Source organism: Streptomyces sp. NPDC036764 (assembly GCF_055609385.1).
Genome location: NZ_JBVJPT010000002.1, coordinates 282,636 through 337,574, shown reverse-complemented (window position 1 = coordinate 337,574; position 54,939 = coordinate 282,636). Strand labels below are relative to the sequence as shown.

Here is a 54,939-nt window from a genome sequence, read left to right as displayed (position 1 = left end):
GACGCGGTCGCCGTCGGCTTCGACATCCCGGCGGAACTGGCCGAGGAGTTCGCCTTCGAGCCGGGCCAGTCGCTGACGCTGCGGCGCGAGATCGACGGGCGCGACGAACGCCGGTCGTACTCGATCTGCTCACCGGTGGGTTCGAGCCCGCGCATCGGCGTGCGGGTCGTGCCCGGCGGTCTGTTCTCGTCCTGGCTGGTCGACGACGTACGCCCCGGCGACACCGTCGAGGTCATGGCACCCACCGGTGCCTTCACGCCCGACCTGACCACACCCGGCCACCACGTACTGATCGCGGCCGGCTCCGGCATCACGCCCATGATGTCCATCGCCGAGTCCGTGCTGGCCGCCGACTCCCGCTCGACGGTCACCCTTTTCTACGGCAACCGCCGCACCGACACGGTGATGTTCGCCGACGAGCTCGCCGACCTGAAGGACCTCCACCCGACCCGGTTCCAGCTCGCCCACGTGCTCTCCCGCGAGCCCCGCGAGGCCGAGGTGCTCTCCGGCCGGATCGACGCCGAGCGGCTCGCGACACTCGTCGACGCGCTGGTGGACGTGACGAGTGCCGACCACTGGTGGCTGTGCGGCCCGCACGGCATGGTCCGGGACGCCCAAGGGGTGCTGGCGGGACTCGGGGTGCCGGACGAGCGGGTGCACCAGGAGCTGTTCTTCGCCGACGACGAGCCCGTACGGGAGGTGCACCACGAGGACGCCGGCCCGCAGGGACCCGTCAGCCAGGTCACCATCACCCTCGACGGCCGCTCCACCACCGCCGCGCTGGTGAGGGAGCGGAGCATCCTCGACGGCGCCCAACGAACCCGCCCCGACCTGCCGTTCGCCTGCAAGGGCGGCGTCTGCGGCACCTGCCGGGCCCTGGTCACCGACGGCAAGGCCGACATGCGGCGCAACTTCGCGCTGGAGCCGGCCGAGGTCGACGCCGGGTACGTGCTGACCTGCCAGTCGTACCCGGTGTCCGAGACGCTGACGGTCGACTACGACAGTTGATCGAAAAGGCCGGTGGTCTCCCGCACGAGTGCGGGAGACCACCGGCCTTGCGTCGAGGGCGAGGAGAGCGAGGGGACTAGTTCCATTGAAGCCGTTTCCACGGCGTTGAGAAGGAAGCCCCCTTCATGGCCTCGCCACAGCTCACGCTATCAGTCACTCCGGGATCAGGTCGCGCATATTTTCGGGGGTCACGATCCGCGAGTCCGGATGCAGTCCCTCGGGCCGCTGGAGACCGATGAAGGTGACCGGCCCGTCCGGGACCTTCTCGCCGTCCCACAGGGTCGTCGTCGTGGCGTCCATCAGGCCGACGAGGTAGCGGACGGTGAGCTGCTCACGCTCGACGATGCCGCGCAACAGAGTCGCCACCGACACTCGATTGCCCTCGACGCGGTTGGTCGCCGGGTGGCCCTTCAGGTACAGGTGCAGCCACTTGGCCCGCCAACGCCCGTCCGCACCGCGCTGGAACGCCAGCGGCAGCGCCACCCGGCCGGGACCGCGCAGCTCCGACTTCATGCGCACGGTACGCGGCTCGAACGGACGTCCCTTCTGCTCGCCCTCGCGCAGCATGAACCCGAAGAACGACTCCTCGACCTCCTCGAAGCCCTCCCCGGAGTAGACGTTCACCTGCGGCACGACGAAGGTGCCGCGCAGCGCGTCCAGCCGCAGGTTGATGAACTCCGAGGCCCCGTTCGGCGCCTGCGTGATGTCGCCGGAGTGCTCGCCCTCCAGCTCGCTGAGGTTGGTGTACGACAGCCAGAAGACGGTCCGGTAGTCGGCGTCCAGCATGAGCGCCGACAGGTCGTAGTCCGTCGGGCGGCTCTTCTCCTTCCAGTACACGAAGAAGCGCAGCAGCTCGCCGTCGACCGGCGACACCGAACCGCGCGGCAGCACGCCGAGGCCGGACGAGACCGCCTTGCCGCTGAGCGGCAGCGCGACGTCGAGGACGTCGGGGTCGATCAGCAGATGGCCCGGATCCGGCAGCCGGCGCCGCAGTTCAGCGTCGAGCACGGCGATCAGCCGCTCCCGCTCGGCAGGCGGCACGGGCGCACGGTCGTCCGCGGTGACCCAGGCACGGCCGAGGCGGTTGACGAAGACACGGCGCGGCCGGTCGGCACCTGCGGTGCGGTTGTGCAGATGCTCGCGCACCGACAGCACGACCCGCCCGGCGACCCGCGGAGCGACCTCCTCGACCGCGGCCACGAGCGCGTCCCGCTCCTCGGGCGTGAGCTCCGCTCGCAGCAGCCGGTCCAGCGCACGCAGCAGCCTGCCAGGCGCGGACTTGAGCAGCCGTACCGCGCCGGTGACGTCCCGCGCGCCGAGCAGCTCCTCGACCCGGCCGTCGAACGAAGGGGCCCGCTTCTCACCGCGCGCGACCGCGAACACGTAGGCGGCGTGCGGGAACTGCGGGTACTCGTGCGGGTGCAGCCGCTCACCGAGCCGCTTCCAGTCCTCGCGACGGGCGCGGACGTCCGCGAGCTTCGCGGGCGCGGCGGCGACCACCGAGTCCAGGCCCGCCAGCAGGGCCCGGCGCAGCGGCCGGGACAGCCCCCGGAACCGGGTCGGCTCCGCCAGGGTCACATCACCGTCCGACAACGCGCAGGCCAGCCGCAGCACATCGGTGACCGTGTCCAGCAGCGCCGGCGAACCGGCCCGCAGCCGGGCCCGGTTGATTACGGCACGGTTCTCCCGGACCGGGATCGTCTCGGGTTGCGGTCCCTCCACGCACACCCTCGCGAGCACGTCGAGATCACGCAGCGCGTCCTCACCCAGCGGCGTGCTGCTGCCCGCCAAGGCCAGGTACAGGCCGCTGACTTCGGTGTCCGCGTCACCGCCGAGGTGCAGGACCGTCAACCGGTCGCCCGCAGCCGCGATGAGCTCCTCGTGGTGGCCGAGCATCTCGGCGTATGTGTGCTGGTAACGGCCGTACGACGGCAGGGTCAGCAGGTCGACGACGCCTTCGCCGAGCTGCTCCAGAACGCTTGCTCGCGCCCCGTCGTCGGCGAGGGCGTCGGCGATGCAGCGCATCCAGAAGTCGTACGTGTCCGGCACGTTGGCCGGGAAGTCGACGAAGTAGACGTTGTGCGCCACATGGTCGCCGACCATCTCGCGCACCGTGCCCAGCGTCCGCACCGCGGTGTCGACCACCGTGCCCTCGTCGAGCCCCGACAGGCGCTGCAACAGCTCGGCCGAGAGCTTGAAGCCCACGGACATGAGCGCGGCATCGAACTGCCGCGCCGCCACGGAGCCTTCACCGGACGGACCGGTGGGGCGAGGGAGGCGACGGGTGTGCCGGACGACCAGGGATTCCAGACGGTGGACCATGCCGGGATGATCCCAGAACCGTACGAGCGTTCGCATGCGGGTTTTTGCGGCCGAACCCGTCGATCTCACCTCGCACACGCGCCAGAAGTGCGGGAATTCGCCGGGTATCGTTCCCGGTTCGGCCGGGCATCGTTAGGTGGCGGGGACCGAGGGTGAGAGGGGAACCATGCCGTCATCCAAGCCGTCGTCCATACGGTCGGCCGGTGCACTGCCGCAGCCGGTGCTGAGTCAGCCGGCGCCCGTCGCGGTGTTCCTGGTGGTCACGATCGAACCCGGAGGCGAGAGCGCCGCACGCGATCTGCTGGCCGGGCTCGCGGGACTGGTACGAGCCGTCGGCTTCCCCAGCCCGGACGGAGGGCTGTGCTGCGTGGCCGGCGTCGGATCCTCGGCCTGGGACCGGCTGTTCGAGGGCCCGCGTCCCCGACAACTGCACGCCTTCGAGGAGTTGGAAGGCCCCCGGCATCACGCCGTGGCCACCCCGGGCGACCTGCTGTTCCACATCCGTGCCGCCCGCACGGATCTGTGCTTCGCCCTGTCCGCCGAGATCATGAAGCGGCTGCGGGGCGCGGTCACCGTCCAGGACGAGGTCCAGGCCTTCGCCTACTTCGACTCCCGCAACCTCCTCGGCTTCGTCGACGGCACCGAGAACCCGGTCGGCACGGCGGCGGCCGAAGCGGCGATCGTCGGTGACGAGGACGCCGGTTTCCTCGGCGGCAGCTACGCGATCGTGCAGAAGTACGTGCACGACGTCGACGCCTGGGAGGCCCTGGCCGTCGAGGCCCAGGAGAAGGTGATCGGCCGCTCCAAACTGACCAACATCGAGCTCGACGTCCCCGGCTCCCACATCGACGTGAACACGGTCACCGGCCCGGACGGGGAGGAGCGGGAGATACTGCGAGGCGCCATGCCGTTCGGCAGGCCCGGCCACGGCGAGTTCGGCACGTACTTCATCGCCTACGCCCGGACGCCCGACGTCCCGGAGGCCATGCTCCGCAACATGTTCGTGGGCAGCCCCGAATCGGGCCCGGACCCGATCCTCGACTACTCCCGGGCCGTCACCGGGACGCTGTTCTTCTGCCCGTCGGCCACTTTCCTGGAAGCGATCCCGGAACCGGCCGACACCCACTGACCTGCCCGGACGGCCCGGCCGGGCTCAGGGCTGCTGTGCCTCGCGCTCGGCGTCCCGCTTCTTGATCCGGGCCGTCTCCTTGCGGACCTCGGCCTGAGTGGCGCGCTCCTTGGTCAGCCACTCGGGCTGCTCCTGCTTGAGCGCCTCGATCTGCTCGGTGGTCAGGGGCTCGGTGACACCGCCGCGGGCGAGCCCCGCGATGGAGACGCCGAGCTTCGCCGCGACCACCGGGCGCGGGTGCGGGCCGTCTCGTCGCAGGTCGAGCAGCCACTGCGGGGGTTCGGCCTGGAGCGCGTTCAGCTCCGCGCGCGTGACGACCCCCTCCCGGAACTCGGCGGGGGTGGCTTCGAGGTACACACCCAGCTTCTTCGCCGCGGTGGCGGGCTTCATGGTCTGGGTGCTTTGGTGCGACGTCATGGTCTCAAGGGTATCGAGTGAGTGAACGCCCGCCGACCACGCCCGCCGACCACGGCCGTCGGCCACGCCCGGTAACCTGGCCAGGTGACAGGCTCGGAAGCACCCCCGCCCACCCCGCAGGCAGCGCCGTCGTTCCGGCTCGCGTACGTCCCGGGAGTGACCCCCGCGAAGTGGGTGCGGATCTGGCAGGAGCGCTTCCCCGACGTGCCCCTCAGCCTTCACTCGGTGACCGCGGCCGAGGCGCCCGACCTGCTCCGGAAGGGCGAGGCCGACGCCGGTTTCGTACGGCTGCCGGTGGACCGTACGTTCTTCAGCGCGATCCCCCTCTACACCGAGACCACGGTCGTCGTCGTCCCCAAGGACCACGTGATCGCGGCGGTCGAGGAGGTCACCAGCGAGGACCTGGCCGACGAGGTCGTCTTCCACCCCCTGGACGACGTCCTCGACTGGGAGCGGCCACCGGGGGAGCCTGCCTTCGAGCGCCCCGCCACCACCGCGGACGCGGTCGAGCTGGTCGCGGCGAACGTCGGCCTGCTCGTCGTGCCCCAGTCGCTGGCCCGCCTGCACCACCGCAAGGACCTCACCTACCGGACGCTCCTGGACGGCCCCCAGTCGAGCATCGCCCTGTCCTGGCCGGAGGACGCGACCACCGGCCTGGTCGAGGACTTCATCGGCGTCGTCCGCGGCCGGACGGTCAACAGCACCCGGGGCCGTACGACGTCCCAGACCCCGGCCACCCCGGAGCCGCCCAAGCGCAAGCGTCCGGACACGGGCGGCGGCGGGCGACGCCAGAGCGGGACCGGGACCGGCGGTGGCCGGCGCGGCGGCTCCACCGGCGGCAAGGGCACCAAGGGAGCCAAGGGCACCACCCGGCGCGGCAAGCCCCGCGGCAGGTCGTAGCGAGGCTCACTTCCGCGGCAGGCCCGCCGCGAAGGCACACCCCTTTTCGATCCACTCCGCGAGCACGTCGTCCTCGGCGAGGGCGTCCCCTGCGACCAGGATCCAGCCCCGCATGGGCCGCCCCGTCATGTCGAAGATCCGCGTGCCGGGCCTGGCCAGGGCGGCGTCGGTGCCGTCCGGGCCGACGCGGACCATGAGGTCGTCGCCGCTCACGCCGACGGCCATGTTGCCGTGCACCAGGAAGGCGATGCCGCCGAACATCCGCTTCTCGGTGATATCCGGCCGGTCTCCGAGCTGCTCCCGGATCCGCTGGGCGAGCCCCTCGTCGTACGCCATGACCGATCCCGACCTCCGCGCGCAGCCCTGCGTTGCCGCCCTCCAGGATCCCCGCACCGGGCGCCTCGCGCACGGCGCGGGGATCCGGACGGCGGCTCAGGGGGCGTACGTCGCCCGCTCGGCCGTACGCACGACCGCCTGTCCGTCGGCCTGGCCGAGCAGGCCCGCGCTCACCCAGGCGGTCACCGTGGACCGCACCCGCGACACCAGCGCACCCTTGTCCGCGAAGGGAGCCCCGGCCCAGATCTCATCCAGCAGCGTGGTGGCGTCGGACTTCGCGGGATTGGCGACACCGGAGTCGGAGCCGCCGAGGATCACCCGGGGTTCGGAGCGCCGGAAGTAGGCGTGGGTGGGGTCCTGCGTGCCCTCGAAGAAGGGGGCGAACTCGGTGCCGCCGAGGGTGAAGTGGAGCGGCTTGCCGGACACCGGCGTGAGCGACGGCAGCAGGTCACCGGAGAGACCGGCGTTGCGATACAGGCCCAACTGGAGGTAGCCCGTGGCGGAATTGCGGCCGACGAGGTTGACCGGGCCGTAGAAGAGGGTTTGCAGCGACCGGTCGTCCAGCGCCTTCTCCACCCGGAGGCGGAACGGCATGGAGATCTTCACCGTGTCGCCGCCGCGCCAGGTCCGCGACACCGTGAAGTAGCTCCCCGGCGTCGGAGTGCCGCTCACCGCGCTGCCGTTGACCGTCACCCGGAAACCCGCGGTCGCCCACGACGGCACCCGCAGTCGCAGCGCGAAGGCCGCGCTGCCCCCGCCGATGGTGAGCGTCGTGCCCTGCTTCCGGGGGAAGGACGTGGACTGAGTGACCGTCACACCCTTCTCCGTCCAGGTCAGTTGGGAGGGGCTGTACAGATTGACGTACAGGGCGCTGCCGTCGGCGGCCTTGAAGTACACCGAGTCCTGGTACTTGGTCGCGCTCTCCATGCCGGTGCCCTCGCAGCAGGTCGTGCCCTGCTTGGGCGTGTAGTCGCGCACATGGCCCGGCGTGAGCCCGATGAAGTACGTGACGAGCGGCTTCTCGGCGTCCGCCTTGTCCTGCTTGGAGCCGAGGACCTGGTTGTACAGGGCCCGCTCGTAGTAGTCCATGTACTTCGGCTGCTGCTCGTGGAAGAACAGGGTCCGGCTCAGCTTCAGCATGTTGTACGCGCAGCACGTCTCCGCGTCGGCGTCGCCGATCGTGCCCGCGATCACGTCGCGCGCCTTCCAGAACTCGGCGGTGCTGGTGCCGCCGATGCCGTACATGCGGTGCGGCACGACCATGCCCCAGAAGTTGCGGGCGGCGTCGAGATAACGGGCCTCGCCGGTCGCGTCGTACAGCCGCAGGTACCCGGTGAAGATCGGTATGTGCTGGTTGGCGTGCAGCCCGTCGAGGATGTCGGTGTTCGCGGCGCAGTTGTCGATGAGCCGGTCGAGGTCGAACAGCCGGGCCAGCGCGAGGTGTTCGGCCCTGCCGGTGATCGAGTGCAGGTCGCAGACCGCCTCCACGATGCCGCCGAACTCACCGCTGGAGAACAGCCCCCACATCCGCTGGAGGGTGGCCTCGGGCAGCTTGGACAGCCGTGAGTACATCCAGTCGCACATGCCGGACGCCAGGTCGAGGGCCCGCGAGTCCCCGGTGGCGAGGTAGGCGTCCAGCACACCGCGGAGGATCTTGTGCGCGGTGTAGTACGGCGCCCACACCTTGGTGTAGTCGCTGCTCGTCCGCGACTCCAGGTCGATGAACTGCGTCTCCGGATACGCCGCCAGGAACCCGGGGTGGCTGGGCCCGCCCCAGGTCCGGCGCAGGGTGGCGGCCAGGCCGCGTCCTGAGGCGTCGGCGAACGTCCCGCCCGAGGTCTCGTCGAAGGCGTACGACGCCAGGTCGCCGCGCCCGGCGGAGACGTCGGCCGCCCGGGCGCTCTGCAACTGGGTGATCTCGGCGGCGCTCAGGGCACGCGACCAGACGTTGAACTCGTCGAAGGCGCCCGCGAAGACGGGGTCGGAGGCGAAGTTGGAGCGGCCGAGCCAGTTGTTGGCGAGGGTGCCGAGCGCGGCCGGGGTGAGGGTCATCGCCGTGTTGCGGGCGACGACGGCGCCGTTGACGTACAGCGTCCCGGTGTCGCCGCCGACGGTGACCGCGAGGTGGCTCCACTGGCCGAGCGGCAGCGCGGCGGTGCCGTCGATGCCCTGCTCGCCGCCCGGACCGCCGGTGGTGATGGCGAAGCGCGGCACACCGGCCGCGTTGCGGGCGGCCAGGTACAGGTACCGCGTGTTGTCGTCGCCGAAGTCGAAGACCCGCGCCCAGTTGCCGTCATGGGTGGGCTTCACCCAGGCGGACAGGGTGATCGCCGGGGTGCCCCCGAGGACGGCGGCAGGGAGATCGACGTACTGGTAGGAGCCACGGACGTTCTCGGCGGCCGTACCGAACCTGCCGGCGACGCTCAGCACGGCCGGGGCCTTGCGCAGTGCGGCGCGCACCTCGGTCAGCGCCCCGATCATGGTGGCGATCCGGTCGGCGAACACCTGCTCGCCGGTGCCGGCGTGGGCCTGCGCCAGCATGGTCAGGAAGTGTCCGGTGTAGTGCCCGCGCAGATTGCCGTTCGCCTCACCGTCCAGCCCCTCCCACCCGCCGGGCGCGACGGCGCCGCCCGTGGCGAGCCCGGCGTTGGCACGGAACACCTGGAGCAGCCGGTTGACGTCGTAGCCCCGGGCGTGGTCGAGCATCAACTGCCGCTTGTCGGCGAAGAGTCCGGGCCGTAGAGCCACGTCGTCCAGGGCGAAGGGCTGCACGGACCAAGCGGTCGGGACGGCGGTCACGGCCTGCGCCTCCTGAACGGCGGCCGCTGCCCGGCCGGTTGCCGTGTGACTGATCGCGGGCGCCGCCGCGGTGAGCGTGGCGGCCTGGAGAAGGAATCTTCTGGAGAGGGGCGGTGCCATGGGTGCTCCTCCGCGCGGGGGTCATCGGCCATGTTCGTAATCGCGAACAACGTGCGAAAGGTCGACCAGACGCTATGCGTGAGGTGCGGAGGCGTCAACGGTGCTGACGGGATTGGCACTCGGGCCGATCGAGGGCCGCGCGACCTGCTGATCGTGGGTCGGGACGAAGGCCGGCGCGGCGCTCACGTTCACTGCGGCGGGGCGGCGTGCGGGTCAGCCGGAGGCCGCCGACCGCACGAGCCAGTCGTACGCTCCCCGTGCCGTGAACTCCGCCTGCCCGCCGCGCACCAGCAGCCCGGCCGTCGCGAACTCCGGCGCGTCCGCCTGGGCGGCCACGTAGGGGATCGCGACGCACCTCATGCCGGCCGCGTGCGCCGCGGCGGCGCCGGGGGCCGCGTCCTCCAGCACCACGCAGTCGGCGGGAGCGGCGCCCAGCCGGGCGGCAGCCGCCAGGAAGACATCGGGGGCGGGCTTGCCGTGGGCGACCTCGTCGGCCGAGACGACCGTGCGCAACTGCGCGTCCAGGCCCGTGCCGGCCAGGATCGCCGTGATGGCCTCCAGTGACGAACCCGAGGCCACGGCCATCGGGACGCCCTCGGTCGCGAGCAGCTCCACGAACTTGCGCATCTCGGGGTACGCGCGCGTGGCGGTGCGCGCGAGCTCCAGGTAGCGGCGGTTCTTGGCGGCGAGGAGTTCGTCGACGGAGGCGCGCAGACCGTACTGCCGCTTCCAGAGCGTGACCGTCTCCAGTGTGCTGATGCCGACGTAGCGCTCGTGGTCGGCCCACGTGAAGTCGGGCACCCCGTGCTCGGCCAGAACCTGCCGGCCCGCCTCGAAGTAGTTGGGCTCGCTGTCCACGAGTGTTCCGTCGAGATCGAAGATGACCGAGATGCCGCTGAGTCCGCTCATGGGCTCAGGATGTCAAAGGTCATCTCCGCGCCGCCGTCCGCCCGATCGACTCCACCAGCGGCAGCAGCCGCTGCGGGACGCGCTCGCGCAGGGCCACCTCGGAACGGGTGCGGACCACGCCGGGCAGGCTGATCAGCTTCTGGATCACGTCCTCCAGGTGGGCGTTGTCGCGGGCCACGACCCGGGTCAGCAGGTCCCCGCCGCCCGTGATCGAGAACGCCTCGACGATCTCCGGTACGGCGGCGAGCGCGTCGCCCACGTCGTCGAGGTGGCCCTGCGTCACCTCGATGTGCACGAACGCCAGCACCGGATGGCCGAGCGCGGCGGGCGAGAGCGTCGGCCCCGTGCCGGTGATCACGCCGTCCCGCTCCAGCCGGTCGAGCCGGGCCTGAAGCGTGCCGCGCGCGACGCCGAGGATGCGGGCGTACTCACGCACGCTGGTGCGCGGCTGCTCCAGCAGCAACCGCAGGATGCGGGTGTCCAGCTCGTCCACGGCCATGGTGCCCGGCCTCTCCTCGTGTGTGGTCCGTTGGCTCGCTGATGGACGTGCCACGACCGATATTCCTGTACCAATGGCACAGCCTAGAGGGCGGCGCTTGAGCCAGTATCCGCCTGGATGCTGCAATGGAGCGGTCGATGGCGCTGCGGATCCCCGCGGCGCCTTTTTCATGCAGGCGCGAAGGGGCGGTAAACAGTGCTGAAGAGGGTGTTCGTGGCCCCGGACCCGGGGCGGGCGCGGCTGCGCTTCGCCGTGCGGGCCGTCCTCGGCATCGGGCTCGCGGTCGTCGTCTGCGGACTGGCCGGACATTCCCTCGTCGGCGCCGTCACCGGAGGGCTCGCCGCTCTGCTCGCCCTGTTCACCGTCACGGACGCCACGGTCCGCGGGCAGGCGGTCACCACCGTACTGCTGCCGCTCGTCGGCCTGCCGGTCCTCGCGGCGGCGGCCGAGCTGCACGACCACCCCGTCGCCCGCGACGTCACCTTCCTCGCCGTCGTCGGCGCCGGCGTCTACGCCCGCCGCTGGGGGCCTCGCGGGCACAGCCTCGGCGTGTTCGCGTTCATGACCTTCTTCGTGGCGCAGTTCCTGCACGCCACCCCCAGGCAGCTTCCCGAGCTCTACGCCGCCGTCCTGCTGTCCCTGCTCACGGCCGCCGCGGTGCGGTTCGGGCTGTGGTGCTACGAGCGCCGTATGCCCCCGGCGCCCGTACCCGCACCGCCGGGCGGCGGCGGACTGGCCCGTGTGACCACGCGCCAGGCGATCCAGGCCACCGCGGGCGCGGGCTTCGCGCTCGTCGTGGGCCAGCTCGTGTCCGGGCAGCGCTGGTACTGGGCGGTCGGCGCCACCTGGTGGATCTTCGTCAACACCATCTCGCGCGGCGAGACCCTGGTCCGCGGCTTCCGCCGGGTCCTCGGCACGGTGATCGGCATCGGCGTCGGCCTGCTCGTCGCCGTCCCGCTGCACGGCGCGGTGGTTCCCACGGCCGCGCTCCTCGCCGTCTGCGTCTTCGGGATCTTCTACACGGCCGCCGTCTCCTACACCTGGATGATGCTCAGCGTCACGCTGCTCGCCGAGCTCCTCTACGGCCTCCTCGGCGTCCTCGAACCCGCCCTGCTGGCGCTACGGCTCGCCGAGACCGCCGTCGGGGCGATCGGCGCCGTGCTGGCCGTGCTGTTCGTGCTGCCGGTCACCACGCACGCCATCACTGACGCCTGGGTCCAGCGCGCCCTGCGCTGCGTCCACGCGGCCACCGCGGAGGCCGCCGCGCGACTCGCCGGTGACGAGAGCGCCGACCCGGCGTCCCGGGTCGCCGAACTGGAACAGCTCCTCGGCCGGGTACGGCTGTCCCTCGCCCCGCTCGTCCACCCGCTGAACCCGATGCCGGCCCGCAAGCGGCGCGCCCGCCGGGTGCTCGCCCTGCTCGACGACTGCGCCCGGGAGATCCGCGGCCTGGCCGCCGTCGCCGCCGATCCCGTCGCCTCGCACGACGCCCGCCTGGCCGCCGCGTGCTGGCGTGTGGAGGCCGCCGTCGAGGCCCTGACCGGCGGCGCGGACATCACCGCCCCCACCGCCCGGCCGACGGCGGCGGACCCCGCGCTGGCCCATCTGCACGGCCTGGAGCTGGCCCTCGCCGAACTCGCCCAGCCCCTGCGGGCGCCGTCGGGTTCTCCGCTGGTCGGCGCGTAGCGCTCCGCGGGGATGCCGCGAGGGGTGGTCGTGCGTCTGCGGCGTCGTCGTGGCTGGTCGCGCACTTCCCCGCGCCCCTTCGGGGCGCTGTACTGACGTGGCGCTGCCCTTGCGGCGGTGATGCGAACTCGCCGACGATCAGACGACCTTGGTCTAGACCGATGATGATCCGCTGCTACCGTCAGCCCGGACGGCACTCGACCGGAAGGGGACAGCGGTGGCAGACGTCGGCAGGCGGGGAGGACGGGCCTACATCGGGTCGTTCACGGCGGCCGGAGGCCATGGCATCACGACGGCGTCCGTGGCCGCGGACAGCGGCGCCCTGACCGTCCAGAGCGGTGTGCGTGACGTGCCCGATCCCTCGTACCTGGCCCTGTCGCAGGCCGGCGACACGCTCTACGCGGTCAGCGAGACGGCCGAGGGCGCGGTGGTCGCGTACCGCGTGACCGGGGGCAAACCCGAGCTCCTCGGCTCGCCCGTCCCGGTGGACGGCAGCGGCCCCACACACCTCGGCCTGTTCGCCGGGTACGTCCTGATCGCGAACTACGGCTCCGGAAGCGTCACCGCCGTGCCCGTGCGCTCCGACGGCACCCTCTCGGACGCCCCGCCCGCCGTCCTGCGGCACACCGGCTCCGGCCCCCACACGCCACGCCAGCAGGGCCCGCACGCCCACCAGGTGCAGCCCGACCCGAGCGGCCGCTGGGCCGTCAGCGTCGACCTCGGCACCGACTCGGTGCGCGTGTGCACCCTGACCGACGGCACGCTCGACGTGCACCGGGAGATCGCCCTGCGCCCCGGCTCGGGCCCCCGCCACCTGGCCTTCCACCCGCACGGCCGGTACGCGTACGTCGTCAACGAGCTCACCCCGACCGTCACCGTCTGCCACTGGGACGCCGACGACGGATCACTGAAGCCGCTGACCGAGACGCCGGTGCTGCCGGACGCCCCGGCCGGCGACGCCTTTCCGTCGGGGATCGTCGCCTCGCCCGACGGCCGCTTCGTGTGGACCGCCACCCGCGGCGAGGACGTGCTGTCCACGTTCGCCGTCGAGGGCGAGGACCTGCGGCTCGTCGGCACCGTGCCCTGCGCCGGGCACTGGCCGCGCGCGCTGACCGAGGCGGACGGATTCCTGTACGTGGCGAACGAGCGCTCCGGTGACGTGTCCTGGTTCGCCCTGGACCCCGACCGGGGCCTGCCGCGCTACGAGGGTTCGATCGAGGTGCCCGCGGCGTCCTGCGTGGTCGTCGGCCCCGATCCCGCCGGGTGAGTGGATACCGGCTGACCGGACGCCGAAGGGCCCCTTCCCGGGTGGGGAAGCGGGCCCTTCGGCGTTACGGCTGTGACGTGCGCGTCAGCGCACCGGCGTGCCCTGCGGCTGCGGCGGGGCGATACCCAGCGCCGTCGTGTACTTCGACAGGGCGAGCTTGCCGATCGCCGGGTACGCGCCGAGCGCCTCGGCGGCGGAGCAGCCCGCCTCCTGCGCGGCCTCCGCGATCAGGCTCGGGTCGATCTCGGGCCCTATCAGGTACGGCGCCAGCGCGAGCTGCTGCGAGCCCGAGGACCGCAACTGCTCGGCGACGGCCGTGATCGCGCCGTCCTGGTCCAGGGCCGCCGCCATCACCGGCACGGCCAGGCGTGCGGCGAGCAGCATGCCGGTGATCCCGGCCGCCTGCACGGCCTCCTCGCCGCCGACGGAAGCCAGCACGATGCCGTCCGCGGCCGTGGCCACCGTGAACAGGCGGGCGCGGTCGGCGCGGGCCAGCCCGGCCTCCGACAGGCGCACGTGCAGCGCCTCGGCGAGCAGCGGGTGCGGGCCGAGGACATCGGTCAGGTCGGCCGCGACACGGCTGTCCATCACGGCCTGGCGGATCACGCGCAGGAGCGCGCTGTCCGGGCCGGCGAGCAGCGGCACGACGACGGCGACGGGGCCCTCGGGCTCCTTGGCCTCCACGCCCGCGGCGAGCGCCTGCTCATAGCGGGCGGTGCGCTCCTCGGCGGCGTGCACCAGCACCGACTGGAGCGTGGGGAACTCCGCGTCATCACCGTCGACGTACCCGATCCGGGCGTCGAGACCGGGGAGCTCGGAGCGGGCGATGCTCACGACCTCCTCGGCGAGACCGCGAGTGGCGGCGCTCGGCGTGCCCGGCACCGCGAGAACGAGCGCGGGCGCGCCCTCGGGAGCCGCCAAGGGCTCGGGTCGGCGGTGCCGCCCGGGCTGACGAGGTCGCGGCATTCGTACTGGCAGGCCGGACGCGGGCCCAGTGGGGGAGCTCATGGCGACGCATGTTACTGGCTTCTTGGGCTCCCCTGTTCGGGGAGGGTGCAGGTGAGCGGTATCCGTCCGCTTTTGTCTGATTGAGTTACCTACGGTGCGGAAGCGGGTGGCGTAGTGGGATCAGTCCCTTTTTCGGTCACCACGCAGAGCATCGCCTCGTCACTCGGCAGAACGAGCTCGCCCGTCGCCAGATCGGTCGCGATGCGCACCGCCCCCTGCAACGGATCCCCGTCGGCCGGTACCCGCCGTGCGTGCGGCAGCCGCTTCGACAACTCCTCTTCCAGAGGTGCAACAAGAGGGGCGCCCAGGTTCAACAGGCCCCCCGTGACGGTGACTTGAGGCTCCCCGGCGGCGGGGCAGACCGCGGCCGCGGAGTCGGCCATGTGCCGTGCGGCGGACCGCAGGATGTCCGCGGCGACCCGGTCGCCGTCGGCGCAGAAGGCGACCTCCGGAGCGAAGGAGGCGAGGACGGCGGGGCGGTCGGGGCGTGGATACAGCTTGCCGGGCAACTCCCGCACCGGTCCGAACATTTTCTCGGCGCGCGAGAGCAACGCCGCCGAGCCGTCGGGCCGGCCGTCGTGCGCGCGCATCGCCGCCTCCAGCCCGGCCCGTCCGATCCAGGCACCGCCGCCGCAGTCGCCGAGCAGATGACCCCAGCCGTCCGCACGGCGCCAGCGCGTCAGGTCGGTGCCGATCGCGATCAGTCCCGTGCCCGCCGCCACGACCGCACCCGGCCGGGCCCCGAGGGCACCCACATACGCGGTGACGGCATCGGCGACCAGGGCGACCCGCTCGATGCCGAACTCGCGCTCCAGCGCGCCCGGCAGTTCGGCACGCAGCCCTTCGCCGAGGCTGGCGAGCCCGGCGGCCCCGACGGCGATCGCACCCGGCGCGGCGACACCCGACTCGGCCATCGCCGCACGTGCCATGGGCACGAGCTGCTCCATGAAATGCCCGGCGTCGATGCCCCGCTCGCCGGTGCGTACGGGCTCACGGGACTCGCGGTGGGCCGCCACTGCACGGCCGACGGCGCCGACGACGACCCGCATGCCGGATCCGCCGGAGTCGACGGCGATGAAGCCGGCGCCGCCGGTCACGGCAGGCGCCAGTCCACCGGCTGGCCTCCTTGGCCGATCAGGAGGTCGTTGGCGCGGCTGAACGGGCGCGAGCCGAAGAAGCCGCGGTCGGCGGACATGGGGGAGGGGTGGGCGGACTCCACCGAGGGGAGATTGCCCAGCAGCGGGCGGAGGTTGCGGGCGTCACGGCCCCAGAGGATGGACACCAGCGGCTTGCCGCGGGCGGCGAGTGCGCGGATGGCCTGCTCGGTGACCTCCTCCCAACCCTTGCCGCGATGGGCGGCCGGCTTGCGCGGGGCCGTGGTGAGCGCCCTGTTGAGCAGCAGCACACCCTGCTGGGTCCACGGCGTCAGATCGCCGGTGGACGGCTGGGAAAGCCCCAAGTCGGTGTTCAGCTCCCGGTAGATGTTGATGAGGCTGCCCGGCAGCGGACGGACGTCGGATGCCACCGAGAAGGACAGCCCCACGGCATGTCCCGGAGTGGGGTACGGGTCCTGTCCGACGATCAGGACCCGTACGTCGTCGAAGGGCTGTTGGAAGGCCCGCAGGACGTTCGGCCCGGCCGGTAGATAGGTGCGTCCCGCGGCGATCTCCGCACGCAGGAAGTCGCCCATCGCGGCGATCCGTTCGGCAACGGGCTCCAGGGCCTTCGCCCAGCCCGCTTCGACGATTTCATGCAAGGGTCGTGGTGCCACGGGCGTCACCCTACTGCCGTACGGGCAGCGGTGATCAACCAGTGGCCAAGGCCCGGCCGTAAGCCGCCGCGGCTCATGCGATCACCGCGGCCCTCACACACAGCACGTCCGGCAGGTGCGACACCAGTTGCCGCCAGGTGTCGCCGTCGTCGGCGGACGCGAACACCTCGCCGTTGCGGTTGCCGAAGTACACGCCCGCCGGGTCCGCGTCGTCCGTGCACATCGCGTCGCGCAGCACCGTGCCGTAGTGGTCCCCCTGCGGCAGCCCCGCGGACAGCGGCTCCCAGCTCTTTCCCGCGTCCGCCGTACGGAAGACGCGGCAGCGCCGGTCGGCGGGGACGCGGTCGGAGTCGGCGTTGATCGGGAAGACGTAGGCCGTCCCGCCGCGGTGCGGGTGCGCGGCGGCCGCGAAGCCGAACGTGGACGGCAGGCCCTCGCCGATGTCGGTCCAGTGCGCGCCGGCGTCGTCGCTGCGGTAGACGCCCCAGTGGTTCTGGAGATACAGCCGGTCCGCGTCGGCCGGGTCCTGTGCGATCTTGTGCACGCACTGGCCGAACTCCGGGTTCGGATCCGGCAGGAACACCGCGGAGACACCGGAGTTGGACGGCGCCCAGCTCGCGCCGCCGTCGGCCGTCCGGAAGACTCCGGCGGTCGAGACGGCGACCGTCACGGCCTTCGGGTCGCGTCGGTCGGTGATCACGGTGTGCAGGCCCTCACCGCCACCGCCCGGCACCCACTTCGACCGGGTCGGGTGCTCCCACAGCGGGCGGACCAGTTCGAACGTCTCGCCGCGGTCGGCCGAGCGGTACAGCGCCGCCGGTTCCGTGCCCGCGTACACCACGTCCGGTTCGGCGGCCGCCGGGTGGAGCTGCCACACCCGCTCCAGGGAGGCGTCGGTGTCCTTGGGGAACTTCACGGCCGGCTGGGCCGGTTCGGTCCAGGAGCGGCCCAGGTCGTCGGAGTGGAACACGGACGGGCCCCAGTGCGCGCTGTCGCCGCCGGCCAGCAGCCGCGGGCGCTCGCCCCGGGTGTCGATCGCGACCGAGTACACGGCCTGGGCGTTGAAGTACGGACTCTCGTCGAACTCCCACGAGTCACCTCGCCTGCGCCCGATGAACAGGCCCTTGCGTGTCCCCACGGCGAGCAATACCTCGGTCATGCCGATCACCTCCGCGACGCCTTTGTCTCAGACACGGGCCAGTCTGCACCCAGGCACTGACAGTCACCTCTGGAAACGACGACGTCGCAGGTCGGGGCGGCGATGATAACTCCCGGTCGCACCTTGCGGGCCCGTTCGCGAAGTCGCCTGCCGGTGCCGCGTGACCCGTGCCACCGTCGACTCCGGCAGGTGCCGTGAGCATCCGCCTGCCGGCTCCCGTATGGGTGGGAAGTCGGTACGGCATGTTCGTGCGCTCATGAGGAGGAAGCCTTCGATGGCGTTCCGTGGTCCGCAGGTGTGGCTGTGGCGGTGGCGGCGCAATCCGCTCAAGCGCCGGGCCGACGCGGTGGAGGCCTGGGTGCTGCTCGCCGCCTGGACGATCACCGTCCTCGCCGGAGTGCTCGCGGGTCTGACGACGGCCCGCACGGTCGAGCAGGGCATGGCCAGGGAGCGCGTCGAATGGCGGCCGGCGGTGGCCCTGCTCACCGAACAGGCGCCGGGCACGGCCGAGTCGCGCCCCGCCGCGCCCAGCAGCGAGCAGGTGTGGGCGAAGGTCCGCTGGAGCGCGCGCGACGGCTCCGCGCACACCGGGCAGGCCCGCGTCCAGCCCGGCAGCGGCGTCGGCACACCCGTCACCGTCTGGACCGACCCCCGGGGCCGCCTCGTGACGAGGCCCGCCACCCCCTCGGAGGCCCGCACCCGGGCCACACTGGTCGGCGGCATCGCGGGCGTCTGCGCCGCCTGCGTACCCTTCGTCGCGGGCCGGGCCCTTCGCAGCCGCCTGGAGAGCCGGCGCATCGACCAGTGGGGCTACGAGTGGGCGCGGTTCGGCCCGTTGTGGGGCGGGCGGACCAGGGGGTGACGGCCGCCGGACTCATGGCGGCCCCTCGGGCCGCGGTCGCGCAGGTCACCGTCCCGCGCGGACCTCAGCCCTGAGCCGGCAACGCCCGCTCCAGGATCCCGTCGACGTCCGCCGTGTCGGGCAGCGTCCCGAACGCGTGCCCCCAGTCGCCGCCGAGCCGGGTCGCGCAGAACGCGTCGGCGACCGCCGCGGGGGCGTGCCGGACCAGCAGGGACGCCTGCAGGGCCAGGGCCATCTGTTCGACCAGACGGCGGGCACCCGCCTCGGACCCCGTGGCCAGCGTGTCCTTGAGCCGGACGACGGCCGCGTCCAGCCGGGCGTCCGCGCCCCGCGCCGAGCTGAGTTCGGCGAAGAGGGCATCGGCGGTGCCCTCCTCCCGGCTCAACGCCCGCAGGACGTCGAGGGCGTTGACGTTCCCCGAGCCCTCCCAGATCGACAGCAGGGGAGCCTCGCGGTAGTGGCGGGGCATGCCGGAGTCCTCGACGTAGCCGTTGCCGCCCAGGCACTCGAGGGCCTCCGCGGTGAAGGCAGGACCCCGCTTGGTCACCCAGTACTTGCCGACGGCCGTGGCGATCCGGCGGAACGCCGTCTCGGTCCCGTCCGTGTCGGCTCCGCGCACCACCCGGTCGGCCGCGCCGGCCAGCCGTAGCGTGAGCGTGGTGGCGGCCTCGGACTCCAGCGCCAGGTCGGCGAGGACGTTGCGCATCAGGGGCTGGTCGATCAGCCGGGCGCCGAACGCGCTGCGGTGCCGGACATGGTGCCCCGCCTCGACGAGCGTCTTGCGCATCAGCGTCGCCGACGACATCACGCAGTCCAGCCGGGTGCAGTTGACCATCTCGATGATCGTCTTCACGCCCCGTCCCTCGGGCCCGACAAGCCAGGCGACGGTCCCGTCGAACTCCGGCTCGGAGGAGGCGTTGGAGCGGTTGCCCAGCTTGTCCTTCAGACGCTGGATGCGGAAGGTGTTGCGGCTGCCGTCGGGCAGGACTCGCGGCACGAGGAAGCAGGAAAGACCACCCGGCGCCTGGGCCAGCACCAGGAACACGTCGCACATGGGCGCCGAGGTGAACCACTTGTGCCCGCGCAGCGTGTACACGCCGGGCTCGGCGGTCGGCCACGCCGTCGTCGTGTTCGTACGGACGTCGGAGCCGCCCTGCTTCTCGGTCATCCCCATGCCCGCGAGCAGACCCCGCTTCTGGGTCGGCACCCGCAGCCCCGGGTCGTACTCCCGGCTGGTCAGCAGCGGTTCGTAGACCTTCGCGAGCTCGGGCTGCCGGCGCAGCACCGGGACGGCCGCGTAGGTCATCGACGTCGGACAGCCGTGCCCGGCCTCCGTGTGTCCCCACACCAACCCGCCGGCGGTCCGGGCGACATGCGCGCCGGGCCGCTCGTCCGCCCAGGGTGCCGCCGCGAGGCCCTCGCCGACCGCCACTCGCATCAGGTGGTGCCAGCTCGGATGGAACTCGACCTCGTCCACGCGATGCCCGTACCGGTCGTGCGTCCGCAGCTCGGGCTCGTGCCGGTTGGCCTGCTCACCCCACTCCTGGGCCTGAGCGCTCCCGGCCCGCAGGCCCAGCCGTCGGATGTCCTCCTCGGCCCACCCGGCTCCCTCCCGGCGCAGCCCTTCGAGCAGGGCCGTGTCCTGCGACGCGTCGTACGGCGTCAGGGGCGGCGGCTGGTTGGTGACGTCGTGCGTGGCGTACTGCCCGGACTGCTCCTGCGCGAGTATCGAGACCATGCCGCCAGTGTTGCATCGCTGCTGCGGTTGCAGCAATCCTGTAATACGCCGAGCGGCACGTAAGGTACCTGGCCATGCCGAACAACCCGTCACCGCAGGCCGACGAGGTGGAACTGCGCCCGCTGTCCGCCCGCTCGGTCGTCCTCAGCCTGCTGCTGGGTCTGCATCCGCCCGAGCTGCCGGTGAAGGACCTGGTGAGCGGGGTGGAGCCGTTCGGGATCGCGGGATCGACCGTGCGGGCGGCGCTCAGCCGGATGACGGCGGCCGGCGACCTGCGGCGCGCGGACACGGTCTACGGGCTCAGCGACCGGCTGCTGGAACGCCAGCGGCGCCAGGACGACGCCGTCCACCCGGGTACCCGGCCCTGGGCCTGCGACTGGGAGATGGTCGTGGTCACGGCCACGGGGCGGGGCGCCGCCGAACGCGCAGAACTGCGCACCGGGCTGACCCGCCTGCGGCTCGCCGAGCTCCGCGAGGGCGTCTGGCTGCGCCCGGCCAACCTGCTCCGCCCGCTGCCGGACGGCCTCGACGAGGTGGCCCAGTGCTACACGGCCCGCCCCGAGGGTCCCGCGCGTGAACTGGCCGCGGACCTGTGGCCGCTGGACGCCTGGGCCGGCACCGGGCGCGCTCTGCTGGCCCATGTGGCCGCCGCCCGCCGCCCGTCCGACCGTTTCACCGCCTTCGCGGCCGTCGTACGGCACCTGCTCGCCGACCCGGTGCTGCCCCCCGAACTCCGCCCCGCCGACTGGCCGGGTGAGCGGCTGCGCGCCGCGTACGCGGACTACCGGCGGGAGTTGGCGCAGGAGGTACGTGCGCGAGGCCCGCGGGAATGACCCGGCGGCCGCCCGAAGCGCCGGGCGGGGACGCTTCGGACGGCCGCCTTCACCGTGGGGGACCATCTGTGCGTACGGGCTACCTGTAGGTGATGTCCGAGCTGGAGTACAGGCAGTTCGTGCTGTCCGGGCCCGTGCCCACGGCCGTGTTGTTGTTGTACTTCTGGCACGGGACGACCTTGCGGCCGGAGTCGTTGAGGATCGTGATGCCGCGCAGCGTCGCCACGTCGCCCCGGTTGACGTTGATGCCGACGAGGCGGGCCGTGGACCCCGTGCCGGTCACCTCGATGTTTCTGAGGTTGACCTTGCGCGTGTACTGCGTGGAGCAGTCGCCGCACGAGCGGTACAGCGTCTTGAACTCGCTGACCGCGAAGTTGGAGATGTTCAGCGTGCCCGGGCCGTTGTGCTGGAAGACCTTGTCGGCGGCCTTCCTGGCGCCGCCGCCGGTCACGGTGTAGGTGGAGCCGCCGCGGAAGGTGGCGGCGTCCTCGCCGACGTCCTCCCACCACACGTTCTGGAGGGTGCAGTTGCCCTCGCAGTGGATGCCGTCGGCACCGGGCGCGCCGATGATGACGTTCTTGAGTGTCGCGCCGGCCGCGAGCTCGAAGATCGGGTCCTGGCCCTCCTCCTGCCCGTCGCCGGCCAGGTCACCGCTGCCGTAGTAGCGGACCATGCCGCCGTCGCGGACGCCGGAGACCTGGATGGTCGAGCTGACCGGCCGGCTGCCGGCGGGCGTCGGCCAGGTGGCGGCGCTCGCCGGCGGAGCGCCGAGTGTCGTGATCATGACAGATGAGAGGCCGAGTGCGGCCAGACCGCCGGTCAGCGCGCGCCGGCGGGCGCGGGGCTCTGCTGGTGAAGTCATGTCCCGATGCCTTCTTCCGGTTGGGGGGTGGTCGGAGCGTGTGGGGGGAGCGTTCGCATGCGGATGCGTCCCTTCGGGAGGATCGGCATGATCGTGTACATGAACGATGTTCGCCATTCAGGACGCTGTGCGTGAGCAGGGTGGCCAATACGGGGTGCTGTCGAGCGCCTTGGTCACACTGCTGAACGGAACGTATGGGGCAAGCGCTTTCTGGTCAACGCCTTGTGCGGAAGAATTCAGTCAGTCCTGGTGGGGGTAAGAGCTTTCTGGCCGATGGTGTGGGAGCGCTTCCATGCTGGACGTGTCCATGCCACGATGCGTTCGCATGCTCTCCGCATGACTCGCATGCTTTTCACGTGAGAGGACGTCCAAGAGCCGCGACCAGAAGGGACAAGGACGTGCCCACCCCCCCATCGCACGACCGTGCGACGACAGCTCCTGGCGCTACTCGCCGCCCTGCTGCCGCTGCTCGCGGCACTGCTCGTCACCGCCCCGGCGGCCGGCGCCCGCACCGAGGCGGCCGACGTCGTCCCGGCCGCCACGCTCACCGAGGTCACCGACTTCGGCGCCAACCCCAGCAACCTGCGGATGTACGTGTACGTGCCGGACAACGTGACCGTGAAGCCCGCGATCCTGGTGGCCGTGCACTGGTGCACCGGCTCGGGCCCGGACATGTACAACGGCACCGAGTACGACACGCTCGCCGACCGATACGGCTTCATCGTGCTGTACCCGTCCGTCACCCGCAGCAGCAAGTGCTTCGACGTCTCCTCGCCGCAGGCGCTCAGGCGCGACGGCGGCAGCGACCCGGTCGGCATCAAGTCGATGGTCGACTGGGCCACGCGTACCTACGACGCCGACACCGGCCGCGTCTTCGCCACCGGCATCTCCTCCGGCGCGATGATGACCAACGTGCTGCTCGGCGACTACCCCGACGTGTTCGCCGCGGGCGCCGCCTTCGCGGGCGTCCCCTTCGGCTGCTTCGCCACCACCGACGGCTCCGAGTGGAACAGCGCGTGCGCCCAGGGCACGGTCGCCCGCACCGCGCAGCAGTGGGGCGACACCGCCCGCGCCGCGTACCCCGGCTACACCGGCCCCCGGCCCCGCATGCAGTTGTGGCACGGCACCGAGGACGACGTCCTGCGCTACCCCAACTTCCTGGAGATGATCAAGCAGTGGACGAACGTCCAGGGCCTCGGCCAGACCCCGGCCGCCACGGACACGCCCCAGTCCGGCTGGACCCGCACCCGCTACGGCGGCACCGGTGACCGCGCCCCCGTCGAGGCGATCAGCCTCCAGGGCGTCGGCCACAACCTCTACGGCATCGGCATGGCGGCCCGGGTCCTCGCCTTCTTCGGCCTCGACAGCGGCGGCCCCACCCCTCAGCCCCAGCCCGGCGCCTGCAAGGTGACCGTCACGACCAACGCCTGGAACACCGGCCTCACCGCCGCCGTGACCCTCACCAACACGAGCTCCACGTCCGTCAACGGCTGGCGGCTCGGCTTCACCCTCCCCGCCGGCCAGACGATCACCAACGGCTGGGGTGCCGCGTACGCGCCGTCCTCGGGCACGGTGACGGCGACCAACGCCTCGTACAACGCGGCCCTCGCGCCGGGCGCGAGCGTCGGCATCGGCTACCAGGCGAACCACGCCGGAAACAGCGCCGCACCGGGCGCCTTCACGCTCAATGGAACGGCCTGTACGGCCGGCTGACCTGAGCGAACGCCGACGTGGCCGGGGTCGAGCCCGCCGGCCACGTCGGCGTCCGTGATGCCGAAACGGCGATCAGACGGACCGGTGGTACTGGTCCGGCACATGCACGTCCCCGCCCAGCTCCCGGGCCGCGTGCCGGGCCCACGACGGGTTGCGCAGCAGCTCGCGGCCGAGGAGGACAGCGTCCGCCTCACCGTTCGCGAGGATCTTCTCGGCCTGCTCGGCCTCGGTGATCAGGCCCACGGCGGCGACCGGCAGCGACGTCTCCGCCTTCACGCGCGCCGCGAACGGCACCTGGTAGCCGGGGCCGACCGGGATGCGGGCGCCGGATGCGTTGCCGCCGGTCGAGACGTCCAGCAGGTCGATGCCGTGGGCCTTCAGGTCGGCGGCGAAGCGGACTGTGTCGTCGGCGGTCCAGCCGTCCTCCTCCAGCCAGTCGGTCGCCGAGATGCGGAAGAACAGCGGCTTGTCGTCCGGCCACACCGCGCGCACGGCGTCCACGACCTGGAGGGCGAGGCGGGTGCGGTTCTCGTACGAGCCGCCGTACTCGTCGGTGCGGTGGTTGGAGTACGGCGAGAGGAACTCGTTGATCAGATAGCCGTGGGCGCCGTGGATCTCCGCGATCTCGAACCCGGCGGCGAGGGCGCGGCGCGCGGCGTCCGCGAACTGGCCCACGACCTCCTGGATCTCGGTGACCGTCAGTTCCGTCGGCACCGGGTGCCCATCGGCGAACGCGATCGCGCTCGGCGCCACCGGCTGCCAGCCGTAGCGGTCCGGCCCGACCGGCGCACCGCCCTTCCAGGGCTGGTCGGTCGACGCCTTGCGGCCCGCATGCGCTAGCTGGATCGCCGGCACGGTGCCCTGCGACACCAGGAAGCGCGTGATCCGGCGGAACGCCTCGACCTGCGTGTCGTTCCAGATGCCCAGGTCCCACGGGGTGATCCGGCCCTCGGGGCTGACGCCGGTGGCCTCGACGACGATCAGCCCCGTGCCGCCGGCCGCGCGGGCCGCGTAGTGCGCGAAGTGCCAGTCGTTGGGGGCGCCGGTGTCGGGGCCCTGCGGTGCGGCCGAGTACTGGCACATCGGGGGCATCCACACCCGGTTCGGGATCGTCACTTCACGCAGGGCGTAGGGCTGGAAGAGCGCGCTCACGGCGGACTCCATTCGTCGCGGGGACCAGTCGTCGGCTCGTACGATAGGCATCGTAGTACGGGAGATGTCAAACTACGAGAGATCTCGTACAATGGAGAGGTGCCGGCGAAGTGAGCCGACCCAGGGAATCCGACGAAGTGGAGCCGCCGTGACCAGCGCCGCTGTCAGCAGCCGAGACCTCCCGCACCCGGCGCGCGAGGAGATCCGTCTCGAAGACGTGCTGCACGCGCTGTCCGATCCGCTGCGGCTGCACATCGTGCGAGAGCTCGCCGCCGTCGGCGAGGAGCTCTCCTGTTCGCACTTCGACCTGCCGGTCACCAAGTCCACCACCACGCACCACTTCCGGGTGCTGCGCGAGAGCGGGGTGATCCGGCAGGTCTACCGGGGCACGGCCAAGATGAACGGCCTGCGCAAGGACGACCTAGACGGCCTCTTCCCGGGGCTGCTCGACGTCCTTCTCGACGCCGCCACCCGGCAGGCCGCCCGTCTCGCCGGTGCCTGAACCGGCCCTCGCGGGCAGGTGGTTGAAGAGCAGGTTCAGCACGATCGCCGTGAGGCAGCCCGCGCTGATGCCGCTGTTCATCACCGTCTGGAACCAGTCCGGGAACTTCTCGTAGACCGTCGGCACCCCGACCGGCAGCATGCCCATGGCCACCGAGACGGCCACCACCGTCAGGTTGTTGTTGCCCTTGAAGTCCACGCCGGCCAGGGCCCTGAGCCCGCTCGCGGCGACCGTCCCGAACATCACCAGGCCCGCGCCGCCCAGCACCGGTGCCGGTATCGCCGCCACCACCGCGCCGAGCTTGGGCAACAGGCCGAGAAGGACCAGAATGCCGCCCGCGGTCGCCACCACCCAGCGGCTGCGTACCCGGGTCATGCCGACCAGGCCCACGTTCTGCGCGTACGCCGTGTACGGGAAGGTGTTGAAGACGCCGCCCAGCACCGTCGACAGGCCGTCGGCGCGCAGGCCGTCCGCCAGGGAGCGCGGCTCGACCTTGCGGTCGGTCATCTCGCCGACCGCGATCAGGTCACCCGTCGTCTCGGTCATCGTCACCAGCGCCACCACCAGCATCGACGCGATCGCCGAGAACTCGAAGGTGGGCGCCCCGAAGTGGAACGGCGTGCTGATGCCGACCCAGTCGGCCTCGCCGACGCCGCCGAAGTCGGTGAAGCCGAAGGGCACGGCCACCGCGAGTCCGACCACGATGCCGATCAGCACGGCGATCCGGCTGAGGAACACCGGTGCGAACCGCTGCACGCCGAGCACCACGGCGAGCACGAAGGCGGCCAGCGCGAGGTTCTTCGGCTCCCCGAAGTCCGCCGAACCGGCCCCGCCCGCGGCCCAGTTGCCCGCGACCGGCAGCAGAGAGAGGCCGATGATCAGGATCACCGTGCCGGTCACGAGGGGCGGGAAGAAGCGCAGCAGCCTGCCGAAGACCGGGGCCAGCAGCATGATCGCCAGTCCCGCGACGATCACCGAGCCGTAGATCGCGGGGAGTCCGCCGCCGGTGGTGCCGATCAGCACCATCGGGGAGACGGCGGCGAACGTGCAGCCCTGCATGATGGGCAGCCGTACGCCGAAGCGCCAGAAGCCGATGCACTGGATCAGCGTGGCGATACCGCATACCAGCAGGTCGGCGGTGATCAGATACGCGAGGTCGGCGGGCGGCAGTTTCATGGCGCCGCCGACGATGAGGGGAACGGCGACGGCACCGGCGTACATGGCGAGTACGTGCTGGAGGCCGAAGGCGGCGAGTTGCCGGGCGGGTGGGACCTCGTCGACGGGGTGTGCGGTTGTCATACGCGGACCGTAGACTCCTTTGACAGTTTGTTGATTTCGAGGGTGTTGCTCTCTCGTTCCCAGTGCGGGTCGTGGGTGGTTGCTCGCGCGGTTCCCCGCGCCCCTAAAGGTCGCTGCCGTGCACGGCGTTCATCAGTGACTGCCAGTCGGGCAGCTTGACCACGCCTCTGCCGAGCGACGCCCCCAGTTCCGCCTCGGCCCGCTCGATCGACTGCCAGCCGGGCCACTCGACGGGCTCGACGCCCTCGGCGCGCAGTGCGGTGAGGGGATCGCCGGGCAGCTCTCGTCCGGCGAGCGCGTCGGCGTCCTCCAGCAGCGACATCACCGTCTCCTTGGCGCACGGCCGGTTGGTGCCGATGACGCCGGTCGGGCCCCGCTTGATCCAGCCGGCCACGTACTCGCCCGGCGCCACGACGCCCTCACGCAGCACCCGCCCCGCGAGATGCGGCACCGTGCCGCTCGCCGCGTCGAAGGGGAGGCCCTCCAGGGGGACTCCGCGATAGCCCACCGAACGCAGCACCAACTGGGCCTCGATGTCCTCGTACCGGCCCGTGCCGGTCACCCCGCCCCGCCCGTCCGGCGCCGTCCGCTCGAACCGCACCGAGCCCACGCGCCCGGCCTCGGCCAGGAGTTCGACGGGGCGCAGGAAGAAGCGCAGCCGGATCCGGTGGCGGGCGCCCCGAGGCGGGGACTCGGCCCAGCCGCGCAGCACCTCCACGTTACGGCGCTGCGGCGCGGGCAGACCGGAAGGGTCGGCGTACGCCGGGTCCAACGCCAACTCCCGTGGATCCACGGTCACTTCGGTGTCCGGCAGCGAGCCCAGCTCCCGCAGCTCCTTGGTGGTGAAGCGGGCCTGCGAGGGGCCGCGCCGGCCGACCATGTCGATGTCCGTGACGCGGCTCGCGGCCAGGGCGGTGAGCGCTCCCTGGGGAATGTCCGTGGGGCTCAGTTCGGTCGCACCGCGGGCCAGCATCCGGGTGACGTCCACCGCGACGTTCCCGACACCGATGACCACCGCCGAGCGCGCGCCGACCACGAAACCGTCGTCGGCGGGTGCGCTCTCCACGCCGTCCCGCCCGCCGGGCGAAGCCGCGGGCTGCGGGAAGTCCGGATGGCCGCTGTACCAGGACACGAATTCGGTCGCCGACCAGCTTCCCGGCAGATCCTCGCCGGGAATCCCCAGGTGCCGGTCGGTGGCGGCGCCCACGCAGTACACCACCGCGTGGTACAGCTCGCGCAGCCGCCTGGCCGGCACCCCGCCCGGGCCGATCCGGATGCCGCCGAGGAACCGCACCCGCTCGTGCTCCAGGACCGTGCGCAGGTTGTTCTGGAGGGACTTGATCTTCTCGTGGTCCGGCGCCACGCCGTAGCGCACCAGGCCGTACGGGCAGGGCAGCCGGTCCAGGACGTCGACGACCACGTCGTTGTCCAGCGTTACGAGGCTCTGGGCGGTGTAGCACCCGCTGGGCCCGGAGCCGACGACGGCGACACGAAGCACGGCGGAACTCCTTGTCCGGGAATCGTCAGGAGTCGCTCTCGGGTCCAGCATCGCACCGCTGCCGCTCCGCTGACAGGGTGCTGTGCGCCGTACGGGACGCGTGTTCGTTCGTATGGAATGTGATCATGCGGTTACGTTGCGTGTGTGCTGGAAGCATCCTTTCTTAATCTGTCCGATCGCCCCGCGGCGGACGGAGCCGTGTCGGTGTGGCCCGCATGGCAAGTGCGGGACGGTGGCGGCGCCACTGTGTGGTTCGGCGTCCGGCTGGAGTTCGGCGACGGTGCCCGGGTGGACGCGGTCGCCGTGGTGTCCGAGGGGCGTGTCTCCATCGAGGACGTACGCGCCGAGCCGGCGCTCTCCCTCGACGACCTGGCGGCGCTCGCCGACTGGATCGAAGGTCCGCTCTCCGAGGCGTGCGGCATCGGGACCGGACCTGGTGCCGACGGCGGTGAGGACGGCGAGGACGCCGAGGGCGGCGGGGACGCCGGGGCCGGCCGGGGCCGGTCGGTCTGGCCGCGCGGCGTCGAGGGGCAGTGGCTGATCGCCCAGAAGTACCGCGCGGCGCAGGAAGCCGGCGCCGACCCCGTGCTCGCGGTGATGAGCGCGACCGGGCACAGCCGCCGCAGGTCGCTCCGGCTCATCGGGCAGGCACGGGACGCGGGGTTCCTGACCCCGCGCCGCGCCCGGCGCTGAGTGCGGCTTCGGCGGGGTCCGCCGAAGCCGTCAGAGCATGTCCCGCATCCGGGTGATCTCACTCGTCTGCTGTGCGATCACCTCGTCCGCCATCTCCTCGACCCGGATGTTGTTGCCCTGTCCCTTCACGTCGGTGGACATGGTGATCGCCCCGTCGTGATGGGTGATCATCAGCGTCAGGAAGAGCTGGTCGAACGCCTTCCCGCGCGCGGCGCGCAACTTCGCCAACTGTGCCTCGGTCGCCATGCCGGGCATCGAGCCGTGCTCGTGGCCGTCGCCGTGCTCGGCCTTGCCGTGGGTCTTGAGCCAGCCCTTCATGGCGGCGATCTCCGGCGCCTGCGCGGCGGCGATCCGCTCGGCGAGCTTCGTCACCTTCGTCGACTCGGCGCGGTCCGGGGCGAGTTCGGTCATCTCAAGGGCCTGGGCGTGGTGCGTGATCATCATGCGCGCGTAGGAGACGTCCGCCGAGTTGGGGGAGTCGTCCTCGGCGCGCTGCTGTGCGGCCTCCTCGGCGGACAGCATCCGGTTCGACTCGCCCGGCTTGCCCGGCACGATCACCGAAGGTCCGCTCCGTGCGGGCGACTTGGCGTCGGAGTCGTCGCAGCCGCCGAGCGCGAGCACGGCCAAGGCTGCCAGGACCGCCGTTCCGGTCACGACGCGAGGCCCGCGGCGTCTCGGCGTCCTTGTTACATGTTGATTGCCCCCTGTTGATATGTGCATGACCGAGACGATACTCGTGCGTGCGTGAACCGTTCCAGTGCGAACGGAACAAGGGAGGAAACAGTGATCCTGTTAAGCAGTCCCCGAACACGACGCAGACGCCTGGGAGTTGCCACCGCCGCCGCCGGGCTCCTGGCCGCCCTGCTCACCGCCCAGCCGGCTGCCGCGACCCCCGACCCGGGGGACGGCCCCGTCGCGGAACAAGGGGTCTCCGAGCGCACCCGGGCCGAGGTGCGCGAGTCGCTGGCGGACGGCGAGATACCGGGCCAGAACGAGATCGTCCACTCCGACAACATCGAGCACCTGGCGTTCGTCCCCAAGGACACGCTCCAGGGCACCAATTCGGACATCGCCTTCCAGGGCAGATACGCCTTCGCGGGCAACTACGACGGCTTCCGCATCTTCGACATCAGCGACCCCGCCGCACCGCGGACCGTCGCGCAGGTCCTGTGCCCCGGCTCGCAGAACGACATCTCCGTCTCCGGGAACCTGCTGTTCCTGTCCACCGACTCCTCGCGCAGCGACAGCAGTTGCAACAGCACCACCCAGCCCGTGACCGAGAAGTCCTCGTGGGAGGGCATGAAGGTCTTCGACATCAGCGACAAGCGGAACCCCAGGTACGTCGCCGCCGTCGAGACCGCCTGCGGCTCCCACACCCACACGCTGGTGCCCGAGCGCCGCAACGTCTACATCTACGTCTCCTCGTACTCGCCGGACGCCTCCTACCCGGACTGCCAGCCTCCGCACGACGGTATCTCCGTGATCAAGGTGCCGCGGCACGCGCCCGAGAAGGCGGCGGTGGTGGACTTCCCGGTGCTCTTCCCCGGTGAGGGCCCGGACGGCGGCGGCAACCCCGGCCCGCCCGACGGCGCCCGCAAGACCACCGGCTGCCACGACATCACCGTGCTGCCCTCCAAAGACCTGGCCGCGGGTGCCTGCATGGGCGACGGAATCCTGCTGTCCATCGAGGATCCGGAGCGTCCGAAGGTCATCGACCAGGTCCGGGACGACGTCAACTTCGCGTTCTGGCACTCGGCGACCTTCAACCAGAAGGCGAACAAGGTCGTCTTCACCGACGAGCTGGGCGGCGGCAGCGCGGCCACCTGCAACGCGGAGATCGGCCCGGACCGCGGCGCCGACGGGATCTACGACATCGTCGGCAAGGGCGACAAGCGCAAACTGGTCTTCCGCAGCTACTTCAAGATCCCCCGCCACCAGGCCGACACCGAGAACTGCGTCGCCCACAACGGCTCGCTGATCCCGGTCAAGGGCCGGGACATCATGGTCCAGGCCTGGTACCAGGGCGGCGTCTCCGTCTGGGACTTCACCGACTCGGAGAACCCGGCCGAGATCGCCTACTTCGACCGCGGCCCGCTCACCACGGACACCATCAAGTCGGGCGGCTCCTGGTCGGCGTACTACTACAACGGCTACATCTACTCGAACGAGTACGCGAGGGGCTTCGACGTCCTGCAGCTCAACGACCGGCGCACGGCCCCGGCCCGCCGGGTCCACCTGCGCGAACTCAACGTCCAGACACAGCCGGACTACTTCGACTGACCGGACGGATCCGACTGGTCGTCCGCGCAGCCGGGTGAGGACCCGGTCGCGAAGAACCGCGACAGATCCGTGTCGCACGTCCCGCCGGACCCGGCCTCCGCGTCCGGCGGGACGCCCTGCTCCCAGTCCAGTCGGTAGCGCTCGAACAACTCGGCCCGCAGCACCGGCACCGGCATCGGCACGCCCGGCACCAGCGCGGCGTAGACCGCGCCCATGAGCAGGGCGCGCAGCATCGGATAGTCGGTGTCGGCGTCCGCCGAGCCGTGCCGCAGGCAGGTCTCCCGCAGCAGTTCGGCCAGCCGCCGCTGCTCCGGGCACTGCACGAACCCCTCGGCCTGGAGGATGCCCGCCATGTGCTGGCGCATCAGCACGGGCCGGTCCCGGGCCAGGCCCAGGATCGCGTCGATGGCCCTGGCCATCCGCTCCCGGCCGTCCTCGGTACGCGGTTCGCGCTCCAGCGCCTCCTCCAGCGTGCGGTGCATCAGCCGGTGCACGGCGGACTGCACAAGCTGGCGCTTGCCGGGGAAGTAGTACGACACCAGTCCGCGAGCCGAGCCGGCCCGGTCCGCGATGTCACCGAGCGTGGTGGCGTCGTAGCCGCGCTCGCCGACCAGCTCGACCGCAGCCTGCAGAAGCCGCTCCCGGGATCGCCGCCGCAGCTCTTCATTGACCGAGGCGCTGCGCGGGGACATGCTGTAACTCCTGCGTTGACTGGCTGCCAGCCAACTATACTCAGCATGTCCGGCCCGGCCTCGATGGGGCCCGGTCCGGGTTGCCGTCTGCTCCGGGCGACGCGGGGGATCGTCCGGAGCAGGCTCAACCCCACGAGATGGTCGCTGGAGGCTACTTGTTCAGCGGCGGGCCTGCGGGGCGATGCCGTTCGCCCCTGCCCCCGCGTTCACCAGATCCAGCACCGGCCGCAGCCCGTCCGGCCGCTCGGCCGCCGGCAGATGGTCCACGAAGTGCACCGCACAGCCCAGGGTCGCCGCGCCGCCGTCGGCCCGCCGGTCGTCGCCGACCATGACGACCTCGCGCGGATCGGCGTCCAGCGCCGCGCAGGCCGTCCGGAACAGCCGGGGGTCGGGCTTCTGGACGCCGTGCTCGTACGACAGCACGTAGGTCTCCACGTACGGATCGAGGCCGTGCTCGCGGAACACCGGCCGGATGTCCCAGCCGATGTTGCTGACCACGCCCACCCCGATGCCGCGCTCACGCAGCGTCCCCAGCACCTCGGCGGTGTCGGGATACGGCACCCAGGCGGCCGGGGACATGTGGCGGTCGTACAGCAGGTCGTGCAGCCTCTCGTCGGGGAGCGGCACATGCCGGGAGAGTCCGGTGTAGGCCGCCCGGTGCAGTTCCGCGCTCTTGTCGCGCACTCCCCAGACGCTCGCGACGTCCTCGGGAAGCCAGGAGGGGCCGCATCCGCCCGGCAGCGCCCCCATCGCCTCCAGTGCCTGCGCCGCCTCGGCCAACTCGGCCTCGGCGAGCTCCACTCGTGCCTCGGTGAGCACTCCGCGCAGCCAGGACTCGGTGGACTCGACACGGAAGAGGGTCCCGGAGAAATCGAACAGAACTGCGGTCATGGCGGGATCCTACGGCGCCGTGTTCCGGTGCGCGGGACGATCGGCCCGAACCGGGGCTCGCCGCCCGCCGAGCCGGACATCGCCGCCCTCCGCATCGGGCTCGCCGCCCGCCGAACCGGAGCTCGCCGTCCGCCGAGCCGGACATCGCCGCCCTCTGCATCGGGCTCGCCGCCCTCCGAACCGGAGCTCGCCGTCCGCCGCACCGGCCTCGCCGTCCGCCGCGGCGCGCTCAGCCCTGCCGGTGGGCGTGCACCCGCACCGCCAGTGCCACGACCAACGCGCCCAGCAGCCAGCCGCCGACGACGTCCGTGGCCCAGTGGACGCCCAGCCAGATCCGGGTCAGGCCGACACCGGCCACGGAGATCACGCCCACGGCGACGGCCGTGCGCCACAGGGTGCGTTCGGCGCCGTAGTGGTGCAGGAGCCACAGCAGCAGACCGCAGACGACGGTGGCCGTCATGGCGTGGCCGGAGGGGTAGGCGGAGTAGTGGGCGGAGTCGACCGGGTCGGGCCAGACCGGGCGGGGGCGGTCGACCAGGGCCTTGAGTGACTGCTGGATCAATGTGCCGAGCAGACATGTGGCCACCAGCCATACCGCCGTCCAGCGGGCGGCTCTGCGCCACACGAGCCAGATCGCGACCGCGAAGGTCAGGATGCGCATCGTCCAGGGATCCCAGACCCAGTCCGTCAGGATGCGGAAGGCGTGCGTGACACCGGGCTCGTCCACGGCCCAGCGGTGTGTGGTGTCCGCGATGCCGTCGTCCAGTGTCATCAGCGGGTACCAGCCCACCGCGACCAGCGCGAACAGCAACGCCGAGCACAGCGCCAGGCCACCGGCCCAGCGGGAGGTTCTGCGCTCGGCCGGTGGGCGGGGCGGGGACTCGACGGACTGGGTGTGCATACTGCGATCCTCGCCGACCGATGGGGCGAGAGGCCAATGCCGGGGGCAGGATTGCGACGCCCGCCACAGGGGAACCGGGTCGTGGCCCGGAGCAACATCACCCGCCGGGTACCCGGTAGGGGAGTGGGCTATCCCGACGAGGGCGAGAGTCCGGGGGCGGGCTGTCCCGACGAGGGTGGGGGGCCAGGGGGCGGTCTACCCCGACGAGGGTGAGGGGCCAGGGGGCGGTCTACCCCGACGTGGGCGAGTGTCCAGGGGAGCGGACTACCCCGACGTGGGCGAGTATCCCGGGGAGCGGGCTGTCCCGACGAAGGGTGAGTGTCCCGGCGCAAACACCCCGTCCGCCCCGACTACCCCAGCGCCCGCAGCCCCGGTACGACCGCCACCAGCACCGGCACCGCCGGGACGAGCGCGGCTGCCGCGGTCAGGCGCAGTCGGCGGCCCGCCGTGAGGCGGCCCGGGGGAGTCAGCAGCCGGTTCACACGCTGCGGCACATGCGTGTGCGCGGTCGGGCAGGGGCCGAACACGCCCCGGTCCTCGTTGAGTTCGACCAGGGCTAGGGCGGTGGTCAGCCGGCCGAAGCGGCGGGAGGCCATGTCGTCGGCGGCGAGTTCGACCAGCCGGTGCATCTCGTCGCGGAACGCGGCGAACACCGGTACTTGCGGAAATCCGCCCGCCAGCGCGCCCGAACAGTGCAGCAGCCAGTCGTGCCGGGCCTGCGCGTGCCCCTGCTCGTGTGCGAGTACGGCGTCCAGTCGCCGCCCATTGAGGCGGCGCAGCGCGGCCGTGGTGATGACGAGCCGGGGCGCCGTGCCGGGCAGCCACCAGGCGTCCGGCCGCTCGCCCTCCAGGATCACCAGACGGTCGCTGCCCGTCTCCTCGCCCGGCAACAGCGGGGCGCGGACGAGGAGTTCGGCCCTGCGCTGCCGGCGCCGGGCACGCGCGCGTGTCACCTCGCGCACCAGCATCGCCCCGGTCCACAGCCCGCCGCACGCGAGCGTCACGGCGGTCGTCGCCGCCCATGACCCGCCCACTCCGAGCGCGTACGCCTCGACCACCGCACTCGGCGCCTGCGCGAACACATGGCCGCGCACGGCCTGCCACGCGGCCGCCGCACTGAGCGTCATCGACAGCGCGCAGCACAGCAGTACGGCCGCGACGGCGCACTGCCACACCCACAGGGCGACCACGGGTTCTCGGTCCGGCCAGTCCGCCCGCGCGAGCAGCCGCGGGGCGAGGACGGCGGTCAGGGCGCCGAGCAGCAACAGTGCCGCGGGGACCATCATGGGGAGCACCCTATGAGCGCCGAATCGCTCAGGGGTACGGACACCCGCGGCAAAGTGACGCAGACCACTGGCGGGTATGGGCGCCAGGCACTCGGCACGGCCCGGCGTCAGAGAGTCAGCAGCATCGCCACCATCGCGATCCCCATCGACAGCCGGCAGGCCCGCGCCAGCTCCGGTCGGTCGCCCCATCCGGCGCCCCCGCCGGCACCGGCGGAGACCGGCACCAGCCGGACCCCCGAGAACAGCACGTATCCGGTGAAGTACACGAGCAGCGCGCCCGTGACGAGAGGGACACCGGAACCGCCGTGGCCACCCTGATGGCCAGGCGCCGTCGCCATCGCGATGGCCATGTAGACCATGGCCGAGGCTCCCACCATGTGGTGCAGATGGTGACCGCCCGCCCGTGCGGACCACAGGGCGTGCAGGGCGGCCGCGCCGAACACGGCGGCATAGACGGGCCAGGCCCAAGGCGGCGGCGAGAACACCGCTGCGGGCACCGCCATCGCGGCCATGCCGAACCCCATCAGCGCCTCGCCACCGGCGGCGCGGCGCTGCTCCTCGACGTGGCTGCGCATCCGCAGCAGGCAGTAGACCCCGGTCGCCGCACACAGCGCGACCAGCAGCCAGCCGGGCGAAGCCGGTCCGTGCACGCGCACCTCCCCGCTCGACGGTCTCGGACAGTCCGTCGATGCCCCGGCCGTGCGGCGCGCACGCGAGCGCAAGGGTGTACACGGGGAGCATTCGGCGGAGCGCGGCAGGTCACTCCTGTGCCACCCGATGTGCTTTACGAGTAAAACACTTGCTAAGGTGACCGGTATGAGCAGTCGTTCCCCGCTCGCCGGAGTGCTGCGCCTCGGCCGGCCCTCCGACATCTGGTTCAAGCCCGCCCTGAGCGTGGTCGCCGCCGTGGCCCCGCCCAACCTCGCCCTCCTGGCGCTCGGCCGCCTGGACCTGGCCATGTACACCATGGCCGGATCGCTGTGCGCGCTCTACGCCCACAACCGTCCCTACGCCGCCCGGGCCCGCGTTCTGGCATGGGTGGTGCTCGGCATGCTCGGCGGTCTCGCCGCCGCCCTGCTCGCGGCCTCCTTGACCCGCAGTGCCGTCGTGCTGGTCACCGTCGGCGCGGTGCTGGCGGCCGTGCAGAAGGTGCTGTGCGACGCGACCCGCATCGGCCCGCCGGGCAACGTCGTCCTCACCTTCATCAGCTCCGCCGCCCTGTTCGTCCCGCAGTCCCTCGACCGGATCCCGGGCCATCTCACGCTCGCCGCCGCGGCCGGCGCCTGGGCATGGCTCGTCGGCATGGCCCCCGGCCTGCTGCGCCCGCACGGCCCCGAGCGCCGGGCCACCGCGGCGGCCCTGAACGCCGCCGCGGCGCAGGCCGAAGCCCACGGCACAGGACAGGACACCGCCGAGGCCCACGCCGCCGCCGTCATCGCCGTACGGGCCGCCCGGCAGGCGCTGCACCCCGCCGGCGGCAAGCCGCCCTCCTCCGGCACCCGCCGCGCCCTGGAACGCCTCGTCGTCCGCGCCGAGGTCGCCCTCGCCGCACCCGCCGACGCCGACCCCGCCCCGCTGCGTGTCTGGGCCCGCCAGGTGCGCGGCAACCGGCCTGTGCCCGACGTCGCCGATCTCACCGGCGCCGACCGCGAACTCGCCGCGCACCTAGGCCCGTTGTGGCACCGCCTGCGTCCCCTGGCCCCGCTCGCCGTACGCACCGCCCTCGGCTGCGCCCTCGCCGGCTACGCCTCCCTGGCCCTCGGCATCGGCCGCCCCTACTGGGCCCTGGTCACCGCCGCGTCCCTGTACCAGGCCGACCTCACCCTCACCTGGGGCCGCGGCGTCCAGCGTGTCGTCGGCAACCTGCTCGGCGTCCTCCTCTTCGCCGCGCTGGTGCCCCTCGCCCACACCGGTGAGGTCGCGCTGGTCCTGTGCTGTCTCGCCCTCAACTTCGGCGCCGAGGCGCTCATCGGCCGCAACTACTGGCTCGGCACCGTATGCGTGACCCCGATGGCGCTGCTGATCACCGAGTTCGCAGGTTTCCAGGAGCCCGGCCGGCTGATCACCGAGCGCGTCGTGGACACGCTGGTCGGCGCGCTCGTCGGGCTCGCCGCCGCCGTCGTCGTGCCGCACCGGTCGCGGGTCGTGCGTGCCGAGCGTTCCGGACCACGTACGCTCGCCGCTACGGGTCGTAGCCAAGGACGGCACCCGGACCAGCGCACGGGCAACACGACGGAGGGCGTACGGCCATGACGGCGACGAGCGGCGGGCCGACCGGGACGAGACGGGACACGGTGGCCGCCGTGGTCCGGCAGTGGCAGACCGTCCACCCCGACCTCGACACCGCGCCCATGGAGATCATCGGCCGGATCAACCGCTGCGCCGCCCTCCTCCAGCAGGCCGAGGACGCCCCGCTGCGCCGGGCGGGCCTCAGCCGCCCCGAGTTCGACCTGCTCGGCGCGCTGCGCCGCACCGGCCACGAACTGACGCCCAGCGAACTCGCCCGCGAGACCTTCTCCTCGGGCGCCGCCGTCACCAAGCGCCTCAAGCAGCTCACCGAACGGGGCCTGGTCGAGCGCCGAGGCGACACCCGCGACCGGCGCGTCGCCCACCTCCGCCTCACCGACGAGGGCCAGGAGCTCGTCGACGGCATCCTGCCCGAGCAACTCGCCTACGAGACGTCCGTCCTGTCCGAGCTCGACTCCGACGGACGCAGCGAACTCGCCGCCCTGCTGGGCGAGTTGCTGGGACGTCTGGAGGGCCGGCTGGGCGCGCTGCGCGCCTGACCGATTCTGCGCCGTCAGCTCTCGTCGGCCGCCCGGTACACACCGAACACCGCACCCTGCGGATCCCGCAGCACGGCGATGCGCGGCCCGTCCGGGACGGAGGTGGGCTCCATCAGGATCGTGCCGCCCTTCTGCACCGCGTCCGCGGCGCTCGTGTCGACGTCCACCACCGCGAAGTACGGCAGCCAGTGCGCCGGCACCTCGTGCGGGAACTTGTCGTCCATCGTCAGCATGCCGCCGAAGTCGTCGCCGTCGATGCCCCACTGCGTGTAGTGCTCCGAGGCGTTGAAGGTCCAGCCGAACACCGTCGTGTAGAACTCGACGGCCCGCTCGGGCGCCCGGGTCATCAGCTCCACCCAGCCCAGCGCGCCGGGCGCGTTGAGGATCCCCGCGCCGGCGAACGCCCGCGCCTGCCAGAGCTGCAACACCGCTCCCGTGGGATCCACGGCCACCGCGAAGCGGCCCACGTCGAACACGTCCATGGGGCCCATCAGAACCGTGCCGCCGGCCTGCGTCACCTGCTCGGCGGCGGCGTCGGCGTCCCGCACCGCGAACGACACGTTCCACGCCACCGGCTGCCCCTCCTGGTACAGCGGGGTCAGCGCGGCCACAGCCGCGTCCCCGAGATGCGCGACCGTGTAGCCGCCCGCCTCCTGACGCGGATCGGTCTCGGCGCGCCAGCCGAAGAGCCCCTCGTAGAACTGCCTGGCCGCGGCCAGGTCACTGGTGCCGAGCTCGGTCCAGCAGGGCCCGCCGGTCACCGGCTTGTCGAGCTTCATGGCGTTCCTCCCGCGACGAAAACCCCCTCCAGCACGCTAAGCCCCGCCCCGGGCCCCGGCCATCCGACGGGAACGGCCCCGACGGTCCGGCGCTGGGAACACCGGCCCTAGATCCCGGGGCGGTAGCGCAGCGGATGGTCCGCCGGCACCTCCACCAGCACGATCGGCGTCCCGTCCGGGTCGGCGATCCACATCTCGATCAGACCCCAGGGCTCCTTCACGGGCGCCCGTACGATCCCGACGCCCTTCGCCACCAGCTCCTCGTGCGCGGCGGCGACGTCCGGGACCTGCATCCACAGCCGTACGGCCGGGGACGGCGGCGTCTCGGAACGCCCCGAGACCTCCAGGAAGCCGCCGCCGAGGAAGTAGACGGTGCCGCGCTCGGGTCCGGTACCGAACTCGCGGTAGACGGCGAGGCCGAGCTGCTCGCCGTAGAAGACACGGGACCGTTCGGGATCGGTGGGCCGCAGCAGGGTCCGGCCGCTCAGTACGTGCACCATGCAGCGGGAGCCTAGTGGCGCGTTAGGCTCAGCGGTGCCCGAGCCGCGCCCGAAGGGGAGAACCGCACCATGGACACCGCCGCGCCCGACGCCTTTGCCGCACTCGTCTTCCGCGACGCCACCGACGGCGACGTGGACACGCTGGTCGCGCTGATCGAGTCCGCCTACCGCGGGGACTCCAGCCGGGCCGGGTGGACCACCGAGGCGGACATCCTCGAAGGGCAGCGGACCGACCCGGAGGGCGTGCTGGCGGTCATCAAGTCGCCCGACAGCCGGCTGCTCACCGTCGAGCAGGACGGGCAGGTCGTCGCCTGCTGCCAGCTCGAACACCGCGGCACCCACGCCTACTTCGGCATGTTCGCGGTCAGCCCCGCACTCCAGGGGGCCGGTCTCGGCAAGGTGATCATCGCGCAGGCGGAGCGGCAGGCCCGCGACACCTGGGGCGCCACCGAGATGCACATGACCGTGATCTCCGTACGCGACGACCTGATCGCCTGGTACGAGCGGCGCGGCTACCGCCGTACGGGCCGGATGACCCCGTTCCCGTACGGCGACGAGCGCTTCGGCATCCCGCAGCGCGCCGACCTTCAGTTCGAGCTGCTGGTCAAGGCGCTGGTGTGACGCTCACGCGGTGAAGCGGCCGGTGCGTTTGATCTCCGGATAGTCGGTGGTCGCGCCGTCCAGTTCAAGGGCCCGGACGAGGCGCAGGTGGTCCTGGGTGTTCACCACCCAGCCGATGATCCTGAGGTCCGCCTTGCGGGCGCGCTCCACGACCTCCAGGGTGAGCCGGCGGATGTTCAGACAGACCGTCGCCGCGCCGGCCTCGACGGCGCGGTCCACGATGTCGGTGCCGTAGCGGCTGGCGATCAGGGCGGTGCGTACCCCGGGCACCAGGCGGGCGATCTCGGCGACGGCTTCGTCATGGAACGAGGACACCTCGACCCGGGGGGCCAGGTCCCGGTCGTTCATCACCTCCGCGAGCGCCCGGGCCGCCGCGACGTCCTTGATCTCGGCCTGGAGCGGTGACTTCACGGCGTCCAGGACCTCTTCGAAGACCGGTACGCGCTCGCCGCGGCCCGCGTCCAGGGCGCGCAGTTCGGCGAGGGTCTTGTCGGCGATCGGGCCGGTTCCGTCGGTCGTGCGGTCCACATCGGTGTCGTGCATGACGACGAGGGCGCCGTCCTTGCTGAGGTGGAGATCGAGTTCGATGACATCGAGGCCGGCCTGCTGGGCGGCGGCGAAGGATCGAAGGGTGTTCTCGGGTTCGACACCCATGACTCCGCGGTGACCGATGGTAAGGAAGTTCAAGGTTCAACTCGCTTCCGTCGACGGCGGCGGGGGAGCGCGCGCGAACCGGAGCGGACTGTTCGCGTGGCCGAGCCGCAGCCTAGTGGCCTGTGCGCGTGATGAACCCCACGTGTACACAGGGTTTGCGGGGATGGACATGCCGTGCCTGGTTCGTACCCCTATGGGCGGTCACTCTGGCGTGGGCGAGTCCCCCGGGGATTGACCGGATGTCGCGGTCGGCTTCGCGTATGCCCGCTGGGTGCCGGGCTAATCGCGGCCCCGGCATCCAACAGGAAAAAGTTCGGTGACCTTGCGGGTGCGCAGGATAATTTCCCGAACCTCCTCTTGCTGGGAGAAACCTCGAACGCATACGGTGTCCATACGCGAGGTTCTCCCGTGGAGGATGGGACATGACGGAAATTCTTGTGCAGGCGGCTTCGGAGGAGCAGGTTCCTCCCGTGACCAGGGTGGTTGAGCACCCGGCGTGGCCGGTGCTCAAGGATGCCGTGGAGCTGATCCGGCCATGGCAGTCCAAGGACGGGTCGATCGACTTCGAGGCCGAGGGCGCGCCCGCCCGGGCCGACGCCGAGGCGGCCGTACGGCGTGTCGTGGCGGCCGTCGAGGAGCTGAGCCCGCTGCTGCCGCACGACGCGGCCTACCACGCGGCCCTGGCCAAGGACCTCGTCCGCTGGGCCGAGGGCGGCTTCGAGGTGCCCGACTTCCTCGACTCGCTGCTGGCCTTCCAGCCCGCCGCGGGCCGTGCGGACGGCCTCCAGCACCTGGTCGTCTTCGCGATGTACACGCAGAACGGCAACCCCGACCGCAACCTCGAGGCGGTCGTCCTGCGCATGGTCTGGCCGGACTGGCTGGCCGAGCTGGAGCGCACCCGCTACGACAACCCGTTGTTCTGCGGCATCAAGTTCGAGGACTTCACGGCCGGGTACGACACCAACTCCGCCGTCCTCTTCCCCGAGACGATCGCCGTGCGCCAGGCGCCCGAGCGCTTCAGTTGGGGCGGCATCTTCTGTGACCGCGAGGCCGCCCGCTTCCGCCGCGTCACCGACGCCGCCGTCGACATCCTCGGCCTCGACCTGCCCGAGGACATCGCCGCGATGGTCCACGACCAGAAGCGCACGGAGGAGGCCTTCGTGCTGTGGGACATGGTCCACGACCGCACCCACAGCCACGGCGACCTGCCGTTCGACCCGTTCATGATCAAGCAGCGCCAGCCGTTCTGGATGTACGGCCTGGAGGAGCTGCGCTGTGACCTCACCGCCTTCAAGGAGGCCGTGAAGCTCCAGGCCGACGGCGTCCCGCAGGCCCGTGACGTGCAGTACGCCGTGCTGTTCGACCGCATGTTCCGCTTCCCGGTCACCGGCGACCGCGTGCGCAACTACGACGGCGTCGGCGGTCAGCTCCTCTTCGCCTACCTGCACAAGCACGACGTAGTCCGCTGGACCGACAACAAGCTGCAGATCGACTGGGACCGCGCCCCGCAGGTCACCAACCAGCTCTGCGCCGAGATCGAGAAGCTGTACCGCGACGGCATCGACCGCCCGAAGCTCGTGCACTGGTTCGCCGGCTACGAGCTCGTCTCCACCTACCTCGCCCCGCACCCGGGATCCCGCTGGGCCAAGGGTCCGGACGCCCTGGACCTGACGCAGCCGCCGCGCAAGCTCGTCGATGACGTGCTTCCGGACGAGTTTCCGCTGAGCATGTTCTATGAGGCCCTCTCCAAGAAGCTGAAGAACGTGATCGCCTCGACCAAGGGCATCACGGCGGAGAGCGCCGAGCGAGTCGCCGCGTGAGCGACCGCACCACCAAGAACACTGCTCAGGAGGCGAAGAAGATGGCGGGGAACGGAGCTCTCAGCGGTGCGGTGATCGCGGTGGCCGGCGCGGGCGGACCCGCGGGCCGGGCGGCACTGCGGCGACTCGCGGAGGCGGGCGCGACCGTGGTCGGCGCGGACAACGACCCGGAGCGGCTGGCGGAGGCCGTGGACGCCGCGCGCTACGCCTCCGGCGGCGCGACGGTCACCGGCGAGACGGTCGACCTGCTCGACCTGGAGTCCACGCGTGACTGGGCACTGCGCACCGAGAAGGAGTTCGGCCACGTCGACGGCCTGGTCCACCTCGTCGGTGGCTGGCGCGGCAGCGAGACCTTCATCAAGACCAGCCTCGACGACTGGGACTTCCTGGAGCTGCTGCTCATCCGTACCGTGCAGCACACCTCACTGGCCTTCTACGAGGCCCTCCAGCGCAGCGAACGCGGGCGGTATCTGCTGATCAGCGCCGCCGGCGCCTCGAATCCCACCGCTGGCAACGCCTCCTACGCCGCCGCCAAGGCCGCCGCCGAGGCCTGGACGCTCGCGCTCGCCGACGCCTTCCGCAAGGCCGGGGGCGCCGAGGGCCCGAGGTCTGCGGCTGCCATCCTGGTGGTGAAGGCGCTGGTGCACGACGCGATGCGCGCCGACCGCCCCAACGCGAAGTTCGCGGGCTTCACGGACGTCAAGGACCTCGCCGAGGCCGTCGTGGGCGTCTGGGACAAGTCCGCCGCCGAAGTGAACGGAAACCGTCTGTGGCTGACCGAGAAGCCGTGAACCCTCCGAAGACCGACGCCCGGCGCCACCACGACCCGGACGTCCGCGGCTTCGCCAGTGACAACTACGCCGGCGCCCACCCCGAGGTGCTCGCCGCCCTGGCCCTGGCCAACGGCGGGCACCAGGTGGCGTACGGCGAGGACGACTACACCGAGAACCTCCAGCGGATCGTGCGCAGCCACTTCGGCGCCACCGCCGAGGCGTTCCCGGTGTTCAACGGCACCGGCGCCAACGTCGTCGCGCTCCAGGCGGTCACCGACCGCTGGGGCGCGGTGATCTGCGCCGAGAGCGCGCACATCCACGTCGACGAGGGCGGCGCCCCGGAGCGGATGGGCGGCCTCAAGCTGCTCACCGTGCCCACACCCGACGGCAAGCTCACCCCCGAGCTGATCGACAAGCAGGCGTACGGCTGGGACGACGAGCACCGGGCGATGCCCCAGGTCGTCTCGATCACCCAGAGCACCGAGCTCGGCACCCTCTACACGCCGGACGAGATCCGCGCGATCTGCGACCACGCCCACGCGCACGGCATGAAGGTGCACCTGGACGGCTCCCGGATAGCCAACGCCGCCGCCTCGCTGAACGTGCCCATGCGGACGTTCACCAACGCGGTCGGCGTCGACATCCTCTCGCTCGGCGGCACGAAGAACGGCGCCCTGTTCGGCGAGGCCGTCGTCGTCATCAACCAGGACGCCGTCAGCCACATGAAGCATCTGCGCAAGCTGTCCATGCAGCTCGCCTCCAAGATGCGCTTCGTGTCGGTGCAGTTGGAGGCCCTGCTCGCCAAGGACTTGTGGCTGCGCAACGCCCGGCACGCCAACGAGATGGCCCAGCGCCTCGCCGAGGGCGTACGCGCCGTGCACGGAGTGGAGATCCTCTACCCCGTGCAGGCCAACGGCGTGTTCGCCAAGCTCCCCCATGACGTGAGCGAGCGCCTCCAGAAGAGGTTCCGCTTCTACTTCTGGGACGAGGCGGCCGGCGTCGTGCGCTGGATGTGCGCGTTCGACACGACCGAGGACGACGTCGACGCGTTCGTGGCGGCGCTCAAGGAGGAGATGGCGCGCTAGCCGAAGGCCGTCCGTCAGTTGACCACGATCTGCGCCCTGTTGTTGCGCAGGTTCGGGTCGAACTTGCTGATGGGCAGCTCCGGGTCGTCGTTGAGGGTCTCGACGGTGGTGCGCGCCCCGCGCACCACCTCGTCGATCCGCAGCGACACCTGCACCGTGTAGGACGCCTTGTCGTGCAGGTAGATCGGCGTCCGGCAGAAGTAGGTCGTGACGGGCTCTCCCTCCTCGGACGTCCGGCACTCATCCGGCACACCGACGATCGTCGTGCCCTCGGGCGCCTGGATCCGTACCGTCGCCACGGCCGCGCCCGCGCCGAGCGACGCCACCCACGCCGGTCCCCGGTTGTGGACGGTGACGGCGGCGGTCACGGTGTCACCGGCCGCCCCGCGCACCTTGCTGCCGGTGAGTTTCAGGTCGGCGGTGTTCTTCGCGTCGAGGATGACGGCCCGGTTGTTGTCCGACAGGTCGAGGTCGTCCTCCCCGGCGACGGCCCGCGGCGCCGCCATGGGGCGCAGGTCCAGCTCGGGACCCGTTCCCGGGGTCCAGGTCCATTCACCGCGGGCCTCTTCCAGCGCCTGGTCCGAGTACGGCAGCACGGAGTGGTCGAACCGCTCGTACAGCGCGTTGCGCCCGACGCGCAGGCCGGTCGTCAGGGCGTATCGCTCGCCGGGAGCCACGGCCTCGTCCAGCACGCACAGCGCGGACTCGCCGGTCTCGTGCCGCCGGTACTCGCAGTTGGAGTTCCGCTCCCTGAACCGCAGCCCGTACGACGCGTTGATCCACAGCAGCGTCCGCGGCACGGCGCGGTTGCCGGTGTTGCCGACCGTCGCACTCACCTGGGTGTTCGTGCCGGGCCTGAGGTCCCGCTGGTACTCGGCCTGGCTGAGGCCGAGGTCCGGGCCGTCGCCCAGGGTGATCCGGGTCTCCACGGGGAACGCCGACAGCTCGCCGGCGCTCGCGCCGTAGCGCACATATCCGGAGGCGGTGGGGTCGGCGTCGGGCAGCGCGCTCAGGCCGATTCGAGCCGCCGTCACGATGTTGTTCGTCCCGGCCGGTATCCCCGGGAAGTCGCAGACCGCCCGCACCGCCGACTCCGGCACACAGTTCGAGGGCCACGACACCCGCGCGAAGGAGGAGACCTCGCTCGCGTCCACGGTCAGCCGGCCGGGCTCGACCTCGCTGTCGGTGTTGTCGTGGCTCACGCGCACCGTGAGCGTGCGCTCGACCGGGCCGCCCGGGCCCGGCCCGGGCAGCACCGCCTCCGACGGCACATCGATCCCCAACTGGTCGGACACGGCGTGCACGGGCCCGGCCCCGACCGCGGCAAGGGCACAGCCGGCGAGCGCTGCTCCGAGCAGGCGATGCTTCATGATTCCCCCTGGATGACGAACTGGTCGTTGAACTCGTCGCTGATCCGGTCGGTGACGAGACCGGCGGCGCGGGGGAGGGGTTGTAGCCGGGCGTGAGGGTTGCGGCGAAGTTCGGCCGTTTCTCGCATTACTGCATAGCTATGCAACAGGCCGCAATTAAATTGACTGTTGGCTCGGCCGCCGCCTACCCTCACCAGTCATGCAGATGATCCAGGAAACCGCAGATCTCTCCGCCTACTCGGCCGCCGACGAGGTGATCGACCATCACCATCCGCGCGTGCGTGAGACGGCCACCAGGCTCGCAGGCGGGGTGGCAGACTCGTATGAGTATGCGCGGGCGGCTTTCGAGTTCGTCCGCGACACCATCGCGCACTCGCAGGACTCCGGAGATCTCCGGGTCACCTGGCGCGCCTCCGACGTCCTGGAGCAGGGGACCGGCATCTGCTACGCCAAGGCCCACGCGCTGACCGCTCTGCTGCGGGCCGAGGACATCCCGACCGCGCTGTGCTACCAGAAGTTCGAGGAGGTGCACGGCCTGGTCGCCGTGCGGTTCAACGGGGCGTGGCATCGGCAGGATCCCCGGGGCAACAAGCCGGGCGTGGACGCGCAGTTCTCCCTCGACGGTGAGCGGCTGGCCTTCGTACCCGACCCGCAGTTCAATGAGCTGGACTATCCGGTCCTGTATGCTGCACCGCATCCGGTGGTGCTCGATGTCCTCAAGGCCGCCACCGACCGGCCGCATCTGTGGCGGACACTCCCCACCGCACTCTGAACCCCGGGAGAAGGCGGACGATGACTCTCACACTGACCGTGTCCGACGAGGTGCGCGCGCTCGTGCCCGGCTTCACGCACATCGCCGTCGAGGCGCACGGGCTGGTCAACGGCCCGAGCACGGACGCGAGTTCAGCACTCCTCGACGACGCGGCCCGGCGTCTGGCCGTACGCCTGGCCGGGCGCGCCCCGCACGAGGACGCGCACATCGCGGCCTGGCGAGAGGCGTACACGGCGTTCGGTTCGAAGCCCTCGCGCACCCGCAACTCCGCGGAGGCGCTGGCCAAGCGCGCGCTGTCGGAGGCCGGGCTGCCCAGGATCAACCTCCTGGTGGACGTCTACAACGCCATCAGCGTCGCCCATCTCATCCCCGTGGGCGGCGAGGACATCGACCGCATCGAGGGCGGCATGCACCTGGTGCGCGCCACCGGCGAGGAGGACTTCGTCACCGTCGCCGGTGGCGAAGAGGTCGTCGAGCACCCGGACGCGGGCGAGGTCGTGTGGCGCGACGGGGCGGGCGTCACCTGCCGCCGCTGGAACTGGCGCCAGGGCCCGCGCACCCGGCTCACAGAGGAGACGGTGTCCGGGATCTTCCTGCTGGAGAGCCTGACGCCGATGCCCGTCGCCGACGTCGAGAGCGCGGCAACCGAACTCGCCGGCCTGCTGGAGAAGTTCAGTCCGGGAGCACGGATCGAGGTGCGGCCACCTGCCTCCTGAGCCGGCCGGGCGTCAGTGCGCCTCGGCCTCGCGCACCTGCTCCGGCGTGGGGGCCGTGCCGCCCAGGTGGGCCGGCATCCACCACGTGTCGGTGGCGTCCTTGGGGCGGACGGGGTAGGCGCGCTGGGCGGCCTCCAGGAGCTCCTGGACGCGTTCGCGCAACTGGCGGGTGATGGCGCCGGCGTACTTGTCCTTGGAGGCCTCGATGGCCTCGCCGACCCGGATGGTGATCGGCGTGTGGCTGCGCTTGAAGTTGCGCGGGTGCCCCTTGGTCCACAGGCGCTGGGTGCCCCAGACGGCCATCGGGATCAGCGGTACGCCCGCCTCCTGGGCCAGCCGGGCGGCGCCCGACTTGAAGCTCTTCAGCGTGAACGACTGCGAGATCGTGGCCTCGGGGAAGACGCCGACGATCTCGCCGGACCGAAGCGAGTCCAGCGCGTGGGCGTATGCCGCCTCACCCTGCTTGCGGTCCACCGGGATGTGCTTCATGCCACGCATCAGCGGACCGGAGATCTTGTGCCGGAAAACCGACTCCTTCGCCATGAAGCGCACGAGGCGCTTCTGCGGGAGGGCCGCCAGGCCGTCGAAGACGAAGTCCAGATAGCTGATGTGGTTGCTGACCAGCACGGCGCCGCCCGAGCGCGGAATGTTCTCCGATCCCTTGCAGTCGATCTTGAGGTCCCACACCTTGAACAGTGTCTGGGCGAAACCGACGACGGGACGGTAGACAAGCTCTGCCATGGACGGAGTGGACCCTTCCTTCTCTGCCGGGAAGGAGGCTCCCAGAAGCTCCCGGCGGGAAAAGTTACGCAGCCGTAGGTTTACGGCTTGTCGCAGATCGTGCCCGAAGAACGGCCGAGCGCCAAGCCCAAGTGCCGGGGAACGGCGAGATCCTCGTCACGTGGCCCCTTGATCCACCTCGGATTTTGGCGTCGCCTTTACCCGGCGCGTACCGTCAGCCGCCGCACGAGCAGGTACATCTCGCACCCCAGGCAGTAACCGAAGACGGCGTTCAGGAAGGCGGCCGCGAGCGCGGCCCCCGTGGCGGCGAGCCCCAGCCAGTCCGGGCCGAAGGTGTACCCGACCAGCCCAAGCCCCGCGAAGACCAGCCCCACGGCCTGCGCGAACCGCGGCGGTTCCGGCGCCTCGAACTCGCTCGGCGGCCCGATCCGGGGGCGGACGGCCGTGCGGAAGAGCCAGCCGTACGGCGAACGGCCCACCCCGCCCGCCGCGCCGAGCGCGAACGCCAGCGTCTGCCAGGCCAGCAGCCAGGCGCTCCCGGTGACCAGAACGACCGCCAGTACGACGGTCGTGACGGCCGCCCCGAAGCGCGGCCCCCTCACATCAATGTCCATGAATCAAGCATTCCGCAACGGAAAGGCTTCCGGGGAGTCGGGAATCTTTGCAGTCTCGTGAACGCTTGAGCAGGGTGATGACCGGAATCGTGGTGTGCGTGGCGGTGCTCGCGGCGGCGAGCGCATACGGAGTGCTGCATCGGCGGCGGAGCGGGAGAGTAAGGGTGCGCGGGCGCGACGACGGAAAGCGGCTCGGCGCGGCCGAGTTGGGCGGGCAGATGGGCGAGCGCGCCACCCTCGTGCAGTTCTCCAGCGCCTTCTGCGCGCCCTGCCGGGCCACCCGCCGCGTCCTCGGCGAAGTCGCCGGCATGGTCCCGGGCGTGACCCACGTCGAGCTCGACGCCGAGGACAACCTGGATCTCGTACGCCGGCTCGACATCCTCAAGACCCCGACCGTCCTGGTCCTCGACGCCGACGGCAACGTGGTGCGGCGGGCCACCGGCCAGCCTCGCAAGGCGGACGTGATCGCCGCCCTGGGGGAGGCGGTCTGAGGGGGTGTGACACCGGCCCGAAACCGAGGGTGAGTCATCTCCCACATCGCGGAACGTACTTGACTGTGCGCACCACCTATCGTCAGCCTGACCGTATGCCTGAGGAACTCCTTCTCTTCGGACGGGCCCATGTCGATCTGGCCCGTACCGCGAGCGCGTGCTGTACGAGCCGTTGAACGGTCATCGCTCCGCACGCCACCTCTCGCAGAAGGACAACTCCATGACGGCCATCCCCGGCCTCGGTACCCCTCGGCTCGCCTCGCCCGACCTGCTCCGCTCCGTCTTCCGGCGGCATGCCGCCGGGGTGGCCGTGATCACCGCACGCGGTGAGTCGGGCCCGGTCGGCTTCACCGCCACGTCCCTCACCTCCGTCTCCGCCGAGCCCCCGATGCTCTCCTTCGGCATCGGCACCGGGGCCTCGAGCTGGCCGGCGATATCCGTGACCGGCCACGTCGGCGTCCACATACTCGGCGAGCACCAGCAGGACCTGGCCGGGACCTTCGCGCGCAGCGGCGCCGACCGGTTCGGCCCGGCCACGGCCTGGCGCGAGGGCCCCGAGGGCGTGCCGCTCCTCGACGACGTCCCGGCCTGGATGGTGTGCCGGGTCGCGGCGCGGGTGCCCGCCGGCGATCACCGCATCGTGCTGGCCGAGGTCGTCCTCGGCGACCCCAGCGGTCCGGGGCGTCCGCTGGTGTACCACCAGGGCCGGTTCAACGGGCTGCGTGACTGACCTCACCGAACCGATGTGACCGAACCGGCCTTCAGAGGTTCTGCGAAGCCGTCGGTTTCCGATTACGCTGCGTTGCAAAGGTCACAGTTCAAAGCGCTTGCTTAGCGGGAACGAACTGGGTGTACTGACGAGTAATATTTCGCTCGGAGCGCGGGTCGCCCCGATCGGGATCGGCCGCTTGGGGCGCCTATGCTGCCTGCAAGTAGGCAGCAGAGAAATGTCGACGCAGTAGGAGAGCCGGCGTGAGCTTGAGGATCGTTGTCACTGTGAAGTACGTGCCCGACGCCACTGGCGACCGGCACTTCGCCGATGACCTGACCGTCGACCGGGACGACGTGGACGGTCTGCTCTCCGAGCTCGACGAGTACGCGGTCGAGCAGGCGCTGCAGATCTCCGAGAACTCCGACGACGACGTCGAGATCACCGTCCTGACGGTGGGCCCCGAGGACGCCAAGGACGCCCTGCGCAAGGCGCTGTCCATGGGCGCCGACAAGGCGATCCACGTCGAGGACGACGACCTGCACGGCACCGACGCCCTCGGCACCTCGCTGGTGCTGGCCAAGGCGATCGAGAAGGCCGGCTACGACCTGGTCATCTCCGGCATGGCCTCCACCGACGGCACCATGGGCGTCGTCCCGGCCCTGCTGGCCGAGCGCCTGGGCGTCCCGCAGGTCACCCTGCTGTCCGAGGTCTCCGTCGAGGACGGCACCGTCAAGGGCCGCCGGGACGGCGACGCCGCCTCCGAGCAGCTCGAGGCCTCCCTGCCGGCCGTCGTGTCGGTCACCGACCAGTCGGGCGAGGCGCGCTACCCCTCCTTCAAGGGCATCATGGCCGCCAAGAAGAAGCCGGTTCAGGCCTGGGACCTCTCCGACCTGGAGATCGAGGCCGAGGAGGTCGGCCTGGAGGGTGCCTGGACCGCGGTGGAGACCGCGACCGAGCGTCCGGCCCGCACCGCCGGCACGATCGTCAAGGACGAGGGCGAGGGCGGCAAGCAGCTCGCCGAGTACCTCGCGAGCCAGAAGTTCATCTAAGGGTCGCTGGCCCGCTTGAGGCTCGACACCCCTTCCGCCCCTCAGACTTCGCAATCCGCAGGAGAGCATTCCCATGGCTGAAGTTCTCGTCTACGTCGACCACGTGGACGGCGCCGTCCGCAAGCCCACTCTGGAGCTGCTGACCCTGGCCCGCCGCGTCGGTGAGCCGGTCGCCGTCGCGCTGGGCAACGGCGCCGCCGACACCGCCGCCACGCTCGCCGAGCACGGCGCGGTCAAGGTCCTCACCCACGAGGCCGCCGAGTACGCCGACTACCTGGTCGTCCCGAAGGTCGACGCCCTCCAGGCCGCCGTCGAGGCCGTCTCCCCGGCCGCCGTGCTGGTGCCGTCCTCCGCCGAGGGCAAGGAGATCGCCGCGCGTCTGGCGCTGCGCATCGGCTCCGGCATCATCACCGACGCCGTCGACCTCGAGGCCGGCGACGAGGGCCCGGTGGCCACCCAGTCGGTGTTCGCCGCGTCCTTCACCACCAAGTCCCGTGTCTCCAAGGGCACCCCGGTCATCACGGTCAAGCCGAACAGCGCGGCCGTCGAGGCCGCTCCGGCCGCCGGTGCGGTCGAGGCGCTCGCCGTGACCTTCTCCGCCCAGGCCACCGGCACCAAGGTGACCGCGCGCACGCCGCGTGAGTCGACCGGCCGCCCGGAGCTCACCGAGGCCGCGATCGTGGTCTCCGGTGGCCGTGGCGTCAACGGCGCCGAGAACTTCTCGATCATCGAGGCGCTCGCCGACTCCCTCGGTGCGGCCGTCGGTGCCTCGCGTGCCGCGGTGGACGCGGGCTGGTACCCGCACACCAACCAGGTCGGCCAGACCGGTAAGTCGGTCTCGCCGCAGCTCTACATCGCCTCCGGCATCTCCGGCGCGATCCAGCACCGCGCGGGCATGCAGACCTCGAAGACGATCGTGGCGATCAACAAGGACGCCGAGGCCCCGATCTTCGAGCTGGTCGACTACGGCGTCGTCGGCGACCTGTTCGACGTCGTCCCGGCCCTCACCGAGGAGATCAAGACCCGCAAGGGCTGATCCCGAACGGGCGCATCGAGGCCCCCGTGACCGTCGCGACGGTCACGGGGGCCTCGTCTCATCCCAGGCTCAGGGACGCCTGCACGGGCAGATGGTCGCTAGGGAACTGGCCCTCGGCGGAGAACGTGTTGATCGAGGCCCGGTGCGCGGTGACCGTGGGCGTGGCGAGGATCCAGTCGATGCGGTCGCCGTTCGGCGTCAGCGGCTTGTAGCCGTGGAAGGTGGCGTACGGATCGCTGCGCTCGCGCGCGGTGTCCCAGGTGTCGCCGAGACCCGCGCCGAGCAGCGTGTCGTACACCGCGTTCTTGTGGGCGGCGACGTTGAAGTCCCCGGTCACCACGACCGGCAGCGAGCGGTCGAACCCGGCGATCCGCTCGGCGATGAGCGCGGCGCTGCGCTCGCGCGCGTACTGGCTCACGTGGTCGAAGTGGGTGTTGAGGGCGTAGAACTCCCGCCCGCCGTCGGTCAGATCGCGGAAGCGGACCCAGGTGACCATGCGGGCGAAGGCCGCGCCCCAGGTGTTGGAGCCGATCACGTCCGGGGTGTCGGAGAGCCAGAAGTGGTCGTACTCGGTCGGGCGCAGGCGCTGGGAGTCATAGAAGATCGCCATCGACTCGTCGCGGCTGCCGTGCAGCCGGCCGGTGCCCACCCAGTCGTAGCGCGGGCCGAGGTCGGCGTCGATGTCGAGCAACTGGGAGAAGATCCCCTCCTGGGTGCCGAGGACGTGCGGGGCCTCGCGGCGCAGCAGCTCGCGCATCACCGGTCTGCGCACGGTCCAGCTATTGGGCTCCATGGTGCTCGCGAAGCGCAGGTTGAAGGACATGACCTGGAGGTGCCGGCGGGGCGGGCGCTCGCCCGCGGAGGCGGCGGACGTGGGCAGTGCTGTACTGGAGAGGGGCGCGGTGACCGCGACGGCCAGTGCGGCTTTCAGACCAAGACGGCGCGTGACTCGGCTGTGGTTCGGCACTTCGTGCTCCTTCGGTGGGAACGGCCGGACGAGTCGTGCGGGGCGTGCGTATGGAAGTGTGATACCGCGTCTTGAGATGGGCGTGAACATGGCGAGATGGCGGGGTGACTCCCCGTGGACATGGTGTTGACCATCCGGAAGGTCCCCAGATAACTTCATTCTACGGATTGTTGATTCCGTAGAGCGGAAAACAGGAGGGTGTGGGAATGGGTCAGGGCCAGCAGGAGAACGTGGCGACGAGCCTCGCGGGCGCCGTCAGCGAGGAGATCAGCGCCTCCCTCGCGCCGGTCGACGCCGAGCTGGAGCGCCGCTACCCCGGGGACCCCGGCACCCGTCAGCCCGTCCACACCGTCTACGTACCCGGCGACGTCTTCGCGGCCGACACCATCCGCTCCTGGGGCGACCAGGCCCTTGCCGCCCTCGACGAACACGCCCCCGACGCGGCCTCCTTCGCCGCGGTGCTCGGGCTGTCCGACGAGCTCGCCGAGCCGGTGTACTCCCGGGTGCGCGCCAAGTTGGAGCGCGAGCCCATCGAAGACCTGCGCGTCGACTTCGAGGACGGCTACGGCCAGCGCCCCGACGCCGAGGAGGACGAGACGGCCGCCCGCGCGGCGCGCCTGATCGCCGAGGCGTACGCGAACGGCACGGCGGCCCCGCACATGGGCATCCGCATGAAGTGCATGGAAGCGCCGGTACGCGACCGCGGCATCCGCACCCTCGACGTCTTCCTCACCGCGCTGATGGAGTCCGGCGGCCTGCCCGAGGGGCTCGTCCTCACCCTGCCCAAGGTGACCTACCCCGAGCAGGTCACCGCCATGGTGCGGCTGCTGGAGGCCTTCGAGAAGGCGCACCGGCTCGACCCCGGCCGGATCGGCTTCGAGATCCAGATCGAGACCAGCCAGTCGATCCTCGCCGCGGACGGCACCGCCGGCGTCGCCCGGATGATCCAGGCCGCCGAGGGCCGCGCCACGGGCCTGCACTACGGCACCTTCGACTACAGCGCCTGCCTCGGCGTCTCCGCCGCCTACCAGGCCAGCGACCACCCGGCCGCCGACCACGCCAAGGCGATCATGCAGGTCGCGGCCGCCGGCACGGGCGTGCGCGTATCGGACGGCTCCACGAACGTCCTGCCGGTCGGCCCGACCGAGAAGGTCCACGACGCCTGGCGCCTGCACTACGGCCTCACCCGCCGCGCCCTGGCCCGCGCCTACTACCAGGGCTGGGACATGCACCCCGGCCACATCCCCACCCGGTACGCGGCCGTGTTCGCCTTCTATCGTGAAGGTTTCGAGCAGGCCGCCGCCCGCCTCGCCCGCTACGCCAACCGGGCCGGTGGCGACGTCATGGACGAGCCCGCGACCGCAAAGGCGCTCAGCGGATACCTGCTGCGCGGCCTCGACTGCGGCGCCCTCGACATCGGCGAGGTCGCCCGGCTCACCGGACTGACCCGTGCCGATCTGGAGGGATTTGCGGCACCGCGACGCGGTGACCTCACGGTCTCCGCCAAGTAGCGGGCAGGTCACAGCGGTCTCGACCGGCTGGAGTTGTCACCCGCGCCCCGTAGTCTGTACGGACGCAACGACGGGCCAGAGGAACGGGGCAACGGTGTCTTCGGGGGAGAACCAACAGGCGGACGAGACCGGCCGGCTGCTGGCAGGGCGCTACCGCGTCGTCGCCCAACTCGGGCGCGGCGGCATGGGAGTGGTCTGGCGGGCCGTCGACGAGGTCCTGGGCCGCGAGGTCGCCGTCAAGGAACTGCGCACCTACTCGGACGCGGACGGACCCGAACTCGCGGACCTGCGGCTGCGAATGCAACGCGAGGCCCGCGCGGCGGCCCGGGTCCGGCATCCCGGTGTCGTGGCCATCCATGACGTCACCGAGGTCGACGGACGCCCGCTGATCGTCATGGAGCTGGTCGACGGCCCCTCCCTGGAAGCCGTGTTGCGCGAGCGCGGCACGCTGGACGCGCGGGAGGCGGCCGGGATCGGCGCCAAGGTCATGGACGCGCTGGCCGCTGCCCACAAGGCCGGCGTCCTGCACCGTGACGTCAAGCCCGGCAACATCCTGCTCGAAACCTCCGGCCGGGTCGTCCTCACCGACTTCGGCATCGCCACCATGGACGACCCCGGCGACGGCTCGGCCACCCATCTGACCCGCACCGGCCATCTCGTCGGCTCCCTGGACTACATGGCCCCCGAGCGCGCCCAGGGCGCCGAACCGGGCGCGTCCTCGGACGTCTGGGCCCTGGGCGCCACGCTGTACGCGGCCGTGGAGGGCTCCGCTCCCTTCCGCCGTACGTCGACCTTCTCCACGCTCACCGCGATCGTGACCGAACCCCTGCCGGAGCCCGCCAACGCGGGCCCGCTCGGCCCCGTCCTCCAGCAGCTCATGGACAAGCGGCCCGAGTCCCGGCCCGAGGCCGACGAGGCCCGCACACTCCTCCAGGCGGTCGCGGACTCCGGCGGTGGCGACGCCCCGACCGCGGCGCTGCGGGGACCGGCGGACACCGGGCCCGCGAAGACCGAGCGCAGTGTCCCGGCGGTGCCGCCCGGCTTCGGACCCACGGCGCCGGTGAGCGCGTCCGGACAGGGGTTCGGGCAGCCCGGACCCACGCCCGCCGGGCAGCCGTACGGCGGCCAGGGACCGGGCGCCCCGGGCAGCGACACGCCGGTGCAGGGCGTGCCCGCGTCGGACCTCCCCGGCGCACCGGTCTTCGGGGCGCCGGCACAGGGCGCGCAGGGACCGGCGACCCCCGGCCAGGGCACCCCGCCGGTGCAGGGCTTCGGCGCTGTGGGCCATCTCGGCCAGGGCGTGTCGGGGCAAGGCACCCCCGGGCAGCCGCCCGTGGCTCCGTACGGCTCCGGGCCGGGCCCGTCCGCCCCGCACTCGCCCGGCCACGGCAGCGCCGTCCCGCCCCAGGA

The 54,939-nt window shown here is 71.6% G+C and carries 53 protein-coding genes (2 of these 53 running past the window's edge); 25 read left to right on the top strand and 28 right to left on the bottom strand.

What is annotated here, in order from left to right:
- Positions 1–1,008 carry the 3' portion of a 1,2-phenylacetyl-CoA epoxidase subunit PaaE gene (gene paaE, locus ACZ69Q_RS13080; protein WP_471040986.1) on the top strand. It extends 108 nt beyond the left edge of the window, so only the last 1,008 of its 1,116 coding nucleotides appear in the window; its start codon lies beyond the left edge, outside the window; it ends in the stop codon at positions 1,006–1,008.
- A gap of 153 nt (positions 1,009–1,161) precedes the next feature.
- On the opposite strand, the gene ACZ69Q_RS13075 is transcribed toward paaE, so the two are convergent.
- Positions 1,162–3,330, bottom strand: a complete 2,169-nt coding sequence (locus ACZ69Q_RS13075) for a TerD family protein (RefSeq protein WP_471040984.1) — start codon at positions 3,328–3,330, stop codon at positions 1,162–1,164.
- A 166-nt stretch (positions 3,331–3,496) separates the two neighbouring features.
- Here ACZ69Q_RS13075 and ACZ69Q_RS13070 point away from each other — a divergent pair, with 166 nt between their 5' ends.
- Positions 3,497–4,459 (top strand): Dyp-type peroxidase, encoded by a 963-nt coding sequence (locus ACZ69Q_RS13070; RefSeq protein WP_471040982.1) that lies wholly within the window; start codon positions 3,497–3,499, stop codon positions 4,457–4,459.
- A gap of 24 nt (positions 4,460–4,483) precedes the next feature.
- Here the strand turns inward: ACZ69Q_RS13070 and ACZ69Q_RS13065 are convergent, their stop codons facing one another.
- Positions 4,484–4,876 carry a DUF5997 family protein gene (locus tag ACZ69Q_RS13065; RefSeq protein ID WP_471040980.1) on the bottom strand — a complete coding sequence of 131 codons (393 nt, stop codon included), beginning with the start codon at positions 4,874–4,876 and terminating at the stop codon, positions 4,484–4,486.
- A gap of 84 nt (positions 4,877–4,960) precedes the next feature.
- Between ACZ69Q_RS13065 and ACZ69Q_RS13060 the strand changes: the two genes are divergently transcribed.
- Positions 4,961–5,776, top strand: coding sequence for a LysR family substrate-binding domain-containing protein (locus tag ACZ69Q_RS13060; protein ID WP_471040978.1), 816 nt, complete (start codon positions 4,961–4,963; stop codon positions 5,774–5,776).
- A 6-nt stretch (positions 5,777–5,782) separates the two neighbouring features.
- Here ACZ69Q_RS13060 and ACZ69Q_RS13055 read toward each other — a convergent pair whose 3' ends face one another.
- The 4 genes from ACZ69Q_RS13055 to ACZ69Q_RS13040 all read right to left on the bottom strand — a co-directional run bounded on the left by ACZ69Q_RS13055 (position 5,783) and on the right by ACZ69Q_RS13040 (position 10,439).
- Positions 5,783–6,112: a TfoX/Sxy family protein gene (locus ACZ69Q_RS13055; RefSeq protein WP_471040976.1), complete on the bottom strand. Its 330-nt coding sequence runs from the start codon at positions 6,110–6,112 to the stop codon at positions 5,783–5,785.
- A gap of 96 nt (positions 6,113–6,208) precedes the next feature.
- A complete protein-coding gene (locus tag ACZ69Q_RS13050; RefSeq protein ID WP_471040974.1) occupies positions 6,209–9,031 on the bottom strand; it encodes a beta-L-arabinofuranosidase domain-containing protein in 2,823 nt (940 codons plus the stop codon).
- 213 nt (positions 9,032–9,244) lie between these two features.
- Positions 9,245–9,940, bottom strand: a complete 696-nt coding sequence (locus tag ACZ69Q_RS13045) for an HAD family hydrolase (protein ID WP_471040973.1) — start codon at positions 9,938–9,940, stop codon at positions 9,245–9,247.
- A gap of 19 nt (positions 9,941–9,959) precedes the next feature.
- Complete coding sequence (locus tag ACZ69Q_RS13040; protein WP_471040971.1) at positions 9,960–10,439, bottom strand: Lrp/AsnC family transcriptional regulator; 480 nt, start codon at positions 10,437–10,439, stop codon at positions 9,960–9,962.
- A gap of 195 nt (positions 10,440–10,634) precedes the next feature.
- Here ACZ69Q_RS13040 and ACZ69Q_RS13035 point away from each other — a divergent pair, with 195 nt between their 5' ends.
- Both ACZ69Q_RS13035 and ACZ69Q_RS13030 read left to right on the top strand, forming a co-directional pair.
- The gene (locus tag ACZ69Q_RS13035; protein WP_471040970.1) at positions 10,635–12,125 is read left to right on the top strand and encodes an FUSC family protein; all 1,491 of its coding nucleotides are present in this window, start codon (positions 10,635–10,637) and stop codon (positions 12,123–12,125) included.
- A 217-nt stretch (positions 12,126–12,342) separates the two neighbouring features.
- A complete protein-coding gene (locus tag ACZ69Q_RS13030; protein ID WP_471040968.1) occupies positions 12,343–13,392 on the top strand; it encodes a lactonase family protein in 1,050 nt (349 codons plus the stop codon).
- 84 nt (positions 13,393–13,476) lie between these two features.
- Here ACZ69Q_RS13030 and ACZ69Q_RS13025 read toward each other — a convergent pair whose 3' ends face one another.
- The 4 genes from ACZ69Q_RS13025 to ACZ69Q_RS13010 all read right to left on the bottom strand — a co-directional run bounded on the left by ACZ69Q_RS13025 (position 13,477) and on the right by ACZ69Q_RS13010 (position 17,330).
- Positions 13,477–14,400, bottom strand: coding sequence for a sirohydrochlorin chelatase (locus ACZ69Q_RS13025; RefSeq protein WP_471040967.1), 924 nt, complete (start codon positions 14,398–14,400; stop codon positions 13,477–13,479).
- Positions 14,401–14,489: 89 nt separating this feature from the next.
- Positions 14,490–15,497, bottom strand: coding sequence for an N-acetylglucosamine kinase (locus ACZ69Q_RS13020; protein ID WP_471040965.1), 1,008 nt, complete (start codon positions 15,495–15,497; stop codon positions 14,490–14,492).
- Positions 15,494–16,171 carry a uracil-DNA glycosylase gene (locus ACZ69Q_RS13015; RefSeq protein WP_471040964.1) on the bottom strand — a complete coding sequence of 226 codons (678 nt, stop codon included), beginning with the start codon at positions 16,169–16,171 and terminating at the stop codon, positions 15,494–15,496. The genes ACZ69Q_RS13020 and ACZ69Q_RS13015 overlap by 4 nt, the downstream gene beginning before the upstream one ends.
- A 73-nt stretch (positions 16,172–16,244) precedes the next feature.
- Positions 16,245–17,330, bottom strand: coding sequence for a WD40/YVTN/BNR-like repeat-containing protein (locus ACZ69Q_RS13010; protein ID WP_471040962.1), 1,086 nt, complete (start codon positions 17,328–17,330; stop codon positions 16,245–16,247).
- Positions 17,331–17,604: 274 nt separating this feature from the next.
- Here ACZ69Q_RS13010 and ACZ69Q_RS13005 point away from each other — a divergent pair, with 274 nt between their 5' ends.
- Positions 17,605–18,192 carry an Rv1733c family protein gene (locus tag ACZ69Q_RS13005; RefSeq protein WP_471040961.1) on the top strand — a complete coding sequence of 196 codons (588 nt, stop codon included), beginning with the start codon at positions 17,605–17,607 and terminating at the stop codon, positions 18,190–18,192.
- A gap of 64 nt (positions 18,193–18,256) precedes the next feature.
- On the opposite strand, the gene ACZ69Q_RS13000 is transcribed toward ACZ69Q_RS13005, so the two are convergent.
- On the bottom strand, positions 18,257–19,930 hold the full coding sequence (locus ACZ69Q_RS13000; protein ID WP_471040959.1) for a DNA alkylation response protein: 1,674 nt from the start codon (positions 19,928–19,930) through the stop codon (positions 18,257–18,259).
- A gap of 74 nt (positions 19,931–20,004) precedes the next feature.
- Here ACZ69Q_RS13000 and ACZ69Q_RS12995 point away from each other — a divergent pair, with 74 nt between their 5' ends.
- The gene (locus tag ACZ69Q_RS12995; protein WP_471040956.1) at positions 20,005–20,763 is read left to right on the top strand and encodes a PaaX family transcriptional regulator C-terminal domain-containing protein; all 759 of its coding nucleotides are present in this window, start codon (positions 20,005–20,007) and stop codon (positions 20,761–20,763) included.
- A gap of 79 nt (positions 20,764–20,842) precedes the next feature.
- Here ACZ69Q_RS12995 and ACZ69Q_RS12990 read toward each other — a convergent pair whose 3' ends face one another.
- Positions 20,843–21,625 (bottom strand): pectate lyase, encoded by a 783-nt coding sequence (locus tag ACZ69Q_RS12990; protein WP_471040954.1) that lies wholly within the window; start codon positions 21,623–21,625, stop codon positions 20,843–20,845.
- 423 nt (positions 21,626–22,048) lie between these two features.
- On the opposite strand from ACZ69Q_RS12990, the gene ACZ69Q_RS12985 reads away from it, so the two are divergent.
- Positions 22,049–23,338: an extracellular catalytic domain type 1 short-chain-length polyhydroxyalkanoate depolymerase gene (locus ACZ69Q_RS12985; protein WP_471040951.1), complete on the top strand. Its 1,290-nt coding sequence runs from the start codon at positions 22,049–22,051 to the stop codon at positions 23,336–23,338.
- 72 nt (positions 23,339–23,410) lie between these two features.
- On the opposite strand, the gene ACZ69Q_RS12980 is transcribed toward ACZ69Q_RS12985, so the two are convergent.
- On the bottom strand, positions 23,411–24,490 hold the full coding sequence (locus ACZ69Q_RS12980) for an NADH:flavin oxidoreductase/NADH oxidase (protein ID WP_471040948.1): 1,080 nt from the start codon (positions 24,488–24,490) through the stop codon (positions 23,411–23,413).
- Between the two features lie 148 nt (positions 24,491–24,638).
- On the opposite strand from ACZ69Q_RS12980, the gene ACZ69Q_RS12975 reads away from it, so the two are divergent.
- Positions 24,639–24,992 carry an ArsR/SmtB family transcription factor gene (locus ACZ69Q_RS12975; RefSeq protein WP_471040946.1) on the top strand — a complete coding sequence of 118 codons (354 nt, stop codon included), beginning with the start codon at positions 24,639–24,641 and terminating at the stop codon, positions 24,990–24,992.
- Here the strand turns inward: ACZ69Q_RS12975 and ACZ69Q_RS12970 are convergent.
- Both ACZ69Q_RS12970 and ACZ69Q_RS12965 read right to left on the bottom strand, forming a co-directional pair.
- Positions 24,912–26,291: a nucleobase:cation symporter-2 family protein gene (locus tag ACZ69Q_RS12970; RefSeq protein WP_471040941.1), complete on the bottom strand. Its 1,380-nt coding sequence runs from the start codon at positions 26,289–26,291 to the stop codon at positions 24,912–24,914. The two genes, ACZ69Q_RS12975 and ACZ69Q_RS12970, sit on opposite strands and share 81 nt — an antisense overlap.
- A 103-nt stretch (positions 26,292–26,394) precedes the next feature.
- A complete protein-coding gene (locus ACZ69Q_RS12965; RefSeq protein ID WP_471040938.1) occupies positions 26,395–27,789 on the bottom strand; it encodes a ferredoxin--NADP reductase domain-containing protein in 1,395 nt (464 codons plus the stop codon).
- A gap of 198 nt (positions 27,790–27,987) precedes the next feature.
- Here ACZ69Q_RS12965 and ACZ69Q_RS12960 point away from each other — a divergent pair, with 198 nt between their 5' ends.
- The gene (locus tag ACZ69Q_RS12960) at positions 27,988–28,482 is read left to right on the top strand and encodes a DUF6214 family protein (RefSeq protein WP_471041536.1); all 495 of its coding nucleotides are present in this window, start codon (positions 27,988–27,990) and stop codon (positions 28,480–28,482) included.
- 30 nt (positions 28,483–28,512) lie between these two features.
- On the opposite strand, the gene ACZ69Q_RS12955 is transcribed toward ACZ69Q_RS12960, so the two are convergent.
- Entirely contained in the window at positions 28,513–29,202 is a 690-nt protein-coding gene (locus ACZ69Q_RS12955; protein ID WP_471040936.1) for a DUF305 domain-containing protein, read from the bottom strand.
- A 63-nt stretch (positions 29,203–29,265) separates the two neighbouring features.
- Between ACZ69Q_RS12955 and ACZ69Q_RS12950 the strand changes: the two genes are divergently transcribed.
- Complete coding sequence (locus ACZ69Q_RS12950; RefSeq protein ID WP_471040934.1) at positions 29,266–30,762, top strand: LVIVD repeat-containing protein; 1,497 nt, start codon at positions 29,266–29,268, stop codon at positions 30,760–30,762.
- On the opposite strand, the gene ACZ69Q_RS12945 is transcribed toward ACZ69Q_RS12950, so the two are convergent.
- The 5 genes from ACZ69Q_RS12945 to ACZ69Q_RS12925 form a co-directional block, all read right to left on the bottom strand.
- On the bottom strand, positions 30,750–31,454 hold the full coding sequence (locus ACZ69Q_RS12945; RefSeq protein ID WP_471040932.1) for a TetR/AcrR family transcriptional regulator: 705 nt from the start codon (positions 31,452–31,454) through the stop codon (positions 30,750–30,752). The two genes, ACZ69Q_RS12950 and ACZ69Q_RS12945, sit on opposite strands and share 13 nt — an antisense overlap.
- Before the next feature lie 159 nt (positions 31,455–31,613).
- Positions 31,614–32,345: an HAD family hydrolase gene (locus ACZ69Q_RS12940; protein WP_471040930.1), complete on the bottom strand. Its 732-nt coding sequence runs from the start codon at positions 32,343–32,345 to the stop codon at positions 31,614–31,616.
- A gap of 229 nt (positions 32,346–32,574) precedes the next feature.
- A complete protein-coding gene (locus ACZ69Q_RS12935) occupies positions 32,575–33,246 on the bottom strand; it encodes a phosphatase PAP2 family protein (RefSeq protein WP_471040928.1) in 672 nt (223 codons plus the stop codon).
- Between the two features lie 350 nt (positions 33,247–33,596).
- Positions 33,597–34,532, bottom strand: coding sequence for a M56 family metallopeptidase (locus ACZ69Q_RS12930; RefSeq protein WP_471040926.1), 936 nt, complete (start codon positions 34,530–34,532; stop codon positions 33,597–33,599).
- 107 nt (positions 34,533–34,639) lie between these two features.
- The gene (locus ACZ69Q_RS12925; RefSeq protein ID WP_471040924.1) at positions 34,640–35,182 is read right to left on the bottom strand and encodes a DUF5134 domain-containing protein; all 543 of its coding nucleotides are present in this window, start codon (positions 35,180–35,182) and stop codon (positions 34,640–34,642) included.
- Between the two features lie 166 nt (positions 35,183–35,348).
- Between ACZ69Q_RS12925 and ACZ69Q_RS12920 the strand changes: the two genes are divergently transcribed.
- Both ACZ69Q_RS12920 and ACZ69Q_RS12915 read left to right on the top strand, forming a co-directional pair.
- Positions 35,349–36,785 (top strand): FUSC family protein, encoded by a 1,437-nt coding sequence (locus tag ACZ69Q_RS12920; protein ID WP_471040921.1) that lies wholly within the window; start codon positions 35,349–35,351, stop codon positions 36,783–36,785.
- Complete coding sequence (locus ACZ69Q_RS12915; RefSeq protein WP_471040918.1) at positions 36,782–37,318, top strand: MarR family winged helix-turn-helix transcriptional regulator; 537 nt, start codon at positions 36,782–36,784, stop codon at positions 37,316–37,318. Before ACZ69Q_RS12920 ends, ACZ69Q_RS12915 begins: the two co-directional genes overlap by 4 nt.
- A 14-nt stretch (positions 37,319–37,332) precedes the next feature.
- On the opposite strand, the gene ACZ69Q_RS12910 is transcribed toward ACZ69Q_RS12915, so the two are convergent.
- Positions 37,333–38,097 (bottom strand): VOC family protein, encoded by a 765-nt coding sequence (locus tag ACZ69Q_RS12910; RefSeq protein ID WP_471040915.1) that lies wholly within the window; start codon positions 38,095–38,097, stop codon positions 37,333–37,335.
- A 107-nt stretch (positions 38,098–38,204) separates the two neighbouring features.
- Positions 38,205–38,597, bottom strand: coding sequence for a VOC family protein (locus tag ACZ69Q_RS12905; protein ID WP_471040913.1), 393 nt, complete (start codon positions 38,595–38,597; stop codon positions 38,205–38,207).
- A 69-nt stretch (positions 38,598–38,666) separates the two neighbouring features.
- Between ACZ69Q_RS12905 and ACZ69Q_RS12900 the strand changes: the two genes are divergently transcribed.
- A complete protein-coding gene (locus ACZ69Q_RS12900; protein ID WP_471040910.1) occupies positions 38,667–39,218 on the top strand; it encodes a GNAT family N-acetyltransferase in 552 nt (183 codons plus the stop codon).
- Positions 39,219–39,221: 3 nt separating this feature from the next.
- Here the strand turns inward: ACZ69Q_RS12900 and ACZ69Q_RS12895 are convergent, their stop codons facing one another.
- Positions 39,222–39,905 (bottom strand): glycerophosphodiester phosphodiesterase, encoded by a 684-nt coding sequence (locus ACZ69Q_RS12895; protein ID WP_471040907.1) that lies wholly within the window; start codon positions 39,903–39,905, stop codon positions 39,222–39,224.
- Between the two features lie 389 nt (positions 39,906–40,294).
- On the opposite strand from ACZ69Q_RS12895, the gene ACZ69Q_RS12890 reads away from it, so the two are divergent.
- Genes ACZ69Q_RS12890 through ACZ69Q_RS12880 form a run of 3 tightly spaced genes read left to right on the top strand, consistent with a single transcriptional unit; the run spans position 40,295 to position 43,550 of the window.
- Positions 40,295–41,692, top strand: coding sequence for a DUF6421 family protein (locus ACZ69Q_RS12890; protein ID WP_471040904.1), 1,398 nt, complete (start codon positions 40,295–40,297; stop codon positions 41,690–41,692).
- Between the two features lie 41 nt (positions 41,693–41,733).
- Positions 41,734–42,483: an SDR family NAD(P)-dependent oxidoreductase gene (locus ACZ69Q_RS12885; protein ID WP_471041534.1), complete on the top strand. Its 750-nt coding sequence runs from the start codon at positions 41,734–41,736 to the stop codon at positions 42,481–42,483.
- Positions 42,480–43,550, top strand: coding sequence for a threonine aldolase family protein (locus tag ACZ69Q_RS12880; protein ID WP_471040901.1), 1,071 nt, complete (start codon positions 42,480–42,482; stop codon positions 43,548–43,550). Before ACZ69Q_RS12885 ends, ACZ69Q_RS12880 begins: the two co-directional genes overlap by 4 nt.
- A 14-nt stretch (positions 43,551–43,564) precedes the next feature.
- Here ACZ69Q_RS12880 and ACZ69Q_RS12875 read toward each other — a convergent pair whose 3' ends face one another.
- Positions 43,565–44,920 carry a hypothetical protein gene (locus tag ACZ69Q_RS12875; protein WP_471040899.1) on the bottom strand — a complete coding sequence of 452 codons (1,356 nt, stop codon included), beginning with the start codon at positions 44,918–44,920 and terminating at the stop codon, positions 43,565–43,567.
- A 199-nt stretch (positions 44,921–45,119) separates the two neighbouring features.
- On the opposite strand from ACZ69Q_RS12875, the gene ACZ69Q_RS12870 reads away from it, so the two are divergent.
- Together ACZ69Q_RS12870 and ACZ69Q_RS12865 are read left to right on the top strand one after the other, a co-directional pair.
- Positions 45,120–45,692, top strand: coding sequence for a transglutaminase-like domain-containing protein (locus ACZ69Q_RS12870; protein ID WP_471040896.1), 573 nt, complete (start codon positions 45,120–45,122; stop codon positions 45,690–45,692).
- Between the two features lie 20 nt (positions 45,693–45,712).
- Entirely contained in the window at positions 45,713–46,408 is a 696-nt protein-coding gene (locus ACZ69Q_RS12865) for a B3/B4 domain-containing protein (protein ID WP_471040894.1), read from the top strand.
- A gap of 12 nt (positions 46,409–46,420) precedes the next feature.
- Here ACZ69Q_RS12865 and ACZ69Q_RS12860 read toward each other — a convergent pair whose 3' ends face one another.
- Entirely contained in the window at positions 46,421–47,149 is a 729-nt protein-coding gene (locus tag ACZ69Q_RS12860; RefSeq protein WP_471040892.1) for a lysophospholipid acyltransferase family protein, read from the bottom strand.
- A gap of 197 nt (positions 47,150–47,346) precedes the next feature.
- On the bottom strand, positions 47,347–47,763 hold the full coding sequence (locus ACZ69Q_RS12855) for a DUF4395 domain-containing protein (protein ID WP_471040889.1): 417 nt from the start codon (positions 47,761–47,763) through the stop codon (positions 47,347–47,349).
- Positions 47,764–47,840: 77 nt separating this feature from the next.
- On the opposite strand from ACZ69Q_RS12855, the gene ACZ69Q_RS12850 reads away from it, so the two are divergent.
- From ACZ69Q_RS12850 to ACZ69Q_RS12835, 4 genes are all read left to right on the top strand, one after another.
- On the top strand, positions 47,841–48,254 hold the full coding sequence (locus tag ACZ69Q_RS12850; RefSeq protein ID WP_471041532.1) for a TlpA family protein disulfide reductase: 414 nt from the start codon (positions 47,841–47,843) through the stop codon (positions 48,252–48,254).
- 220 nt (positions 48,255–48,474) lie between these two features.
- Positions 48,475–48,984 carry a flavin reductase family protein gene (locus ACZ69Q_RS12845; protein WP_471040886.1) on the top strand — a complete coding sequence of 170 codons (510 nt, stop codon included), beginning with the start codon at positions 48,475–48,477 and terminating at the stop codon, positions 48,982–48,984.
- A gap of 242 nt (positions 48,985–49,226) precedes the next feature.
- Positions 49,227–50,015, top strand: a complete 789-nt coding sequence (locus tag ACZ69Q_RS12840; protein WP_471040884.1) for an electron transfer flavoprotein subunit beta/FixA family protein — start codon at positions 49,227–49,229, stop codon at positions 50,013–50,015.
- Between the two features lie 73 nt (positions 50,016–50,088).
- Complete coding sequence (locus ACZ69Q_RS12835) at positions 50,089–51,051, top strand: electron transfer flavoprotein subunit alpha/FixB family protein (protein ID WP_471040881.1); 963 nt, start codon at positions 50,089–50,091, stop codon at positions 51,049–51,051.
- A gap of 58 nt (positions 51,052–51,109) precedes the next feature.
- On the opposite strand, the gene ACZ69Q_RS12830 is transcribed toward ACZ69Q_RS12835, so the two are convergent.
- Positions 51,110–52,018 carry an endonuclease/exonuclease/phosphatase family protein gene (locus tag ACZ69Q_RS12830; protein WP_471040879.1) on the bottom strand — a complete coding sequence of 303 codons (909 nt, stop codon included), beginning with the start codon at positions 52,016–52,018 and terminating at the stop codon, positions 51,110–51,112.
- Positions 52,019–52,224: 206 nt separating this feature from the next.
- On the opposite strand from ACZ69Q_RS12830, the gene ACZ69Q_RS12825 reads away from it, so the two are divergent.
- Together ACZ69Q_RS12825 and ACZ69Q_RS12820 are read left to right on the top strand one after the other, a co-directional pair.
- Positions 52,225–53,529, top strand: coding sequence for a DUF6986 family protein (locus ACZ69Q_RS12825; protein WP_471040876.1), 1,305 nt, complete (start codon positions 52,225–52,227; stop codon positions 53,527–53,529).
- 94 nt (positions 53,530–53,623) lie between these two features.
- Positions 53,624–54,939, top strand: the 5' portion of a protein-coding gene (locus ACZ69Q_RS12820) for a serine/threonine-protein kinase (protein ID WP_471040874.1). Its footprint extends 766 nt past the window's final position; 1,316 of the gene's 2,082 nt are visible here — the first part of the coding sequence; its start codon is at positions 53,624–53,626; the stop codon falls past the right edge of the window.

What these genes read in the sequence shown, in the direction of transcription:
- ACZ69Q_RS12940 (WP_471040930.1), bottom strand. Translation starts at nt 32,345, where the DNA reads ATGACCGCAGTTCTGTTCGATTTCTCCGGGACCCTCTTCCGTGTCGAG.
- ACZ69Q_RS12835 (WP_471040881.1), top strand. Translation starts at nt 50,089, where the DNA reads ATGGCTGAAGTTCTCGTCTACGTCGACCACGTGGACGGCGCCGTCCGC.
- ACZ69Q_RS13010 (WP_471040962.1), bottom strand. Translation starts at nt 17,330, where the DNA reads ATGACCGAGGTATTGCTCGCCGTGGGGACACGCAAGGGCCTGTTCATC.
- ACZ69Q_RS13075 (WP_471040984.1), bottom strand. Translation starts at nt 3,330, where the DNA reads ATGGTCCACCGTCTGGAATCCCTGGTCGTCCGGCACACCCGTCGCCTC.
- ACZ69Q_RS12920 (WP_471040921.1), top strand. Translation starts at nt 35,349, where the DNA reads ATGAGCAGTCGTTCCCCGCTCGCCGGAGTGCTGCGCCTCGGCCGGCCC.
- ACZ69Q_RS12860 (WP_471040892.1), bottom strand. Translation starts at nt 47,149, where the DNA reads ATGGCAGAGCTTGTCTACCGTCCCGTCGTCGGTTTCGCCCAGACACTG.
- ACZ69Q_RS13040 (WP_471040971.1), bottom strand. Translation starts at nt 10,439, where the DNA reads ATGGCCGTGGACGAGCTGGACACCCGCATCCTGCGGTTGCTGCTGGAG.
- ACZ69Q_RS12935 (WP_471040928.1), bottom strand. Translation starts at nt 33,246, where the DNA reads ATGCACACCCAGTCCGTCGAGTCCCCGCCCCGCCCACCGGCCGAGCGC.
- ACZ69Q_RS12870 (WP_471040896.1), top strand. Translation starts at nt 45,120, where the DNA reads ATGCAGATGATCCAGGAAACCGCAGATCTCTCCGCCTACTCGGCCGCC.
- ACZ69Q_RS13005 (WP_471040961.1), top strand. Translation starts at nt 17,605, where the DNA reads ATGGCGTTCCGTGGTCCGCAGGTGTGGCTGTGGCGGTGGCGGCGCAAT.
- ACZ69Q_RS12850 (WP_471041532.1), top strand. Translation starts at nt 47,841, where the DNA reads ATGACCGGAATCGTGGTGTGCGTGGCGGTGCTCGCGGCGGCGAGCGCA.
- ACZ69Q_RS12945 (WP_471040932.1), bottom strand. Translation starts at nt 31,454, where the DNA reads ATGTCCCCGCGCAGCGCCTCGGTCAATGAAGAGCTGCGGCGGCGATCC.
- ACZ69Q_RS12915 (WP_471040918.1), top strand. Translation starts at nt 36,782, where the DNA reads ATGACGGCGACGAGCGGCGGGCCGACCGGGACGAGACGGGACACGGTG.
- ACZ69Q_RS12875 (WP_471040899.1), bottom strand. Translation starts at nt 44,920, where the DNA reads ATGAAGCATCGCCTGCTCGGAGCAGCGCTCGCCGGCTGTGCCCTTGCC.
- ACZ69Q_RS12930 (WP_471040926.1), bottom strand. Translation starts at nt 34,532, where the DNA reads ATGATGGTCCCCGCGGCACTGTTGCTGCTCGGCGCCCTGACCGCCGTC.
- ACZ69Q_RS12845 (WP_471040886.1), top strand. Translation starts at nt 48,475, where the DNA reads ATGACGGCCATCCCCGGCCTCGGTACCCCTCGGCTCGCCTCGCCCGAC.
- ACZ69Q_RS12825 (WP_471040876.1), top strand. Translation starts at nt 52,225, where the DNA reads ATGGGTCAGGGCCAGCAGGAGAACGTGGCGACGAGCCTCGCGGGCGCC.
- ACZ69Q_RS12990 (WP_471040954.1), bottom strand. Translation starts at nt 21,625, where the DNA reads ATGACTTCACCAGCAGAGCCCCGCGCCCGCCGGCGCGCGCTGACCGGC.
- ACZ69Q_RS12995 (WP_471040956.1), top strand. Translation starts at nt 20,005, where the DNA reads ATGCCGAACAACCCGTCACCGCAGGCCGACGAGGTGGAACTGCGCCCG.
- ACZ69Q_RS12955 (WP_471040936.1), bottom strand. Translation starts at nt 29,202, where the DNA reads ATGCACATATCAACAGGGGGCAATCAACATGTAACAAGGACGCCGAGA.
- ACZ69Q_RS12885 (WP_471041534.1), top strand. Translation starts at nt 41,734, where the DNA reads ATGGCGGGGAACGGAGCTCTCAGCGGTGCGGTGATCGCGGTGGCCGGC.
- ACZ69Q_RS13050 (WP_471040974.1), bottom strand. Translation starts at nt 9,031, where the DNA reads ATGGCACCGCCCCTCTCCAGAAGATTCCTTCTCCAGGCCGCCACGCTC.
- ACZ69Q_RS13070 (WP_471040982.1), top strand. Translation starts at nt 3,497, where the DNA reads ATGCCGTCATCCAAGCCGTCGTCCATACGGTCGGCCGGTGCACTGCCG.
- ACZ69Q_RS12905 (WP_471040913.1), bottom strand. Translation starts at nt 38,597, where the DNA reads ATGGTGCACGTACTGAGCGGCCGGACCCTGCTGCGGCCCACCGATCCC.
- ACZ69Q_RS12910 (WP_471040915.1), bottom strand. Translation starts at nt 38,097, where the DNA reads ATGAAGCTCGACAAGCCGGTGACCGGCGGGCCCTGCTGGACCGAGCTC.
- ACZ69Q_RS12890 (WP_471040904.1), top strand. Translation starts at nt 40,295, where the DNA reads ATGACGGAAATTCTTGTGCAGGCGGCTTCGGAGGAGCAGGTTCCTCCC.
- ACZ69Q_RS13000 (WP_471040959.1), bottom strand. Translation starts at nt 19,930, where the DNA reads ATGGTCTCGATACTCGCGCAGGAGCAGTCCGGGCAGTACGCCACGCAC.
- ACZ69Q_RS12855 (WP_471040889.1), bottom strand. Translation starts at nt 47,763, where the DNA reads ATGGACATTGATGTGAGGGGGCCGCGCTTCGGGGCGGCCGTCACGACC.
- ACZ69Q_RS13055 (WP_471040976.1), bottom strand. Translation starts at nt 6,112, where the DNA reads ATGGCGTACGACGAGGGGCTCGCCCAGCGGATCCGGGAGCAGCTCGGA.
- ACZ69Q_RS12970 (WP_471040941.1), bottom strand. Translation starts at nt 26,291, where the DNA reads ATGACAACCGCACACCCCGTCGACGAGGTCCCACCCGCCCGGCAACTC.
- ACZ69Q_RS12865 (WP_471040894.1), top strand. Translation starts at nt 45,713, where the DNA reads ATGACTCTCACACTGACCGTGTCCGACGAGGTGCGCGCGCTCGTGCCC.
- ACZ69Q_RS13025 (WP_471040967.1), bottom strand. Translation starts at nt 14,400, where the DNA reads ATGAGCTCCCCCACTGGGCCCGCGTCCGGCCTGCCAGTACGAATGCCG.
- ACZ69Q_RS13065 (WP_471040980.1), bottom strand. Translation starts at nt 4,876, where the DNA reads ATGACGTCGCACCAAAGCACCCAGACCATGAAGCCCGCCACCGCGGCG.
- ACZ69Q_RS13045 (WP_471040973.1), bottom strand. Translation starts at nt 9,940, where the DNA reads ATGAGCGGACTCAGCGGCATCTCGGTCATCTTCGATCTCGACGGAACA.
- ACZ69Q_RS12900 (WP_471040910.1), top strand. Translation starts at nt 38,667, where the DNA reads ATGGACACCGCCGCGCCCGACGCCTTTGCCGCACTCGTCTTCCGCGAC.